We start from the raw sequence: 57,671 nt of genomic DNA, 5'->3' as shown, positions 1-57,671 counted from the left end.
ACCCGCCATCGGCACGATATGCCTCGTTCAGTCGGCGCTGGAACACATCGAGCGACCAGCCGTCGCAGGCGATGTGGTGGAAGGTCAGCTGCAACCAGTGCTCGTCCTCGGACAGCCGGTACAGCGACGCACGCAGCATCGGATCCCGGGCCAGGTCGAATGGCCTGCGGGCATCCGCCTCGACGGCCTCGCGAGCGCTGCGGACGCGGTCGGTGGGCGCGAGGCCGGTGAGGTCGACGAGCGGACAGTCCGTCTCACGGGTGTCCAGCAATCGCTGGCGCGGCTCCCCGTCCCCGTCCGCCTCGAAGACGGTGTACAGGGCGTCCTGACCGGCCGCGGCTGTAGTGACGGCGGCCGTCAGGCGGGCGGCGTCCAAGGGGCCGGTGAAGCGAAGAACGACCGGAATGTTGTAGACGGCGTTGTCCCCGAGCCAGCGGTCGAGGAACCAGAGCCGCTGCTGGCCGAAAGAGAGCGGACCGCGCTCATCCGGCCTGGCGCGGAGCCGGCCGGCCGAGGACGGTTTTGTTCCGCCTCCAGTACGCGCGTCGTCTCCCGCGTTCTCGTCGGTCGTGGGGATGCCGTCCATGATGACGCCCTTCTCACCGGTCCACTAAAGGTCCAATAAAAACGAAACGCGGCCGCGGTTTCTTGAAGAGCACACAGAGCAGTGCGTACGCGCATCGCCGAAGAGAACCTGTGAACGCTGCAAAGAACTGCGGAATTAATTGCATGGGACATGGAGGAGCGCTGTCACATTAGAGAGGCGCATCAGGGCCGGTCAACCCTCGTGATTAGCGCCTGACCTGTACCTTTTAGCGATCGGGAGGGTTTTGGATCACATCCTTAGCGTAAATTTAGGGAAGCAATAGAGCCGAATAAGCGCACGCTCGCCTTGTATATGAGCGAAAGATTGAATCGCTTCCGGGGCGCCTCGTCCCCCCCGGAGCCCGTCGAGGTTCACGGGAAGTTGTGCGGGATCGCCGGAGGGGTTGTCAGCAGGACAGCCGTGACGGGCTGCGCGCCGATATCGAGCCGGCGAAAGGGAACCGGTGCCTACGGCCGAACCGCCGTGCTGCCACCCGAGGAGGGATCACTTCCGGGCCAGTGCCGTCGAACTGCTTGCCAGGCGACAGGAAATGGTCCACAGGCCGATTTCGGCCGCCTGCCGGCCCGCCGCCTCCACCTGGGCGCGCTCCTGCTGGTACCAGGCGAACGGGTCCGCCAGCAGACGGTCGACCAGGCTCCGCGGCATCGCATGGCAGCGGATGGGCTCATCCGGTACGGGCGGGTCCTCGTACCCGCCGCGGCGCTGCGCTTCTCCGGTGAGATACGCCAAGGTGCCGAGAACACGCCGCAACGCCGCCCGCTGCTCCTCCGGCGACTCCTCCGCCGCCAGGCGCTCCAGGGCGAAGGCCCTCACGAAGGCGGGGAAACGGTACCGGACGGCTCTGGACGCCTGGTCCACCACCGCTTCGAGCAGATAGGACTCGGTGAGCTCGTCCAGCAGGTCCTGGGCGCGGTGCGGTTCACATTCGAGCAGAGGAGCGCCGATCCAGGGGGCGAAGTCGGGTATGTCCAACTGGGCGAGTTGGCGCAGGGCCCGCTGGGCCTCCGGACCGAGCGCCCCGTAAGCCAGGGTCATGCATGTGCGGACTGCCTGCTCCACGTGGCGCAGCTCGTCCGGGCGGCGGGCCACATCGGCGCACCGGTCCACCGCCTCGGCCTGGGCGACGGCGTCCGCCACGGTCCGGTGCGGGCGGGCGGCCAGACGTGCGGCGACCGCGCGCAGCGCGAGCGGCAGATCGTCGCAGGCACGGCAGAGCTCCTCGACGGCCAGCGGTTCGGCGGCGACCCGCCGCCGGCCGATGATCTTCATCAGCATTTCCACGGAGCTTTCCCGCCGGAACCGGGAGAGTTCGATGCGGGTGTCCGCGGGCAGCCCGGTGAAACGCCGCCACGAGGTGATCAGCACCCGCGATCCGGACGACCCTGGGAGCAGCGGGGCGACCTGGCACTCGGACGCCGCACCGTCCAGCACGACGAGGACTCGGCCCTCCGCCAGCAGGTCACGGTACATCTCGGCGCGTTCCTCGACGCTGCCAGGGACGGCTTCGTCGGTCACCCCGAGCGCGCGCAGGAAACGCCGGAGCACCTCGGCGGCGCTCGTCGGGTGGCCCGGGGCGCCGGACAGTTTCGCGAAGAGCTGCCCGTCGGGGTAGTCCGGAGCGAGCCGATGGGCGACATGTACGGCCAGGGTTGTCTTGCCGGAGCCACCCCGGCCGGTGATCACGGTGACGGGGACGACGGTTCGGGGGGCGTCGGAGCGGGTGGAGGCGGCCAGAATGCGCTGGATCGCTCGTGCGCGTCCGGTGAAGTCGGCGATATCGGCGGGCAGTAGCCGCGGAATCCTGTGCGCCGGATGTGCCGGAACCACCGGAACCACCGGAACTTCCGGGACCGCCGGGCCGCTGCCGGGCCCGTTCGCCTGGGCGGCGTCCGCCGTCACCATGATGAAGGGCTGGATCCGGGGTGGCGTGCCCCACTCCTCTTCCCCTGCCAGGATCATGCGGTGCAGTCGCTGCAGCTCCGCGCCGGGCTCGATGCCGAGCCTCTCGACGAGCGCCGCCCGCGCCTGGCGGTAGGCGTCCAGGGCCTCGGCCTGCCGTCCCGCGCGGTGCAGCGCGGTCATCAGGAGCACCCGCAGGCGTTCCCGGAGGGGGTGGGCGACGACCAGAGCGCCGAGTTCACTCACGGCGCGGTGGTGATTGCCGAGCCGTAGTTCGAGTTCAAGACATTGTTCCTGTACGGCGAGGCGGCGCTCGTCGAGTTGGACGGCCTTCGCCCGTATCGGCTTGCTGCTGATATCGGTCAGGGCGTGTCCCTGCCACAGCTGCAACGCGGCCCGTAACTCCTTTACCGCCTGCTGGGGTTGCTGGGCGGCAACGGCCCTTCCGCCTGCGGCGGCCCGCTCCTCGAAGGCATGGAGGTCGAGTTGCCCCTCGGTCATCCGTAAGAGATAGCCGGGCGAGCGGGTCACGATGGGGCCGGGGTGGGGCCCCGCGGGGAGCATGCGCCGCAGCGCGCAGATGCCGATCTGTACCTGGGTGCGACTCGTCGCCGGGGGCTTCCGCTCCCATATGGCCTCCACCAGACGTTCATTGGAGACGACACGTCCCGATTCGAGAAGCAGCATCGCCAGAACCGTGCGCTGACGCTGCCCGCTGACATCTATGCGCCTGCCGTCGTCCACGACTTCGAGCGGCCCCAGAATCCTGAACTGCATGGGCCCCCTTCGAGGTAGTGACGGCTCGTAGAGGGCGATGGCGCCCGGCCTGACGTACAGGCCCGCCGACCTCCACCGCGCCTGACGTGTTCGAATACTGGTGCAAGGTGTACGAAAAACGGATACGGGATGTGCATTCGAATGATTGCATGATCGAAAGGGGCCAGTCAACGACTCACTTCCCTGGCTGCGTCCGTCAACTTCTTTTCTGCGCGGACGCGTTATGGGGCGCCGCTATCTGCGAGTTCCGAAAAAGAAACGTCCGAAATTCCATGTTTGAAGTCCGGGCACCCAGGTTCTCTCCGGGCGCGATTCCCTCGGGATGCTCGTACCGCCGGCAGGCGACATGTCTGGTATGCCTGTCGAATTGTGACTCCGGGACGCCGTCCCCCGGTGTCGTTCGGAAACCTGCCTGGGCCCCTTGACACACGGCTGGTGGGTCGGCGGCGGTCGAGATGGCCGGGGCGTCCGTCGCGCGGGTACCGGCCCGCGAAGTCCTCGCCGCATCACAGCCCGTCCAGCCGGTCTCTCACCCGCATCGCCGTCGTACCGCCTGGGTTGCTCGCCCGCGCGATCTGCGCGGTCGGAGACGGGACTGGCTCACCGGAACGGGGACGGAGCGACAAGAAACTGCATCGGCCTTCGAAACGGTCCCGAGCAGGCCTGCTGATCACGTCGGCGCACCGGGAAACTCCCCGATCTCCGACAGAGTCGAGCCAGATCGTCACGGTGGTTGACGCCGGGTTGGTCGGCCACCGGCACCCGATGCTTCTGTGCGGTGGCCGAGAAGCCACAGAAGGACCTGCGCTGCCTCGACAGCGATCAGCGGTTCTCCACCGGCAGCAGCACGACCAACCGGGCGCCGGGCCGGTTGTCCTCGATGCGGGTGCTGCCGTGGTGGGCCCTGACGATGTCACGGACGATGGCGAGGCCGAGGCCGCTGCCGCCGGTGTCACGGGCGCGGGCGTCGTCCAGGCGGGTGAAGCGTCCGAAGACGCGCCCCCGGTCGGCCTCGGGGATACCAGGGCCATCGTCGGCGACGACCAGCTGTGCGGTGCCGTCGCGGCTACGGAGGCTGACGTCGACGCGTGTGGTGGCGTAGCACAGGGCGTTGTCCAGCAGGTTGCGTACGACACGGACGAGGGCGTCCTCATCGCCCGCCACGCGTGCCGCGCCGACGGCGCGCTGGTCGATGACGAGCGAGGTGCGGCGGCGAGCCTCGCGCACCTCGGTGAAGACGATGTCGTCCAGGTCGACGGGGCGCGCCGGCGGTTGGGGCCGGGCGTCCAGTCGGGCGAGCTGGAGCAGGTTGTCGACGAGCCGGGTGAGACGTTCGGTCTCGTGGAGCAGGCCGGGGGCGACGGTCCGCCAGTCGGCGGAACCGGGATGGCGGGCGGCGACTTCCAGACGGGTGTGCAGGGTACTGAGAGGGCTGCGAAGCTCGTGGGCGGCGTCCGCGATGAATCTTCGCTGCCGCTGGGTCGCAGTGTCCAGACGGGCCAGCAGGTCGTTGAAGGTCCTGGCCAGTCGCCCGAGCGCGTCGTCGGCAGGTGGTGCGCCGAGGCGGTGACTGAGGTCCGACGCGGTGATCTCAGCGGTCTGGGCGCGCATGGCGTCCACGGGGCGCAGCGCGCGCCCGGTGAGCTGCCACACGACTGCGGTGAGTAGGGCGATGACTGCCGGCCCGCCGGTGGCCAGACCGGTGGCGAGCTGGGCCAGACCGTGGTCCACGCTTTCGGTGGAGACGGCCACGTAGACGGTCAGGGGGTTGCGGGCCGTGCCGGCGGGGACACCGACGGCACGCCATGTCCCGCTGTACCCCACAGGAATGTCGTGGACGGTGTGGGCCCGTGGGTTGCCGGACTCGCTCGCCGGAAAGGCGAACGCCCGCGGCCGGTGGCGCAGATTGGCTGAGCTGGAGAGCACGCTTCCCTTGCTGCCGACGATCTGCACCGCGACTTCTCCGTGGCTCGTGACGGGTATTTCCACGGGGATCCGGTCGCTGTACGTGCTCGCTGCCACGACCTGGGCGCGCTGGAGGGCGGTCTGGTCGAGGCCGCTGATCAGGCTGGTGTGCAGCCAGACGGCGAGCAGCACGGCAGCCCCGGTCAGCGCGACGGCCATCACCAGGGCTGCGGCGGCGGTCAGTCGCAGCCGCAGTGACCGACGGGCCAACCAGGACCGAACGCCGGCGGCCATGCGTCACCTCGCCCCGCTGCGCAGTAGGTAGCCGGCACCGCGGACGGTCTCGATGGTGCAGCGGCCGAACGGGGCGTCGATCTTGCGCCGGAGGTAGCTGACGTACACCTCGACGATGTTGGTGTCGCCGTCAAAGTGCTCGTCCCACACGTGGGTGAGGATGTCCGTCTTGCTGATCACCTCGTCGGGGTGCCTGAGCAGATACTCCAGGAGTGTGAACTCCCGTGCCGTCAGATCGATGTCACGGTCCCCGCGGCGGCAGCGGCGGCGTGCGGGATCCACGGTGAGGTCGTCGGCGGCGAGCACTGCGGGCCGGGCGGGTGCCCCGCGCCGCAGCAGGGCCCTCAGGTGGGCGACGAGCACCACGTAGGAAAACGGCTTGCTCAGGTAGTCGTCGGCGCCGAGGTCGAGGGCATCCGCTTCGTCGTGCTCCCCGTCCTTTGCCGTGAGCGTCAGCACCGGCGTCCAGATCTTGGCGGCCCTCAGCCGTTTCAGGACCTCGTACCCGGACAGGACGGGCAGCATGATGTCCAGGACGATCACGTCGTAGGGCTCGTGGAGAGCACGCCACAGTCCGTCCGCCCCGTCGTGTGCGAGGTCGGCGACGAAGCCCTCTGCGGCAAGTCCGTCGGCGATGGCCTCGGCGAGTGCATGCTCGTCCTCGATGATCAGCATCCGCATGGCAGCCTCTCTCCATCCACCGTAGCTCCGCACCAGCGGCTGTTTGATGGAGAGGACCCTGAGGATCGGTTCGGCTCTCAGCTTCCTCTTAGCGGTCCTAACGGAAGTCACTGTTGATGTGACTGTCGGCTTGGATGCTCGTTGGGTTATTCGTGGGGAAGAGAGAGTCGCGTCCGTGGGTCGTCTCGGATGAACTGTGGTCGCTGGTCGAGCCGTTGTTGCCTGAGCCGGGGCCGAAACTGGTGGCTGGTCGGCCGAGGGTGCCGGATCGCCAGGCGCTGTGCGGGATCCTGTTTGTGCTGCATACCGGGATTCAGTGGGAGTACCTGCCGCAGGAGCTGGGCTTCGGTTCGGGCATGACGTGCTGGCGTCGGCTTGCGGCTTGGAACGAGGCCGGCGTCTGGGGCCGGCTCCACCTCGTGCTGTTGGCAAAGCTGCGAGCGGCGAAACAGCTCGACTGGTCGCGGGCGGTGATCGACTCCTCCCACGTGCGGGCCGCTCGGCGAGGCCCAAAAGCGGGCCCAGCCCGGTCGACCGCGCACGGCCGGGCAGCAAGCACCACATCCTCGTCGACGGGCAGGGCATCCCACTCGCAGTGTCTCTGACCGGCGGAAACCGCAACGACGTCACCCAGCTGATGCCCTCCTGGCGAAGATTCCCTCCGTCCCCGGACTTGTCGGCCGACCGCGCCGGCGGCCTGACCTCCTCCTCGGCGACCGCGGCTACGACCACGACAAGTACCGCCGCCTGGTCCGGGCGCAGGGCATCAAACCGGTCATCGCCCGCCGCGGAGTACCGCACGGCTCCGGCCTCGGTGTTCACCGCTGGGTTGTCGAGCGCACCATCGCCTGGTTCCACGGCTTCCGACGCCTCCGCGTCCGCTGGGAACGACGCGACGACATCCACGAAGCCTTCCTCGGCCTCGCCGCCTGTCTCATCACCCACCGACACGTCCAACGCCTTTGTTAGGACCTCTTAGCGCCGCGGTCACAGACTGGAATTGTCAAGCAGGCTCGGACAGGCATGGTGAGGAACGATGAAGAGCGTCCGAGACGAGCGCCGGGACCGGGATACCAGGGAGCGCATGCGGCGCGACGACGACCGCGACCGGCGGGTGACAACCGACGTCCGGCGAGTCGGCGGGCGGCCCGAGGGACGGCGGGAGACGGACCTCGGCGAGCGGGAGTACCTGGTGCGCACGTCGCGCGTCGCCGATCGGCCGTTCGGCTGACGGGGGTGGGAACAACTGGAGAATTGAGGGCTGTTTGACGGCGATCGTGGCCGGTTCGTGCCGCAGGGAGCACGGACCGGCCGCGTGTGCCGTCAACAGCGACGGACGGCGATCGCCGCGACACAGCCCGAGTCCGCGGCGACGTCCGCGATCGTCCAACCCTCAAGGCACTCGGTCGGCGCCATGCCCGTGCCTACGTAGTCGATGGACAACCCCCGGGCCAGGCCTGTGCCGAGGCCCTTGAGGTAAGCCTCCTTGCGCACCCAGGCCCTGGCGAAGGCCAGGGGCCGTTCGTCCTCGGGCAGGGCCGCGAGCTCGGTCCGCTCCACCGGGTGCAGGTCAGCGGCGAGTCCGCGCACGACGTCGGGCGGCGGGATTCGCTCCATGTCGACGCCGACGAGTGTGTCGGCGAGCGCGATCAGGCAGAGGCCGCCGCTGTAGGCCAGGGAGAAGTACGGTGTGCCTCCCACCACTGTCGGCCGGCCGTGCGGACCGCCGCACACCGGGCACGGCTCGCGAGTGAGCGCTACTTGCCGGGGCGGGACACCGAGCCGGGCGGCAAGCAGGCGGCGCAGTGCAGCGTGTCCGGCAATGTACCGGTCGCGGACCGCCTCCTGGGCGAAGGCGCGGGCCCGCCGCCGTTCCCCGGCGTCCAAAGTCGTCGGCGCGACCGGCGTGTCCGCGCGCACGAGCCACAGGGCGGGCGGTGGTGTCACTCCTGCATCACCGCTTCCACCAGATCCAGGACCAGGTCCAGGGTGCGCTGAACCGGCAGGCCGTGGTCGGTGTACCAGTCGTCCGTGGCCTCCGGGTGTGGTCCGGTGACCGCCACGGGACCGCTGCCGAACCGGGTCACGAGGGCGGCGGGGGTGCCGTTGTCGTAGGTGGCGAGGATCGTCGCGTCGGCGTTCTGTTCGAGGATGAAGAGGGGGCCGTCCTGGAAGAACACGGTGCGCGGGCGACCCCGCCACGTCACCTGGACCAGTGTGTTGCCCTCGTCGTGGACTGTGGCCCCCGGAGAGTGGATGTACTGGTCGGTGTCGCCCGGAAGGAGACCAAAACCCGGGGTGACGCCGGCGAGGTAGCCGCCGAGGCAGAAGCCCAGATAGCGCCCGCCGCCGTGGACGAAGTCCCGGATCGTTCGGCGTTGCCGACGCAGAGTCCGCCAGGCGGCGGCGAGTGTGCCCCCGCCGGGCTGGGCGTACAGCACGGCGCGGGACAAGGACTCAGCCGACAGCGGGCATGTCTCGTCCGGGCCGGTGAAGCGGACGTCCAGGCCCCACGGACCGGAGGCGAGGAGTCCGGCGACCGCCTCGGGACAGCCGGGCAGCGAAGCCGGCCCGCGATAGACGAGAGCGAGGCGACGGTGCCCGGCCGGGGGCTCGGTGGCTGCCATGGCAGCCTCACCGCACCTGCTTCGTCGGCCCGGCAGGCACAGGCCGCTCGGTGGGCGGTGCGCCGAGCCCTTCGGCGGGGAGCCCGTGCCAATTCGTTCCCGGCGTCAGCCGCTCGCCCTTCATGACCAGGGACAGTGCCCCAAGCTGGACACCGGCACCCACCACTGCGTCGTAGAGCACGATGGTCCGCGGGCCGATGCTTGTGCCGGGGCCGACGGTCACCGTCGACATCTTCATCACGCGGTCCTCGAACAGGTGGGTCTGCAGTGAGACGTGCAGGCCGATCGCGGCGTCGTCGCCGACCTCCACCAGGTCGAACTCGGTGAGGTACGTGGTGCCGATCCAGGTGCGCCGTCCGATGCGGGCGCCGAACCGGCGCAGCACCGGGGGCAGGAACGGCGTCCCCACCAGGGCACCCACACCTGCCGGGACCGCGGCCGCCTCGAACAGGCCGGTGACGAACTCCGTACGACGCACGAACAGGCTCCACAGGGGCTCGACGCGTGGCCGGTACCGTCCGGCGACCACCCACTTGGCCAGCGCGCAGTACCCGATGACGGCCAGCACCGCGCCCATGGCGAGGAGCGGCGACACGAGCAGCGGCACCAGGGGCCCCGTCCGCTCGGCGATGCCGGCCAGGACCAGGAGGTAGAGGCAGGCACTGGTGGCGAGCACAGAAGCGGGCACGGTGGCGCGGAAGAACTCGATGGCCAGGCGGCCGAGCGCCGCCCTGCGCGTGGGCTGGAAGGTCAGTTCCTCGGGGAAATTCCCACTCCTCTGGCGCACCGGCAGTTGCAGTGCGGGCGAGCCCAGCCAGGTGCTGTCGGCAGGCACATGGTCCAGGGACGGCACCGTTCCCACACCGATCAGACAGCCCGGGCCCAGCCGAGTTCCGGCGGGAACGAGCGCCGCGTTGCCCACGAATGCGCGCCGGCCGACTTCGGTGGGCACGAACGCCACGCGGTCGACCGCGAAGGTGGCGACGCCGATGCCGGCCATGTCGGCGACGAAGCTGCCGTCGCCGAGGTCGAGCAGGTCCGGGTCGATGTGTGCTGCGGTGGAGACCTCGGCGCTGCGGCCCACGCGGGCGCCGAGCAGCCGCAGCCACGGGGCCGTGTAGAGCGTGGCGTAGAGCGAATTGGTGAGGACGAGGCTGTGCTCGAGCAACTTGTCGGTGAACCACTTGCGCACGCCGAGTGCCGAGCGGGCCGGGTGGATCCCGGGGGGTGTCCTGCGCAGAACCGCCCGCTTCCCGAGGGCAACGATCAGGCACGCCGTGGTCACGAAGAGCGGGCCGGACAACGCGGTGGCGACCAGACCGGCGGCCGGTCCGCCGTACAGCCAGGCCCACCAGAACAGGGCGATGCCCGGCAGGGCCATGGCGACCACCGCTGCTTCGAGCATGGCCAGGCCGAGCACGACGGCGGTCAACTGCCGTGGGTGCCAGCGATCTGTCCTGGCCCCGGTGTTCAGCATCTTCTCGACAAGCGGGGAGAGTGCCTCCACCGGGCGTGCGGGCGATCCGGCGCGGCGCGCCCCGGCGGGGACCGCCTCGTCGGGGCCTGCCGCGGACTGCTCGCCGAGCCCGGACCGGGGGCCCAGGTACGCGCCGGGCTCGAGGACCGCGTTGGCGCCGACGTACGCCCGCTCTCCGACGGTGATCGGTGCGACCGTGACCCATCCGTCGGAGACCTGCCAGGGGCGCAGCGTGGCGCCGTAGCCGATCGCGGCGTCACGGTCGATGCGCAGCAGCGTGGGCAGGCCGACGAAGCTGGTGGCGATGGTGGCGCCAGGGCCGATGCGTGCGCCGAGAAGCCGCAGGTAGTGGCCCATTAGAGGGGACCCGCTCAGTACCCGCAAGGGGCCGATGCCGAGAAGCAGCACGTCCAGCGCCCACAGACGCAGATACGTCGCTCCCCACAGTGGGTACCGGCCGGGCCTGATGCCCGCCGCCAGCGGTCGTGCCAGGGCGAGGGGAACGAGCCAGCGAATGGTGGTGTAACCGGCCAGCACGGCGAGCGTCGACACGACGGCCCCCCAGCCCGATATCCGGCCGTGGTCCAGCGCGTAGGACATGGCCACCGGTCCCGTGAGCAGGAACAGCAGCCCGTAGTACGCCGCCGCCTGGGCCAGTCCGGCACGCGCGATCCGTGCCCAGCCGTGCCGGAGGGGCGCGTGCCGGGCCTGACCCATCGGGCGAGGCGTGTTCGCCGAGGAACGCAGGCGTGCCGCGAACGCCCGCACGGTCGGGTTCTCGTACAGGTCGCGCAGGGTCGGGCCGGTCCCGCCGTCCCGGCCCCGCAGTAGCGATACGGCGCGGGCAGCGAGCAGGGAGTGACCGCCGAGGTCGGTGAAGAAGTCGGCCTCTGCCGACAGCTCCTCTGGGGCGATGCCGAGCGTCTGCGCCCAGGCGTCGCGCACCATCGTCTCCGACTCGCCGCGGGCCGGCGTCACGCGGCCGGTGTCGACGAACGGGCGGCCGGTTGGCGCGGGCAGCCGCGTGCGGTCGGCCTTGCCGCTCGGCATGACCGGCAGCCGGTCGAGGAAGTCCAGTGTCGAGGGCACCATGTAGGCGGGCATCGAGCGGTGCAGGCGCTCGTGCAGCCGTCCGGAGAGGATCCCGTCAGGAATCGTGCCGTCCTCGGCGCGCACCACGTAGGCGGCCAGAGCGCGGTCACCGTCGTACCCGTTGTGCCGGGCCACGAGAGCGGTGGCCGCCTGGGCCACTCCGGGGTCCTCCAGCAGTACGTTGTCGATCTCGTCCAGCGACACACGGTAGCCGCGGATCTTCACCTCGGTGTCGGCCCGGCCGAGGTAGCCGATCTCCCCGTCGTCGGTCATCTTCCCGAGATCTCCGGTGCGGTACAGGCGGCCGTCGGGCGCCAGGTGGTGATCGACGAAGCGGTCGGCGGTCAGGTCCGGCCTGCCCACGTAGCCCCGGGCAAGGCCCGGACCGCCCAGGCAGATCTCACCGACGGCTCCGTGCGGCACAGGCCGGCGCCGCTCGTCGAGGAGAACGACCGAGTACGTCGGCAGCGGGCGACCGATGGTCACCGGGCGGCCCGGCCGGAGTTCCTGCCAGGTGGCCGTAACCGTGGCCTCGGTCGGCCCGTAGGTGTTGAGGATGCGCCGTCCTGGCCTGCTCCACCGTTCGACGAGCGAGGCAGGGCACGCCTCGCCGCCCACGACGACGCTGCGGATCCGCGGAAGGTCGTACGGGATCGTCGCCAGCAGCGTCGGCACGCAGTACAGGACAGTCACGTCCTGGTTCTGCAGGAAGTCGGCGAGTTCGGCGCCCAGCCGTCCTGAACCCTCCGGTCCGGCAACGAGCGTGGCACCGGCCGTCCAGGTCGGCCAGATCTCCTCGATGGAGAAGTCGAACGAGATGGTCATGCCCTGATACACCCGGTCCTGCGGCCGGACGCCGTAGATCGGGGACACGACGCGCAGGAAGTTGCAGATGCTCGACTGAGCGATCTCCACCCCCTTGGGTCTGCCACTCGATCCCGAGGTGTACATGATGTATGCAAGCGGATCGTCAGCGCCCTGGTCCTCGGCGGCCGGGCGCGAGGACGGCAGCGGGGCGAGGTCTCCGGCGCACGCATCGATCTCGATCACCGGGCACACCTGGCGCAGCCCCGCCCAGGCGGCGCCGGCAGCGAGAGCGGACGTGGTCAGCACTGCGGTGACGCCCGCGTCACTCAGGATGAAGGCGACCCGGTCGGGCGGCGCAGCGGGGTCGATGGGAACGAACGCCGCGCCCGTCTTGCAGACGCCCAGCAGGCACACGTACATGTCCACGGACCGGGGCAGCAGCAGGGCCGCGCGTCTGCCCGGGCCGATGCCGATACGGCGCAAGTGGTGGGCGACTCGATCGGCTCGGGCGTCGAGGTCTGCGTAGGTCAGACGGCGCGGGCCGCATTCGAGGGCGACGGCCGACGGCGTACGGTCGCAGGCATCCTCGAAGAAACGGTTCAGGCTGCCGACTGTGCCCGCCGTCCCCGAGGTGGTGCGGTCTCCCGTAGGAACGACGGGCGGGGCGGCGGTGTGGGAGGCCATGGGTTCCCCCTTTTCGGTGCGAAAGGGTGCGCGGTCATTCCCGGTGCCCCTTCCAGCCTGGGCGACGCCCGCTGAGAGGACGCTGAGAAGCGGATCCGCGCGTGACGGCACAGCATTCGCGGACACCCGCGAACAGAGAGAGCCGCGGCGGTCTGCAGCAGTCAGGCGTCACCCACGACTGCCGCCCAGCAACTCTCCGTGATGGTGATCCCGGATCGGGAGCGGGCCTGTGGAGGATCACGGCGACAGAGGCGTCGTCACCGAGACGTCCGCTGACGTGAGCGAGGACGTTGCACCGCAGGTGGTGCAGCCGCCGACTGCTCCCGCCCGCCGAAGCTCCCAGCGTCCAGATCACCGACCGAGCTCGGTGCGCACCAGCGCACTCAGCAGACCCGGGGACGCCTCTTTGAGGCTCCCGAGGACCGTGCGCCGGGCCGTCGGCTCGATCGGTGCGACGGACGGGACCGCGAGGACGTGGCAGCCCGCCGCCTCCGCCGAAGCGACGCCCGTGGGAGTGTCCTCCACGGCTACACAGGCGGCCGGGGCCACACCCAGGGCTTGGCAGGCAGCGAGGTACGGCTCGGGGTCGGGTTTCGTGCGGAGCGTGTCGTCGGCGGTGACCGTGGTGGTGAACGGGCCTGCGCCCAGCGACTCCAGGGCCTTCACGACAGTGTCGGCGACGTGCCGCGGCGAGGCCGTGACAAGGGCGGTGGGAACGCCCTCGCCGCGCAGTGCCACGAGCAGTTCGACTGCGCCGGGGCGCGGCACGACGTCGGCACGCACCCGGGCCGCGAACTTCCGGTGGAGCTCAGCGGCGACCGCACCGACCGGCGCACCGGCGGCCCGGCCCAGCACCATCGCTGTGTGCTCCACGGGGCGGCCCAGCACATCCGGCTGGTCGACTGCCGTGAGCGCGTACCCCAGCCCGGCGGCCACCTCGTCGACGGCCCCCCACCACAGCTGCTCGGTGTCCACGAGGGTGCCGTCCATGTCGAAGAGCACGGCCCCCAGCGCGGGTGACTGGGCGGGGGTGGTGCGGGAGTGCTTCACGGAGGTCTCTTTCAGAGGTTCGGCGTAGTGTGGGGCGCTGGCGTATGGCAGGGCAGAACGCCCGTAGCCGTCCGGCGGGCATTCCGGATGCGGCGGGCGCCGGGTCTCAGCCGCGCCGCGCCGCGACCAGCACCGGCCGGTCCGGGAGGGCCACGGTCACGGCGGCGCCCGGGGCGAGTGCCGCTGCCCTGTGCGTCTGCAGGTCGGCCTTGATCTCGGTGCCGTCGGCGAGGCGGACGGTGACGCGAGTGACGGCGCCGAGGAAGGCGGTGGCGACGACCTGGGCATTGCCGGTGTCGTCTGCGGTGAGCTGGACGGCCTCGGGTCGTACGAGAACGTCCACGTCGGTGCTCCCGCCCGGCTCGCCGTCCACGGGCAACCGTCGTCCCAGGACCGACACCGTCGTGCGTTCGGCGTCGAGGACGCCTGAGATCCGGCTCATGGTACCGACGAACTCAGCGACGAAGGCAGTGGCGGGCCGCGCGTACAGTTCGGCGGGAGCCGCGCACTGCTCGAGCCGCCCCGCGCGCATCACGGCGACCTGGTCGGCCATCGACAGTGCCTCTTCCTGATCATGCGTCACAAAGAGTGTGGTGATGGCGAGTTCCTGCTGAAGGCGGCGGATCTCCTCGCGGAGTGTCAGCCGGACCTTGGCGTCGAGCGCGGACAGCGGTTCGTCGAGCAGCAGGACTCGCGGGCGCAGCGCGAGCGCGCGGGCGAGCGCGACGCGCTGCTGCTGCCCGCCGGAGAGCTGGTGCGGGAAGCGTTCGCCCATGTCCCCGAGGCCGACCAGCTCCAGCAGCTCGGTGGCACGAGCGCGCCGCTCGACTCTTCGAACCTTGCGCATGCGCATCCCGAACGCGACGTTGTCGAGCGCGCTGAGGTGCGGGAAGAGGCTGTACGACTGGAAGACCATCCCGGCATCGCGACGGTGGGTCGGCACCCGGGTCACGTCCTCGCCGTCGACGAGGACCTCGCCGGAGTCCGCGTGTTCGAACCCGGCGAGCAGGCGCAGTGCGGTGGTCTTGCCGCAGCCGGACGGGCCGAGCAGGGCGAGGAGTTCACCGGGCCGCGCGGTCAGGTCGAGGCCGTCGAGGGCGACGGTTGAGCCGAACCTCCGGCGCATACTGCGGAATTCGACGGTTGCGGCGCCGGTCGTGGCAGCCTTCTCCAGCGTGGTGATCGTCATGGTGGGGGTCATCCCTGGGAGGCGGTACGGGTGGGGGTGCGGCGGCCGCCGAGGGTGGCGACGGCCAGGAGGAGTGCCCAGGTCATGAACAGGCTGAGCACGGACACGGCGACGGACATCTGGGCCTGCGAGCCGCCGATGCTGTAGATCCAGACGGCGAATGGCTGGAAGCCGAGGAGTTGGGCGACCGTGAACTCGCCCAGCACGAGCGCCAGCGTGAGGAACGCGGCGTTCAGCAGCGCGCCGCGGAGATTCGGCAGCACCGCGCGGACAAGGGCCTGCGGCCAGCCCGCGCCGCAGCTGCGGGCGGCCTCGACGAGCGTGCGCACGTCGACCGCGCGCAGCCCCGCGTCAAGGGCACGGTGGACGAACGGCAGAGCCATCACGACGTAGGCGAGGACGAGTACGACCGGGAAGTCCGGATTCTGGAGGGTGACGAACGTCTGGAAGAGCGGCGTCGCCGAGAGGTACTCGGGACCCCACTTGAGGACCGTTCCGATCCCGGCGACGAACGCGATCGGCGGGACGATCAGCGGCAGCAAGCAGACGACCTCGACGACGGGCCGCAGCCGGGGCGCGCCGAGCCGCAGCGCGACCATGGCGGGCACCATCAGCAGCAGAACGGCCGCGATCGTGGCGGCGGCCAGTTCGAGGGAGAGCACCAGGCTGGGCAGGAAGCCGTCGGTGCCGAGGATCCGCGCATACGCATCGACGTTCAGCCCCTGACCCGGCACGTCGACCGTGAAGATGACGGACGCTGCCAGCGGCACCAGGAAGTACAGCGCGGCGACGGCGAGGACCGCGACCCGCCAGGGGCGCCGGGTGGTGTTCAGGCGAGCCATCGTGCGCTCCGTCGTTGCAGGGGCAGGTACACGGCCATCACCAGGCCCGCGACGAGGACCATGTCGAGGCTGAGTGCCAGTGCCACGTTCTCCTGGCCTACCAGGACGTTGCCGGAGATGGCGTCGGCGATCTGCAGCGTGACCAGCGGGACCGAGCTGCCGACCATCGCAGCGGCGGTGGCGTAGGCGGCGAACGCGCTGCCGAACAGCAGCACCAGGCCGCCGAGCAGCGACGGCGCGAGCACCGGCAGGGCGACGTGCCGCCAGTACTGGGCAGGCGTGGCGCCGTTGTTCTGCGCGGCTTCGCGCCACTGGGAGCGCAGCCCGTCGAGGGCGGGCGTGATGGTGAGGACCATCAGCGGGATCAGGAAATAGAGGTACGTGAGGGTCAGACCCCAGAAGCTGTACAGGGTCCAACCCGTGTCGGCGAGGCCCAGGTGGCTCGTCAGGACGCCGGAGTTGCCGAGCGTCGCGACGAAGGCGAAGGCGAGCGGGACGCCGCCGAAGTTCGCGAGCACCCCGGAGGCGGTGAGTACGGCTTCGCGCAGTGCGCGGAAGCGGGAGACCACCACGGCCTGGGCGAGCAGCAGCCCGAGGAGCATACCGATGGCCGCCGAGACGGCGGACAGCTTGACGCTGCCCAGGAGCGCCGTCAGATAGGCACCGTGCAGCGACCCGGTCATATTGACGGTGGTGTAGGACGTGACGCCGGTGGCCGGGTCCTTGACGGTGAAGGCGCCGTTCAGCATGGCCAGGGCCGGGATCCCGAAGGCGATCGCCACGAAGACGAGCAACGGAACGACGGCGAGCCATCCGGCGCGCCGCCGCCGCCGACCGGAGGGTGCGGCGGGCGCGGCGTCGACGCAGGCAGACACAGAAGTGACAGTCATGCCGGAGGTCATCCCGAGACGGCCTTGCCCCAGCCCTGGGCGATGATGCCCTTGGCCTTGTTCTGCTGGGCCTCGTTCGGGAACGCGACCGAGCCGGAGACCTCGGGCAGCTTGGCGGCGGCGGCCTTGTCGAGCGTCCCGGCCTTCTCCATCGCGGGCATCAGCGCCGGGCGGGCGTAGCCCTTGAGCCAGAGGTTCTGCCCCTCGGCGCTGTACAGGTACTCCTGCCAGAGGCGGGCGGCGGCGGGGTGCGGCGCGTCCTTGGTAATGGCCTGCGAGTAGTACTGCGCGTACCGGCCGTCGGACGGGACGGCGACCTTCCAGTCGACCCCCTTGCCCTTGAACTCGTCCGCGTAGCCGGCGTTGAGGTAGTCCCAGTCGATGCTGATGGGCGTCTCGCCCTTCTCGACGGTTGCCGGGGTCGACTCGACCGGCGTGTAGTTGCCGTTCTTCTTCAGCTCGGCGAAGAAGTCCAATCCCGGCTGGATTTCGTCGAAGGAACCGCCGTTCGCCAGGGCCGCCGCGTAGACGCCGCCGAACGCGGAGCCGGACTTGGTCGGGTTGCCGTTGAGCGCGACCTGGCCCTTGTACTCGGGCCCCAGGAGGTCCTTGAAGGTGGTGGGGCAGTGCTTGACGCGCTTGGCGTCGCAGCCGATGGAGACGTAGCCGCCGTAGTCGTTGTACCAGCGCGCCTGCGGGTCCTTCTGCGAGGCCGGGATGTCGTCGTACGAGACGACCTTGTACGAGGCGAACAGTCCCTGCTGGGCTCCGCTCAGCGCGAACGAGCTGCCCAGGTCCAGCACGTCGGGGGCACGGTCCTGGCCCTTGCGCGAGGTGACCGCGTTGATCTCGTCCTGGCTGCTGCCATCGGGGTTCTCGACCTCGATCCTGATGCCGTACTTCTTGGTGAAGCCGTCGATCAGCGCGCCATAGTTGGCCCAGTCACGGGGCAGGGCCATGGCGTGCAGCGTGCCCTCCTTCTTCGCCGCGGCGACGAGGTTGTCCATGCCACCGAAGTCCGTCGCGGAGGTTGCGGTGGCGGCCGTCTTGCCGTCGGGGGTGGCAGCGGACTGGCTGGTGGCTGCGCCACAGGCGCTGAGGCCGAGTGCGGCGACGGCGAGGCCGCCGGTGAGGACGGCGATCCTGGGCAGGGACACGGTCACGATCTCTCCTGGGGTGGCGCCCCGGACGGCGGTTCCCGCGGGGCTCGACAGAGAACTTGTTTGAACAAGTTGACCTCAGTAGGCACGCCCTCCATGTCGCCCCGGTGAACAGGGAGGCAACTCCGACCCCAATTCTTCTGGACACTCGCCAGAGGCCTGCCGGGGGAGCGGTCCCCTTCCCGTCTCATCTAGGCTGGTTCATCTGCACACTGCGCACAGCACGAGAGGGGATCATGGCAGCCCGATACGAGGAGATCGCCGAGGAGTTGCGCCGGGCGATCGATCGCGAGGAGTACGCGGTGGGCAGCCGGCTGCTCCCGGAGACGGAACTCGCCGCCCGCTACGGCGTCTCGCGCGGCACCGTCCGCCAAGCCATCGCCGCCCTGGCGTCGGAGGGGCTGATCGGGTCCCGGCAGGGCGCGCGACGCGTGGTGCTCGCCAGCCGCCGCAATCAGAGCTTCGCCGAGCTGCGCAGCTTCGCCCAATGGGCACGCGCGATGGGCCGTACGGCAACGGGCCGGGTGGTGTCCTCGGAGTACCGCCCCGCAACCGCCCAGGACTCGGCACGCCTCCAGGCGCCGACCGGCGTGCCGGTGCTCCACGTCCTGCGGCTGCGCGGCCTGGACGGGGAACCGGTGCTGCTGGAACGGACGGTGTATGCGGACTGGATCGCCCCGGCTGTCGAGCGCATCGAGGCGGACTGCCCGTCGGTGACACAACGGCTGTTCGCGGACACGGGGCTGATCTTCGCGTACGGCGAGCATCTGATCGACGCGGTCGCAGCGGGCGCGCGGGACGCCGAACTGCTGGGTGTGCGCCGCACGAGTCCGCTGCTGCGGGTGCGCCGGGTCACAACCACCCGCGAGGGCCGCCCGGTCGAGTGGTCCGACGACCGGTACCGCTCCGACGCGGTGAGCTTCAGCGTCCACAACTCGATAGGCAACAACCCGCTGGCCCGTCAGACGGGCCCGGGCGCGACGTGAGTCCGACGAAGGCGGACGGTGGCGTTCAGGCCCGCGCCCCGTGTCGGCTTGGCTTCGAGGCCCGGCCCGGTGTCCGAGCCTCTCAGGCTGATCCAGCCCAGCATGCCCGGGAGGAAGTTGGCCCGGTAGCAGGCGTTGTTGACGAAGACCTGGTTCATGCTGGTCACGCCCACTTCGCCCCAACTCGACCTGGTGAGCGCGTCCCAGGTGTTGGAGGTCATCCGGCTGGTCTCAGTGATGAAGCCGTCCTTCGCCTCGGTTTTCTCGTAGGTGTCGTTCACCAGCTTGGCCGTACCGTACGCGCCCCATCGCGCGCCGGCCGAGCGCGATGTCCCGGCTGACCTTCGGCGTGATGTAGAGGTCGTTCACGTCGATGAAGTCCGAGATGATGGGCACTCCGAGCCGGACGCCGTTGGCCCGCGACACCGAACCCCATGGCGTCCGGCCCGCGGCGCTCCACGAATTCCCACTGCATCGCCGTATGCGCGAGTGTCCATCGAGCTGCTCAGTTCGTGGATCGGCCGGGCTGAAGGCAGTGGTGGAGCTGTCCGAGCCATGCGGCCCATTGCTGCAAGGAGTGGAGAGGCGGGGCCTGTTCGGCAGGTTGGTCCAGCTGCTGCCGGCGGTGGCGACGGCGTTCGCGCCCGCGTGTGTGGAGCGACCCGGCTTGGCACGATGCGCGCCGCTGTTCTGTCCCGTCTCTGCGCAGTATCGCGTGTCCTCCAAGGTCTTCCGCAGCGGAGCAGAGACGCCGCCATGGGAGACCTCACGCGCCCTCGCATGAATTCCGTCGGACCGTTCGATGAAGACTATCGCGTTCAAGACCGGAAAGTTGTCCAGTCAAGCTAGCTTCCTTGCCTATGAGATTCCTTCGCAGAGCAGCAGGTCTAGGCCTCACGCTGCTCCTCTTCATCCTGGGCTTCTGTGCACAGCCCGCTGCGGCACATGTGTCACCGGAGCACGCCGAACTCGTCATTACGACCAAGGACGACGTCACCAGTGGGCGGCTGATCGTCCACCATGACGTGGTGTCACCGCAGAAAGCAGGTGCCTGGGCGTCGCACCTGCTGAGCGCGAGCTGCCCTGCCACCGGCTCCGGCGTCGCAGGGGACGGCGGCGGCGTCCCCGGCGGTGTGGTGGTCGAGCTCGCGTGGAGCTGCCACGTCGACAAGCTCGACCTGAGCGCAATGCTGCAGCAGGGCGAACTGACCCAGGTCGTCACCGAGTTCGACGGCACCACGGTCAATGCCAACGCCCAGGTCCCCGTTGTCGACGCATCGGGTGCCCACGCGCTTCCCGCCTTCCCGTGGGCAGCGGTGGCGCTCGGCATCGCGGCGGCCGCTGCGCTGCTGCTCGTGGTGTGGCGGATCCGCACCGGGCGCCTCCAGGTCGCTCGGCTGCTCGCCAGGGTGCGCGGCGGCCGTAAGCGGATCAAGCTGGCCGCCGTCGGCGCCGTGACGCTGTCCTGCCTGGCTCCCCAGGTGGCCTCGGCGGCGCCGCTCGCCGAGGGGGCAGCGGCGACCGCGAACACGATTACTGCCACGGGCACGGTCTTCGAGGACGCCAACGGCAACGGAAAGCGCGACGCGGGCGAGGCTGCGATGCCCGGGGTCGATGTCACGGACGGCGCCGTCTGGACGACGACCGGCCCCGACGGCTCTTACACCCTGCAGATGGACCCGACCCGCAGGGAGACCGACCTCGTCAGCATCGTCTCCCCGAACGGCTACACTCCGGCCCTGCGCGACGACTACGTCCCGGAGTACTTCCACAAGGTGCCCGAGGGCGGTCCGAGCACCGGCATCGACTTCGCCCTGGTGCCGGACAAGAACGCCGCCAACCCCACAGAGAAGTGGCTGATGGACTCCGACGGCGAGGTGTCCAACACCTCGGACGGAGCCGCGCGCAGCACGCTGCCGGAGTGGACCGGCCAGGTCGAGGCGATGTCCCAGCTCGACGGCGCGTCGATGGTGATCGCGACCGGCGACCTGACGGTCACCGACTACGCCTCGGAGCCCCGCCGGCAGGTTGGCTACGACCTCCTGCACAAGGGCCTGGTCGACGGCAAGCTCCGCATGCCCTTCTACCCCGTGGTCGGCAACCACGACATCGGCGGCACCGCCACCTCGCAGGGCTATGCGGGCAGCCTGGAGTATTACCGCCGCAACATGGGCCCGGAGTGGTACAGCTTCGACCGCAACGGCCGGCACATCGTCGTCCTTGAGGACAACTACGACTCCAGCGGCCTGAAGCCGCAACTGGAGTGGCTGCGTGAGGACCTCACGCGCCACGCGGTCGGCAAGCAGGTGCTGGTCTTCGCACACCGGTCGCTGTTCACCCAGTGGGGCCCGGGGGCCGGCATGCAGCCGACCATCGACGAGCTGTCGAAGTACGACGTACGGATGTTCGCTGCGGGCCACAACCAGCAGGCCGAGTATCGGCGTGGTGCCTTCGACCGCTCGGTCGAGATCAACAACCAGGGCAAGTACGGCATCGACGGTTCCCACCCGGACTACAAGATCCTCGACTTCAAGGGCATCTACGATGACCCGGGCACAAAGCGCAACGAGGACACCGGCTACGTCATGGGCACCCACCGCCAGTTCGACGTCCGCAACGCCGTCGCGCTGGTCAGTCCCGCCCAGGGCAGTGTGCACGGCAACAGCGCCGGGATACCGATCCAGCTGTACGCCGAGGACGCCGTGCGCACCCCGGCCACGGCCTCGCTGACCCTTCGCGATTCGCGCGGCCACATCGCCTGGCACGAGGAACGTATGAAGTTCGGCAGCGGAGTCCGCAAGACCGGCATCGAGAACTGCTACACGCCCCCGGGCGGCACCCCCGAGCCCTGCCCGGAGACCCGGACCTCCTGGACCCGGGTCAGCGACCACCTCCCTGGCCTCCGACCGGACACCTACACGGCCGAGATGACCGCGGTCGACACCCGCGGCAAGACGTGGCCCACCATCAGCAACACCTTCACCGTGGTGCCCGAGGGCAAGCTGGCCACCCCGAAGACCGGCCAGGACTGGCTGCGTCAGGGCGGCGACGAAGCGGGTCGCTCCGCCAGCGGCGACAACCCGGGCACCGCGCTCGACCTGCAGTGGGCGGCCAACACCGGCGAGCAGTTCAACCTCAACGGGTCGGTCGTGGCGGACGGCAAGGTGATCGTCTCCTCCAGGGCGTTCGACTCGCCGAACCACATGATGCTGGCCTACGACATCAAGTCCGGCCGCGAGATCTGGCGTACCTATCTGGACGGTGACGCCGAGTCGGCACCGACCTACCACGACGACAAGGTCTACATAACCACCGCCGTCGGCCGGATCTACGCGCTGGACGCCGAGGACGGCCACGTCGTCTGGCAGGCGGTGGAGAAGGAGGAGCAGCACGGCAACACCGTCCGCCGCTATGGGCGCGCCGGTGGTCCGGTCACCGTCTTCGACTTGAAGGACGCGCAGCGCACGGTCGCCGTCTACCAGGACTGGAACAAGATCCAGTGCCGTGACGCCAAGACCGGTGACCTGCTCGGCGGCTTCAACGGCGCGACGAACTGGGGGCAGTTCCACAGCACAGCTGTCCGCCGGCCCGGCTCCGACATCGCCTACCTGCACACCGACTCCAGCAGCACCGTGGTCGCCATGGACCTCGTCGGCTGCCGCCAGCTGTGGGCGAAGGGCACGGACGGCGGCATCGACAGCCACTCCTCCCCGACCCTCACCGATCCGGCCGAGGGGGACCCGCAGTTGGTGACGGTGACGACGAGCGGTGCCCGCGGGCACGACCTCAAGACCGGCAATGTCCTGTGGCAGTCCGCGGCGAACGACCCGTGGACCTGCGAGCCCGGCAAGGCTCCGTTGACGAGCCCCGCCATCTGGGGCGACATCGTCTACATAGCGGGCCGCGACGGGGTCATCCGCGCCTACGACACCAGCGCGGCCGACGCGTCCGAGCCGCTCTGGGAGACCAAGGTCGGCTACCTGCCCGGCAGGAGCCCGATGGACGACAAGTGGCGGGTCGCCCAGGGGTGCGACGAGGGTCCTGGTTCGCCCGCGATGCACGCCCTGGTCACCAAGGACCTGGTGTATGCGGGCACCCGGGACGGCCGCCTGGTCGTCCTGGACCGCGTCACCGGCAAGCGGCTGACCGAGTACAACCTCGGCGCCAGCGTGACCTCGGCGCTCTCCGTCAGCGGTGACTGGGTGATCGCCCTCACCGACGACGGCACGCTCCATGCACTGGCCGCCCGCCACTCGCGCGGCAACGACAGCTGATCAATCGTCCGCGAGTTGCCTCCCCTGCCAGGGGAGGCAACTCGCGGCGCTCCACTCCCGACGGGACCACCACTGTGCACACCCTCCGGACCACCCGCACCCACGCCGCCCGTCTCGTGCTCATCGGCCTGGCAGCCGTATTGGCGGTGCTCGGCGCCGCAGGCACGGCCGAGGCGCACCCCTTCGGCACACCGCCGGTCGCCCAGATCAGGGCCGAAGGACGCACCGTTGAGGTCACCTGGTCGGCCCAGCGCAACGACCTGGACGTCATGCACCAGGCTGCCAGGGGGGACGAGGCGGCCTACCTCGGCTCGCACATATCCGTGCGCCAGGACGGGCGCGCATGCCGGCTCGGGGCGGTGGACACTGCGCGGCTCGCGAACAAGGGCGCCGTGATCCACTACACCTGCCCCGAACCCGTGGACACGGTCGCCTTGACCATCACCGCGCTGATCGACGTCAACCCGGCCTATCGCACGATCTCCGTGACGAAGAAGGGTGGCGGCGGCCTGCACACGGCGAGCGAGCCCACCCTTGCTCTCGCCCTCGGCGGAGCCGGCGGCTCCGCCGCCACTGCATCCACGGGGCCGACGACCGTGTGGACCACAGACCTTGCGGCACTGCTGGACCATGGTGTCGTACTGCCCCTGGCCCTTCTCGTCTCGGCAGCCGTGGGCGCCTTCCACGCCTGCGCCCCCGGTCACGGGAAGTCGCTCGCCGCCGGGTACCTCGTGGGCGGCCGGGGCAGGGCGCGGGACGCGGTGTGGCTCGGCGCCATCGTGGCCGTCATGCACACCGCATCGGTCGCCGTACTCGCCGTGGGCTGGTGGCTCGCCGCCCAGCACGCACCGGACGTCGCAGCGGTGACGAACTGGCTGCAGCTGATCGCAGCCCTGGTCGTGGTCGCCGTGGGCGTCGGCCTGCTCCGGCGCCACCTGATCAACCGGAAGCACGGTCACAGCCATGGTTACCACCATGGCCACGATCACGGGCATGACCACGATCATCACCACGGCCACAACCACCACGTCCCGACGTCCAAGTCCCTGCTCACCTGGCGCGGCATCCTGCTGCTCGGCACATCCGGCGGCCTGCTCCCCTCCCCGTCGGCGTTCCTCGTCCTCCTCACCGGGCTGCTGACCGGCCGGGTCGGCGCGGCGATCGCATTGGTGGCGGCGTTCGGTGTCGGCATGGCGCTGACCTTGATCGGCGTCGGCCTTGCGGTACTGCGCGGTCGCGACGCGTTCCTCGCCCGAGCTTCGACCTCGCCTGCGCTGCGCACCTGGAGTACCCGCGTCCCGATCGTCGCGGCCTGGGCCGTCGTCACCGGCGGCACCGTGGCATCAGCCATCGCCGCCGGCCGCGTCCTGGCATCGTGATGCTCGGTGCGCAGCGCGGCGACCTCGGAATCGAGCCGGACATCGGCGCCCGATGCGGCGTCGAGCTCGGCAATAATGCTCGACGGCTTCCACCTCGTCGACGAGCACTTCCGTCCCACCCCGGCCGAGGAGAACGCCCCACTGCTGCTCAGCCTCCTCGGCGTCTGGTACGGCGTCTTCTTCGACGCCCAGTCGCACGCCGTGCTGCCGTACTCCCACTACCTGCCGAAGTTCACCGTGTACATTCAGCAGCCCCGACCCGGGCGCCGGCCTTCGGCAAGACGCCAGCGGAGGTGCGCGCCGAGGACGTGGCCGAGGAGCTCGTCCCGCACAAGGCATTCAGCGGAGTCCGCCGTGGGCCGGCAGGTGGCGTTGTTTCCTGGACGCGGTCAGGCGGCGGCCTTGCCGGGCTGATCGTGGGTGGAGCAGTGGATTCCGCCGCCGCCGGAGGCAATGGTGTCGATCCGCAGTTGGACGATGTCCCGCTTGGGGAAGTGTTCCTGGAGGATGGCCTTCGCCGTGGCGTCCGCCTTGCGGTCCCCGAACTTGGGCAGGAAGACTGCGTCGTTGGCGATGTAGAAGTTGGCGTAGGTGGAAACGAAGTCATTACCCTCGCCTGTTATCTTGTCGAGGTCCGGCTGAGGCAGGTCGATGATTTCGAAGTGCCGTCCCCGCGCGTCGGTGGCCTTACTGAGCACCGAGCGGGCCTGGTCGGCCGAGCGGGACCATGAGTCCGGGGGAGTACCGGGGAATGCCTGGTCGAGGAGGACCACGCCCGGTGCGGTGAACCGTGCGAGGCTGTCCACGTGTGCGTCGGTGATGTCCTTGCCGCGGATGCCCGCCAGCCAGACCACCTTTTCCACGCCGAGCGTCTCGATGAGTTCGTCCTCGATCTGGTCCCGGCTCTTACCGCCGTTGCGGTTGTCGTTGACGATCGAGCTCTCGGTGATGAGAAGCGTGCCCTCGCCGTCGGTCTCGAAGGAGCCGCCCTCCGCCACGAGCGGCGCCTGTTCGCGGGGGATGCCGTATGTGCCGAGCAGCTTGCGGCCCACCTGGGCGTCGGCTGTGTGTTCTTGTTTGTTGCCCCAGCCGTTGAAGTTGAAGTCGACGCCGACGACCTCGCCGTCCTCCTCGACGAAGACGGGGACGGTGTCGCGGGCCCACAGATCGTCGACGGCGAGTGGGATGACCTCGACCTGCGAACCGGAGGCCCGCTGGGCCGACGCCTGCTGGTCCGGGCGGGCCGTCATCACGACCGCCTCATACTCCCCGACGGCCCGGGCGATACGGGCGATGTCCTCCCGCACGTAGGGCAGGTCGTCCTCCCAGACGGAGGCGAGGGCAGGCCACGACATGAAGGTGCGCGTGTGACTCTCCCACTCGGCACCGAAGCGGCGCTCGGCGCCTGAGGCCGGGGTGCGGACGGGAGGGGTGGCCGTTCCGCCACTCACGGACTCCCCGGGACCGCAGGCCGTGGCGCCGAGTGCGAGGGCGCCGCCGATTCCGGCGAAGGCGCGCAATGCGGTCCGGCGGGAGGGGGGAGGTGGGACACGGTGTGCTCCGATCGTGGCGAGACTGTCCGGCGGCGACGGGCGGATCGCGGCGACGCAAGCGGTGGGAATCGCTGGCCTTGGCTTCATGTGCGTGGCGGCCGTGTGGTCGGCTGAGGCGAGGCATGAGTAGGGTGCCGTGAACGCCACTGTGACACTGACTGAATTTTCAGTCAAATTGCTACTACGTGGTGGACCTCGTCGCCCTCGTTCAGCCGACCAGGCACACGGTGTACGGCTCCAGCAGTCGCAGCCCTCGACCTCGGCCGTGATCGCGCCCCGCATCAGCTCGCAGGCGTGGTCAGCCGGCAGTGCTCCGATGAGCCACCGGGTGCTCAGGCCCTCCAGGAGGACGATGAACCGGTTACGAGCCTGCCGTTCGACGAGCTCGCCGACGAGCGGCCGTTCTGTGCGCGCAGTGCCGACGGCGAGCGACTCGTCGTGGCGCGGCTGGTCGAGGTCGCTCCGGGCGGCGGTTCCCTCATGGTCTTGTCGAGTCAGTAGCGGACGAGGGGCTGAGCCGAGGGGGAACCGGGTGGCCGTCCCGCCGGGCAGCGGTGGCGATCACGCGGCGCGGCGGTCCGGATAGGGTTCATGGCATGGCGTCTCGCAGTACTCAGATCCTGGAAGCGGCCGCCCGGGTGATCGCCCGGCGCGGGGTTCGCGGGCTCCGCGTGGAGGAACTGGCCAAGGAGGCCGAGGTATCCACCGGCCTGATCTACTACCACTTCAAGGACCGCACCGGAATCCTGCGCCACACACTGGAGTTCATCAACGACCGCGCCGAGCGGTACACCATGGCGCAGGACCCCGACGCGGAACCGTTGAGCCCGCGCGAGGAGGTCGATCAGGTCCTGCTCCTGGAGCTCCAGGACACCCCGGAGGTGCGCGAGAACAGCACGGCCTGGGGCGAGCTGCGGGCGAGTGCCGTCTTCGACCCCGTCCTGCGTGAGGACCTTGCACGGGCGACCCTGGTGTGGGTGCAGGAGGTGGCCGCGCTTCTGGGTCAGGTCCATCCCATGGCGCCGGCGGCCAGGCTCGCCTCGGCCGCCGAACGGCTCACCGCTCTGCTCGAGGGCCTGAGCATGCGCTGGCTGAGCGGTGGACTCGGGATCGACCACGCACGCTCCCTCATGTCCGAGGCCATCGAGGTGGAGCTGGCCCGGTTGCGGCAGCGGTAGCGCCTGGCCGTCCGCCGTCGTGCGGTCGTGCGCACCACGCGTGGAGGCAGGGGCAGGGTGCCTCTGCAGGCGGAGGCATGGCCCAAGCGTGTCCGGTCTATTGACTGAAAATTCAGTCAGTGCCACAGTGAGGTCATCGCCGGGCTTCGTCGGCCCGCTCGCGCTTCGATGCCGACTCGAGCCGAGCCACGAAAAGCCCCGAATCCCTCGCCTCTCCCCGCCTTCTTCGCAGGGGAGGAAGGAAGTGCCCATGTACGTCACGTACGCGAGGTCGACATGCCGCTGACTCCCACCGAGCGGGACCGCCTGCTGCTGTTCACCACCGCCGAACTCGCCCGGGCCCGCCGCGCGCGCGGCCTGCGGCTCAATGTGCCCGAGGCCACCGCGCTGATCGCGGACACCGTCTGTGAGGCCGCCCGGGACGGCCTGTGCCTGACGGAAGCGATCGAGCGGGGCCGTACCGTGCTCCGGCCCGACGACGTGCTGCCCGGCGTCGTCGATGTGGTCACCGAGATTCAGGTCGAGGCCGTCTTCGACGACGGCACACGCCTCGCCGCCATCGCAGATCCCTTCGGAGCCCGAGACCGGAACGACGGCGCGCCCGGTGCCGTGCTGCCCGGCCCGGACAACCTCGCCGTGCCCGAGCCGGTGCTCACGCTCACGGTGCGCAACACGGCCGCGGTACCGGTCAGCGTGACCTCCCACATCCACTTCTTCGAGGCCAACCCGCGTCTCGACTTCGACCGCGCCGCCGCCTACGGGATGAGGCTGGCGGCCCCCGCCGGGTCGTCGACCAGGTTCGACTCGGGTCAGGCCGTCGACGTGGGTCTGACCCCGATCGGCGGCTCGCGCGTCGCCATCGGCTTCGCGGGCTTGGTCGACGGACCTCTCGATGCCCCCGGCGTCAAGGAGCGGGCCCTGATGCGGGCCGCCGCCTGCGGCTATCTCGGCGCGAGGCCGCTCCAGGACGCCACGGAAGGAGTGCGGGCATGAGCCGGCCCACCGGGCACAGCGACCACTGTGCTCCCGGGCGCAGCCGCCACATCGACCCGCATGAGTACGCCTCCGCGCACGGACCGAGGGCCGGTGACCGGGTCAGGCTCGGCGACTCCGGGCTTGTCGTCCGGGTGGAATCCGACTCCCAGAAGCCCGGCGACGAGTTCCTCGCCGGCTTCGGCAAGACGGCGCGGGACGGGATGCACCTGAAGGCCGCCGCGGTCCGTGAGACCTGCGACGTGGTCATCACCAATGTTCTGGTGATCGACGCTGTCCAGGGGATCCGGAAGGTGTCGATCGGCATTCGCGAGGGCCGCGTCCACGCGATCGGGCGGGCCGGCAACCCCGACACCCTCGACAGGGTCGACGTCGTCGTCGGCACGGGGACGACGATGATCCCGGGGGAGGGGCTGATCGCCACCGCCGGGGCCATCGACACCCACGTCCATCTGCTGTCACCCCGGATCATGGAGGCATCGCTCGCCAGTGGCGTCACCACGATCATCGGCCAGGAGGCAGGACCGAGTTGGGGTGTGGGTGTGAACTCGCCCTGGGTGCTGAAGCACGCCTTCAACGCCTTCGACGCCTGGCCGGTCAACATCGGCTTGCTCGCCCGGGGTTCGTCCTCGCACCCGGCCCCCTTGGTGGAGGCCCTCGCCGAGGGCGGCGCGTCCGGTTTCAAGGTCCACGAGGACATGGGCGCGCACACGCGGGCGTTGGACACGGCGCTGAGGGTGGCCGAGGAGCACGAGTGCAGGTCGCCCTGCACAGCGACGGGCTGAACGAGTGTCTGTCGGTCGAGGACACCCTGCGTGTCCTGGACGGCCGGACGATCCACGCCTTCCACATCGAGGGCTGCGGCGGCGGACACGTACCGAACGTGCTGAAGATGGCGGGCGTGCCGAACGTCATCGGCTCCTCCACCAACCCGACCCTGCCGTTCGGACGGGACGCGGTCGCCGAGCACTACGGGATGATCGTCTCCGTCCATGCGCTCAAGACCGACCTGCCGGGCGACGCCGCCATGGCACGTGATCGGATCAGGGCCGGGACGATGGGTGCGGAGGACGTCCTGCACGGCCTCGGTGCAATCGGCATCACCTCTTCCGACGCGCAAGGCATGGGACGTGCGGGGGAGACTGTCCGGCGTACGTTCGCCATGGCTGGGAAGATGAAGGCCGAGCTGGGCCCGATGGAGGGCGATGGTCCGGGCGACGACAACGCCCGGGTGCTGCGCTACATGGCGAAGCTGACGATCAACCCGGCGATCGCCCACGGCCTCGCGCACGAGATCGGCTCGATCGAGGTCGAGAAGATGGCCGACATCGTTCTGTGGCGCCCGCAGTTCTTCGGCGCCAAGCCGCAGATGGTCATCAAGAGCGGCTTCCTCGCCTATGGAGTGACGGGTGATCCCAACGCGGCCACCGACACCTGTGAACCCCTTGTCCTCGGCCCCCTGTTCGGCGCCCACGGCACCACCCCGGCGGACCTCTCCGTGGCCTTCGTCAGTCGCGCCGCTGCCGAGTCCGGTTCCTTCGGTCGCCCGTACGACACGCTGGCCACCCGCCGTCGCCGGGTCGCCGTGCGCGGCACCCGCGGCATCGGTCCGGCCGACCTGTTGCTCAACTCCCGCACCGGAGATGTCCAGGTCGACGGCCGCACCGGCCTCGTGACGCTCGACGGGTCGCCTCTGCGTTCCGAGCCGGCGCAGGAAGTCTCCCTGAGCCGCCTCTACTTTCTCTGATCTCACCGGACTTTCTCTTGCCCAAGATCCTGACTGAGAAATCAGTCAGGGTCATGATTCCTTCCCATCGACCGAAAAGAGACCCCGATGACCGCATGTCGTATGCCCGCCGAGTGGTCCGAGCACGACGGCTGCCTGATGGCCTGGCCGACCCGAGTGGATCTGTGGGACGGCGTCCTCGACGCCGTGAAGCGGGAGTACGCCTACGTCGCCGGTACTATCGCCCGCTTCGAGCCCGTCACCATGGTCGCCCCGCCCGGCTTCGGCGACGACGCCCGCGCGCACTGCGGCGATGACGTCACCGTCGTGGAGCTCCCCCTCGACGACTCCTGGTTCCGCGACTCCGCGCCGTTGTTCGTCCTCGACGGCGAAGGGCGCCGGGCCGGCGTCGACTTCCGCTTCAACGCCTGGGGCCGCAAGCACCACCCGTACGACTCCGACGACCGCATCAGCGCCCTGCTCCTGGAGCACCTCGGCGTCGACCGCATCGCCTCCGACATGATCCTGGAGGGCGGGGCCATCACCGTCGACGGCGCGGGCACCCTCATCACCACCGAGCAGTGCCTCCTCCACCCGAACCGCAACCCGGACATGACCCGGGACCAGATCGAGGCCGAGCTGAAGGCGCGGCTCGGAGTCGAGAAGGTGATCTGGCTCCCGTACGGCGGACTGCTCGACACAGAGACCGACGGCCACGTCGACGGCGTATGCACCTTCGCCGCCCCTGGCAAGGTCGTCGTCTCGCTGCCCGAGGACCCGGAGCACCCCGACTACGCGCGGATGCGCGCCAACCGCGCCGTGCTGGAGGTCTCGACCGACGCGCGGGGGCGTGCCCTGGAGATCGTCGACGTCCCGCAGACCGCCTTCATCGAGGTCGCAGGCAACCGCGTCGAGGTCTCGTACCTGAACTACTACGTCGCCAACGGCGGCGTGGTCGTCCCGGTCGCCGAAGCCTCCCAGGACCTGGCCGCCCTCGCGGTGATCGCGGCCGCGTACCCCGATCGCAAGGTCGTCGGCGTGCCGGCTCCGGTGATCGCGTACGGCGGCGGCGGTGTTCACTGCATCACCCAGCAGATCCCGGTGGCCCGCCCCGGCGCGTAATCCCGCAGGAAAACCGTCAGCCACCCGTCCCCCTGCCGTACCGAAAGAGAGCGCGACGATGAGCACCGCACCACCCCCGCCCCGCGTCCCGAGACGCCGCCCCGTGAGGACCGCCCTCGCGGCCCTCACCTCGGTAGCCGTCCTCACCGCACTCGCCGCTTGCTCCGGCCCGCCCCGTGGCGGAGCCGGTACCTCGTTCGCGCTCTCGGCCGGTACCCCCAAGCCCAAGGGGGACATCGACTCCGTCACCTGGGCCGTCTACGCGGAACCGCCCACGCTCGACTACACGATGACGTTCGACTACTCGCAGAACACCATCCTCTCCAACATCTGCGAGAGCCTGATGCGCTGGACACCAGGACTCACGCTCGAACCCGGTCTCGCGGAGAAGGCGACCAACCCCGACCCGACCACCTGGGTGTACGGCCTGCGGCACGGAGTGCGGTTCCACGACGGACGGACCATGACCGCGGATGACGTGGTCTTCAGCCTCCGTCGACAGACGGACCCGAAGAACGCCGCCGCCTGGGCGCAGAACTTCCAGAACGTCGCTTCCATTCGGAAGACCGGCCCCCTCCAGGTCACCGTCAAGCTGAAGAAGCCCGACTCGCAGTTCCCCCAGTACATGGCGACCGCCGCCGGTGTCGTCGCCTCCAAGGCCGGGGTCACCGCGGCGGGCGCCGACTACGGCACCTCAGGCGGCCTCGCCTGCACCGGCCCGTTCACCCTCGGCGCCTGGCAGAAGGGGCAGTCACTCGAACTGAGGCGCTTCGACGGCTACTGGGGCCCTCCGGCCAAGGCCGAAAAGTTCGTCTTCCGCTTCCTCACCGACCCCGCGGCCCGCACCAACGCCCTGCTCAGCGGAGAAGCCGACGGTGGCTACCTCATACCCACCGAGAGCTACGGGCGCCTCAAGGGCAGCGGGACGGGCACCCTCTACTTCGGCGAGGGCCTCAGCACCGTCAACCTCGATATCACGAACATGAAGGGCCCGCTCGGCGACATGCGCGTACGCCAGGCGCTCTCCCTCGCCCTGGATCGCTCCGGATTCGTGAAGGCCGGCCTCGGCGGCGCGGGGACCGCCACCAGCTCCCTCACCACCCGCGCCGCATGGGCGGGCGCGTCATCCGAGGTCCGCAAGGCGGCGCTCGACGGACTGCCGCCCAGGACCCGGGACGTCGAGCGGGCGAGAGCGCTCGTCAAGGAGGCCGGCGCCACCGGTAAGACCCTGACCGTCGCCACCAGCTCCATCGGCCAGGACGTCTCCCTCCTCGCCACCGCCGTCCAGGCCGCCGGCAGCGAGATCGGGCTGAGGATCACCCTCAAGTCCGTTGCCCCCGATGCCTTCACGGCGCTCTTCACCGACCCCGAGGCGCGCGAGGGCATCGACATGTTCCCGCTCACCTACTACGACTCGATCACCGACCCGCTCGACTTCCTGACGAACTTCAGGACCGGCGCGTACCTCAACTTCGCCGGCTACAGCGACCAGCGTTACGACGCGCTGGTCGAGCAGGCCACCGCCACGTACGACAAGGACCGCCGCCTGCGCATCGAGAGCGAACTCCAGCGGCAGGCTGCCGAACGGCTGCCCTGGATCCCGGTCGCGGAGTGGCCGACCGCCCTCTTCCTCAACAAGAGGATCACCGGCGCGCCCACCACCATCGCGTACCTGTACTACCCGTGGGCAGCCGACGTCGGCGCCGCGGACGCGGGGGCCACGCCGTGAACACCGTCGACTTCCTGAGATTCGCCGTACGCCTGCGGGCTTCTCGCCCGGGTCGTCACGCCGTGGGGAAGGGGACGGGGCGGACATCGATCTCGTGCATGCGCTTGGTGTAGTCCCGGTAGCGGCGGCGGGCTTCGCCGTGCCGGCCCGCCGCGGAGAGCGCGGCGATCAGCCCGAGGTGGGCCGACTCGTCGTAGCCGTCCTCGCCGATCAGGCGCAGGTACCAGCCAGCTGCCGCGTCGCAGCGGTCCAGCCGCAGGCATCGCCGGGCGAGGGTACGGACGACGTCGCGGTGCAGCTCGGCGAAGGCCGCGCGCGGGCGTTCGCTCCATTCCCCGGTGAGCTCGCCGTCGTCGCCGAAGTCGCCGGTGTACATGCCGACGACCAGTTCCAGGCGCGCCACCATTTCGAGGCCGGCCGTCGTGTCCCGGCTGCCCTCGACCGCGGCGTTCGCCGCGATGGCCGCACGGGCCGCGTCGTGGAACCGGACCGTGTCGAGGACGACGTGCTCCGTGTTGAGCCGCACGCTGGAGGGATCGGTGACCAGAAAGCGGTTGGCCGGATGCCGCCGCGCCGGGTCGAGGACCGCGCGCACCGTCGAAATCAGCACCGACAGGCGGCGGTTGGCCACCTCTGAAGGTGTCTGCGGCCACAACAGGGCGGCGAGCGCGGTGCGGGTGACCGGTCTTCCCAGCCGACCCGCCAGCACCTTGACGAGCTCACGGGCCTTCCGCGACTGCCATCCGGCCGGGGGAACGGGCGTTCCGGAGAGCAGTACCGCCAAGTGGCCCAGGGTCTGCACGGCAACCTCGGGGACCGGCGGCGGACCGATCGCCGCCAGCGGCCCGGCGATGTGCCAGACGTCGTCGCATACCCCCAGCCGGTGCAGCCGCTGCCAGGCGACGTCCTCGGACAGCCGGTCGCCCGCGTGGCGCGCCCGCAGCAGTGCGTTGGTGGCCAGTGCCACCTCGTTGCCCGTGTCGGCCCAGATCGCGGCCGCCTCCACCAGCCCGGCGGTACGACGTGCGGTTGGATGCCCCGGCATCGCGGCCGAATCACCCCGGTATGCGGCGAGCGCGGCGAGTTCCATCGCCTCGGCCAGCCCGGCCGGGTCGCGGCGGCGGCCGGCCTCCGAGCGGACATCTGCGGCGTACCGGGCGGCCGAGGCGGTGTCTCCGCTGCACAGTGCGACCCAGCCTGCGGCCAACTCGCCGGTGACCGGCCCGGCGGCGCTCGGAAGCGTGAGGGACAACTCCGCGTACCGCGCCGCCTCGCCCGGATCGTCGGCGTAGCAGGTGCGCGCCAGCCCCGCCCATGCCTGCGCCACGACCTGGGCGTTGCCGTCCGGCTCGGCCATCGCCACGGCCTCGCGGTAGGTCGCCGTCGCCTGCCAGGCGGAGCCCCGGCTCAGGTGCACCCGGGCGATCATCACCAGTCCGAACGCGGCCAGCGGTGAGCCCTCCCGCTGCCACAGGGCGAGCGCGCGATCGGCGTCGGCGCGGGCGGCGTTGAAATCGCTGAGCCCCAGCCAGGCCTCGGCACGGTTGTGCAGGGCCAGTGCGAGCAGCGTCTGCTGGGGGGCGCCCTCACCGATGCGGATCGCCTCGGTGAGGGCGTCGACCGCCTCGCGCAGACGCCCCTCCTCGACCAGGCGGGAGCCGACGTTGGAGCGGATCCGCAGCTGCAGGCCTATGTCCCCGGCCCGTTCGGCCGCCGCGAAGGCCCTGGCGTAGGCGTGTTCGTTGGCGGCGCGATCGCCCTCACTGAAGGCGGCCAGCGCCTGGGCGAGGTAGGCCGCTGCCAGCGCAGCGTCGTCGCGGCTCTGCTCGGCAGCCCGTACCGCCTCGTCGGCGAGGCTCCGCGCCCGCGTCCGGTCACCACGGGCCCAGCGTGCTGCCGACCGGCCGGCCAGCAACTGGGCCTGGTCCGCGTCGGCGTCCCCGGCGGCCGCGCGTTCGTACAGCGACTCGGCGCCCTTGAACTCGCCCCGCTGATGGAGTACGCGGCCGAGCCTCCAGGCCAGTTCGGCAGGCAGTAGCGCGTCCGCCGGGAGTGTCGCGACATGCCGCAGCGCCTCGTTGTACTGCCCCTGTCGCAGGGCCGACTCCGCCAGTCGCGCGACAGTATCGGGGTCGCGCACCCGGTCAGCGCCCGCAGCCCCTCCCGCGCCGGTGGTCACCGCGTCAGAATACTCTGACGAAGACGGACGAGCCGGGTGGTTTCGGGAAGTCCGGGACTCACTCCCGGCAGCGTTTCTGGCGTGGGTTCCGGCGGGGCTCGGAGAGCCGGACCTCGCCGAGGTTCTCCGGAGCGTCGATCCGGTACTCGCCGGTGTCGTCGTAGCGTCCCTCCCGATGCCGGTGATCTCGCGTTCGCGCGCTCAGAACAGCCGTTTGGAACAGCGCACAGAGACCGCGTGACGCATGCTGCCGTAGTCGGGCCAGGCGCGCCTGTGGTCGGCGGCGCCGCCGACCGGGAGGGCCACCGCGCGTGGGGCGAGGCCGAGCGCCGCCGCGCAAGCCGATGCCGGCCCAACAGGGTGACCCAGACGGCGGACTGCCGGCCGAACAGCCCACTCGCGGCGAGGTGTTCAGGCACACCCGGCCGGCGGCCCGCGGCCTCGGCGCCCCGCCGGGTGCCGCGCTCGCCGTTCAGTCCGCCCGTCAGCATCAGGAGCAGCGCCCAGGAGACGATGCCCGCGCCGGGCCGGCGTTGTGCTTCCCGTCCGCCGTCGCACACGTGCCGCGAAGCCGGTCAGGCCCGCTATGACGTTGGCCGGGACCGTCTGGATCGCGTTGGAAGACCGCGTCGTCGTGCTACTGCCGGGAGTAGGCGATGCGGTTCTCGGTGACCGACAGCTCTTCCTGTGTCTGCCGTTCGTGTGCGGCCTACCCGCGTCGGGTCCCACGCGGTTGGGGGACCAGATCGTGGCGTCGCCTGAGCTGTACCTCGATCTGAGGCCCAGGCGTTGTCCACCGCACCGCGCCTGCGGGCGAGACCGTTGTAGGGCACGACGAAGGCGAGGATGAACAGCAGCACGACGAGAACGACAGCGACGGGTAGGAACGCGGGACGCGGGGGCTCCTGCGGATGGGACGGGTGCGCACGGGGGACGCGGGTCAGATCCGGGTGGCCACCTCTCGGGCCAGCTCTTCCAGTGGTGTGCGGTTCTCCGCTGGGTCGTTGAGCCGCACCAGACGGATCGACACCCACCGGTCGGACCTGCGGAGGAAGACCGCCTCGTCCTCGGCGTACGCCTCGTCGCCGATACCGGTCAGCCGCCTGAGCGTGTGTCCGAGGTCGCGTTCGATGTCGAGGTACTTCTTCGCACCGTCCCCGACGAAGATCTCCACCTGGGCCGTCGGCCCGGTGACGGGACCCGTGTAGGTGCAGGTCTCCCGTACCGGTGTCGCGGGGTCGAGCGCTGTTCCGGCCAGCTTTTCGGCCTGCTGCCTGGCCACAAGGGCGCAGGGGTCGACGGCTGCCCCATTCGGCGACGGCGCCTCGGTGCTCTCCTCCGGAGTCCGGGTTGCCGTGGCCGGCTCGGCCGGCGAGGGGCCAGCTGCCGAGGGCTGCCCGTGGCCGCCGCACCCGGACAGCGCGAGCAAGGCGAGCACAGCCAGGGGCACCAGTGGCAACGGCGGGCGGCTGCGGTTGCGCTTCATCGGGATCCTCATTGTCTGCCTTCGTGTCGGTGTCAGGACTTGCACAGCGGTACGTCCGGCAGCGTCTGCTGTCTGTGGACGAAAGGTGTCAGGCTCTCCTGCACCAGCTGGAACTTCATCGTGGGCAGGAGCTTCTTGAGGGCGGCCATGGCCACGGCGGTGACGGAGACCCCCACGCCCCCGCCGACCTTGCCGTCCAGCGTCGCTCCGACACAGCGGGTCAGCGGGGCGCCGAGGGCCGAGCCGTTGGTCACCCCGAAGTCCATGACGAGCTTGGTGTAAGGACCGGCGAAGGCGGCGGGCACACCGACTCCGACCTGGACCTTGAACTCGACGGCGGTGGCGATGCCGCTGACTCCGACGGAGATTCCGGTGACCGAGTCCATGATGCTGGACCTTTCCGAGCCGAACGTCCTGGACACCGCGGGCCTTTCCGTCGATGGTCCAGGTCAGACCGTCACCGGATGCCGACCGGATCGCTCGCGGCCCGCCCTCGACGATCACGACGTCGGGCTGGTAGGTGATCGATGGATCACGGACCGGCCGGGTCCCGTAGGTGAGCGCGGCCTCGGACATGTCGGCCGGACCGGAGCCCTCGTGCTCACGCCCGGATGCGCCAGCGCATGCCGCCGTGGTGGTCAGGAGGAACGCAATCGCGAGCGGCGCGGCCCGCCTCCCCGGGCGGAGGGCCGCACCCCCCCGTGACACAGCCGACAGCAGCCGAATACCTTTCATGCCGTGATCCGTTCGCCATGGCCGACGCGCGCGGCGCCGTACCCCCGTGGATTATCATCAACTGGCGTGTTCGCGCCCTGTTCAGGAATCCTTCGGGCCACCGGTCGCTGCGTCGCCTCCCGCCGACCGCGTGCCGTGTTCGTGGGGTGCGGCCCGGCGCGGGCCCGGCTGCCGGTGTCAGATGCGCGCGGCCACTGTCCGGGCGAGTTCGTTCAGCCGCCCGGCGTTGTCCGCCCTGTCCGCCGCCACGGTCATCGCCACCCAGGTGCCCGACTTCCGGAAGAGCACGGCGAAGGTCCCGTGATCGGAGGCGTCGTAGGAGTAGGCCTCCTCGCCCACGCCGGAGAGCGGCTTCTTGCGGGCTCCCGCGAGCATGTCGTCGGCGAAGGCCTTGGCTTCGTCACCCTGTAGGGTCGAGGAGATCAGCACCCCTTCGTGCGAGTACTCGCAGCCTGTGGTGTTGAACTCGCTCGTCTTCGCCGTGACGGACACGCCTCCCAACTGCTGGACCTCCTGGACGGAGATGAGCCCGCAGGGGTCCGCCGACGGCCTTTTCTTCGGGGCTCCGCCGCTGTCGCCTGTGCTGTCCGTGGCGTTCGACTGCGGCCGTTCGGCAACCGAGGGAGCCCCATCGCCGGAGCCGCCGCACCCGACCGCGGTGAGCGTCACGAGCAGCGTCACGGTCAGCACCGGAGCATGCAGCAACCGTCTTCGGGACATCATCAGCCAGACCTCCTTGTCACCTCCGCCGACCCTGCGCCGTGCGAGGGCGGCAGCTCCGGCCCCGTACTGTCCGGGCCGGTCCACCGCCCTGATCAGCATGGACGCATGTGTTCGTGCCCGGTTAGGGAATTCTTCAGGTGAACGCAGGCGCCGCTCGCCGCCGACTCGGCCGGCGCAGCCCGCGCACGCGCGGGAAACTGGTGACGGGCGCACTGGAATCGGTCGGGCCGGCCGACGCGGCCGGAGCGTATCGGTGGCAGCTCTCGGGCGGGATACATCAGCGGTCGGCGTCGCCCGCACGCTCGCGTCGAGCCCTGTGCTGCTGATGGACGGGCCGTTCGCGGCTGTCGACGCGCAGACGCGCGCCGATCCGGAGGCCCTCGTAAGAGGCTGCGGCGGGAGCGGGGCACCACGATCCTGTTTGTGACGCTCGACATCGACGAGGCCGCGTACGCGGGCGGCCCTTGGCGAGATTGGGGTGGCCCGGCTGCAGCCAGGCCGCGCAGTCCGACCAGGCACTGTTCCGACTGGAGTTGCCATCGGCGTCGGCAAGGTTGTGGGTGCCCGAGCCGGACGGTCAGGGCCAGTTGTAGATGTCCGACCGAGCCGACCCCGGTGACCTGGATGTTGCTGAGCCTCGCCAAGCCCTGTACGGCTGTTGGTGATCGTGGGCTCGGAGTGCGGGAACTCGACTCCGGAGAGGCACTGTTGGGACGGGTCCGCCGACCCGGCGGTGGTCGCGAACGCGTCGTCGACCTGGACCCTGCCCTACGAGCTGCGCTGCTCGCCCTGGTCGAGCCGGACGTTCGCGAGGACCCCATGTCGCCGCTGCGCTGGACCACCAGATCCACTCGCAAGCTCGCCGAGGAGCTGACCGGCCAGGGCCACAGAATCTCCGCGGATACGGTGGGCGACCTCCTGCGCAAGGAGGGCTTCAGCCTGCAGAGCAACGCCAAGATCCTTGAGGGCAAGCAGCACCCCGACCGGGACGCACAGTTTCACTACCTCAACGAACGAGCTCGGGACCACCAGAACGGCGGGGCTCCGGTGATCAGTGTGGACACGAAGAAGAAGGAACTGGTCGGCCCTTTCAAGAGCAACTGCCGCGAGTGGGTGCGGGCGTCTTGCCGGGATGGGCCGGGGCCCGCCCGGACGACTCGGTCAGTCAGCCCGTCCTGCGCCGGTCGACCGGCGACGGACTGTTGGTGCCTCCATGCGCTCGGCGGGCCGCTGGCCGCGATGGCCGGCGCGCATGCCAGTGCGGCCGGCTGCGGCCTGGTATCGGAGGTTCAGGCGTCCTGGCCGATCCAGACGGTCTTGGCGTTCAGCGGTGGGAGACCCCGACGGGTGACGAGGAGGACGACTGGGCGGGACCTTGGCCCGGAGATGCCCCGGAACTGCTGGTCAGAGCTGGGATACCAGTGGGGAATATCGGGCGAAGGGTGCATCTCGGCATACTGCTCAGCCTTGCGTCACGAAGGAGGCCTGACAGGCATCTTGCCTGGTCAGGCGCCCTTTTTCTGCGTCTAGAAGAAGCCCCACTCGTCGTCCGGGTAGCGGGCCAGATGCGGGTCGAGCGTGCCAGTGATCACCGGGTGAGTCGGCCGAGGATGAGGCGGAACTGCTTCTTCTCGTATGCGATCCGGTCCGCCGGGTCGTCGGAGAACATGTAGCCGCCCCGCGGGCGCCAGATGATGGGGGTCGCGTGTTCGGCAGCCCCGCCGTCCTGCAGGTGCCGGATTCCTCGTTCGACCTGGGATGTCGTCAGGCGGGCGGCGGTGATGAGCTGTCTTGTCCGAAGGCCGGCGGGGCGGGCCTCCATCAGGGCGAAGCGGACCAGGTCGCCGTAGTGCTCCGCAAGAGGCCGGGCCTCCGGGTGCTGCGGTATGGCCTACTCGCCCTTGAGAAGCTTGGTCAGCTGCTCGTCCAGGGTGAACTCGCCGTTGTCGGTCGCCGCTTCGAGCCAGTCGGCCGCCCGCACCTTGGAGATCCCGCGGCGGACGGTCTCGCGCTCGTCGTCGGTGAACTCCTGGCCCCGCATACGTGGCACCAGCCGGCCCAGGGTGGCCGCGAACTGGTGGCTGGAGCCGACCAGGTCGAGGTACTCGACGGTGTGCTCGATCTTGCGGACGGCCGGGGTACGTTCGCGGATCGTGCCGCGGGCCTGGGCGGAGTTGTTGAACTGGGCCCGGCTGACCAGGAAACGGGCGGTGTCGTCCCGCATCGTCTCCCGCGCGACCGTCGGCCGGTGCGGCAGGTCGGTGGTGACCTGTTTGGCGACCTCGTCGTCCCGGGTGAGCTCGTGGCGCCTTTGTGTGCCCATGACCAAGGAGCACAGTCCCGGTGCGGTGGCCGTCAAGGGAGCGAAAAGAGCCAGGAAGGAGTTGCTGGGTAGCGGAGAACTTGGCTGTACGCCGACAATGCGGTCACCCTTCACCGTCCGGGGGCCACCGGGCTCCCAGATCGAACAGAGAGGACCGACCATCATCATGCGCAAGCCTCTCCTCGCCACCCTCACCGCCGTTGCCCTCGGTGTCGCCGCCTTGACAGGCGCAACGGGCACCGCAGCCGCAGCACCCAACCGCGTGAGCGGGGCGACCCCCACTGCTGCGACAGCCGCCGTGCACCCTGACAGTACGCCCGCCCCGGTGACGGCCTCCTCCTTCGCCGGCACCGTGGCGCTCAGCAACTGCTCAGGCTCCCTGATTCGCATGCCGAACTCGCAGGCGACGGACCCAGGACTGGTCATGACGAACGGCCATTGTCTCGAAACCGGCTTCCCGAGCGCAGGTCAGGTCATCACCAACCAGTCCTCCACCCGCAGCTTCACGCTGCTCAACGCCTCGGCCGGCACCGCAGGAACGCTCAAGGCGAACAAAGTCGTCTACGCGACGATGACCGACACGGACGTCACGCTGTACCAACTGACCAAGACCTACGCCCAGATACAGCAGTCCACGGGAATCGCGCCGCTGACGCTGTCCGGGACCCACCCGGTGCAAGGGCACCCGATCGACGTGGTCTCCGGCTACTGGAAGCGGGTCTACTCCTGCTCCGTCGACGGATTCGCGTACCGGCTGAAGGAGGGCCAGTGGACGTGGAAGGACGCCGTCCGCTACACCCCGGAATGCCAGGTCATCGGGGGCACCTCGGGTTCCCCGGTCATCGACACCAGGACCGGGCAGGTAACGGCGATCAACAACACCACCAACGAGAGCGGGGAAAGCTGCACCCTTGACAATCCCTGCGAGGTAGATGAGCAGGGAGCCGTCACCATCCGCCAGGGAACCGGATACGCCCAGGAGACCTACGGCATCCCCGCCTGCTTCACGACGGGCAACAAGCTCAACCTGTCGGCCACAGGCTGCACGCTCGCGAAGCCGATAGCGGCAGCGGCACGCTGAGTTGACACCTGAGGGTTCAAGCAGCGCTCGTCCACGGCCAGTCGGGTCACCGCGTCGTGTGCAGCCGGCACACCGCCGGACGGCGGCTGTTCCGGCTCAGTAGTGTCCCGCCAGATCCTGCAGTGGACGTGACCCATGCTGCAGCCTCTGGTACCTCGGATCTCTGCCGATTTCTCCTTCCGAACACAACGTGGGGCTGGTGGGGCACAGCGAGGACTCGGTGGTGTGCCCCACCAGCGTCAGTAGCCTGTCACGGCTTGGGAGCTGTGCAGTCCACGGTTGCCTTGGACGCATCGGAGTGCGTGAACCGGGGGAGTCCGCCCAGTACTGGTCCTTGTCCGGCGTCCGGTACTCGGTCGAGAAGCTCGAGCTGAACGCTCCACCCATCGAGGTCTACGAGGATGCCGCCTGCGGGAGCGCAGACGTCGAAGACCTGATCGCCGCCATGCTGGACGACCGGACAAGCGCCCGGACCGCTTCTGCGTCGCCGACACCACGCACCGCCTCCAGCCGTCGGGCGCGACGACTACCGTCCCTGGCAGCACGAAGATCCCTGCCAGGCCGTCACGAGGGCACCGCGGACCGACCTGCGTTGTCAGTGGCCCTCATTAGTCTCCCTTCGTATCGCAGTTCAGGGGCATTGTGGCCCTTGGTTCGGGCTGCGCTGAGATCTGATGGACAGGCGGAGGGGCACGGCTGATGGCGTGGCTGACAGCGGGTGAGGGGTACGAGATCACCCTCGAGGACGGGCGTGTGGTCGCACGGCGCGCCGGGGGGCGGCAGTTGAAGGCGCTGCCGAAAATGGTGCGCGACAGCCCCGAGGTCGACCGGCTGAGGCAGCTGGCCGAGTGGCTGGACCGGCACGCGGCTTCGTGCGTGGCTCAGGTGGATGCCTGGATGGTGTCGTCGCTTCCGGTTCCGACCGAGCTGATCGCGCGGGTGTGGCCGGACGAGGCGTGGCAGGCGGCGCTGCGTGATATGGCCGTCGTGGGTGACGATCCGGACGAGGTCGGCTTCCTGCGGGACGTCTCCGGCGACGGGGAGCTCAAGGTGGTCGACCTCGACGGTGAGACCGTGCGGCTGTCGCCGCGCATGGTGACGCTTCCCCACCCCGTGCTCCTGCCGGACCTGGACGACGTACGGGACTTCGCGGCCGACCTCGGCATCACCCAGAAGGTGGAGCAGATCCACCGGGCGACCTGGGCCAGGCCGGACAGGTCGGATGCCGGGCGTCCGGAGACGGCGACGGAGATACGGGACTACGCGGGCGGGAAGTTCGCATCGCGGTTCGGTCTCGCGGCGCGCGCCACGGGCCTCGGCTACCGGGTGTCCGGTGGCTACGCCACGTGCAAGGTGCGTGATGGGGGCCGCAGCACGGAGGCGTCGGTGTGGATCGGCGAGCCGTACTGGGACGGGGAGTCGGAGACCGGCGGGCTGAGCTGGCACGACGAGGACGGCCGCGCGGTGCGGCTGACCGAGGTCGGGCCGGTGGCCTGGTCCGAGGGGATGCGCATGGCCGCTGCGCTGTACGCCGGCCGCACGATCGAAGAGGGCGGGAACGCGTGACCAGGACGGTTGGGAACGACAACAAGGAGCTGCTCGCGGCAGGCGCGGTCCTCCCGGCCGACGCACGGGGGGCGGGCCCTTCAGCGATCGAGCTGACCGCGCGGGCCTATCGCCACGCGGTGCTCGGCGAGGATCGGGTCGTCGTGCGGCTGGCTGCGGCCGAACTGGGCCCCGCCGAGGACCTCGCGGCCGGCTTCCTCGGCCTCGAGCCGCAGGGCGAGCCGGCCGTGGTGGGTCTCGGTCGGCGCCAGGCACTCGGCTTTCCCGAGTGGGTGCTGGTGCACCACCCCCAGGACGGGCACCACGCCCTGGCGGTCGTGCCGGAGCTGGACCGGCTGGCCCGGCAGGCCAGGACCAAGCCCAAGGCCGCCCTGGACGCTTGCCACGAGCTGGCCGGGCGGCTCGCCTCCGCCGTCCCGCACTTCCTGCCCGTCTTCTACGAGCAGGCCGCGCGGGTCTTCCTCGGCGTCGAGAACAGCACGTACGCCGGTCAGCTGTTCGGCCGCGCCCGTACGAGCGAGGCGCAACACGGGCTGACGGTCGACGAGGACCGGCTCGACGCCGTGTTCCTGGAGTTCGCCCTGGCCGGCGCGCTGCCGGTGAAGGTCCTGACCGGTTACGGCAAGGACCTGTCGGCCCGGCTCGCGCCCGCCGAGGCGTACGAGCGGTTCCGGCGGCTGTGTGTGCGCCGGACCGCCGGCGGCCTCGCGCCGTCCGCCCAGGCCGCGGTGGAGCTGAGGCGGCTCGCCCGCGCTGCGGCCATGTCCGGCAACGAGGCGGAGCAGGACTACCTCGCCGAGCTCCTTCCGCTGCCGGCCACCTTGCGAGCCGCCGCTGGTTGGTGGAAGTCGCACCGCGGCGCGCTGGTTGCGCTGGCCCGGCGCGTTCCGTCCGTGCGGGGCACGCTGCTGTCGATGACCCCGCCCGGGGACAGCGGGGAGATGACCGAGCTGTGGCTGGGAATCCTGGCGGAGTCGGGGGCCGACGCCGGTCTCGCGGACGCCGACCTGCCACAGGAGGAGCAGTGCTCCGACGGCGCGGCGGGCTGGCTGGAGCGTTTCCAGAGTGCCCGGCATCGCGGTTGGGGGCCGCGCCCGACGCCGCCCGCCCTGCTGGAGCTGGTCGAGCGGGGGGCCGGCCGGCTGCGTGCCGATCTGGCGGCGCGGCCCGAGGGCGAGCGGTTGCTGAGGATCGGTGTCGAGGACGTGAACCTGCTGGACCTCCTGCTCTCGCTGGAGATCGCGGTCGCCGACCCCGAGGAGAAGTCCGCCAACCACCAGCGTGGCAACGCCCTGAACCTGTCGGACTGGGCGCGCGGCGAGGAGCCGCGGGACCTGGTCGGACTGGCAGCCGACCCGCGCTTCCGGCCCGCCTTCGGGCGCGGGGCGAACAGCTACAACAGCGCGTCCTCCGGTGCGGACGTGATGCGGCGGCTGGCCGCCTCGCCCGGCGGCCGCCCGATGCTCACCGAGTGGATGCGCGAGGTGGCCGCCTCGTCGGTGGCGGCCGGGCTGCCCGGACTGCCGAAGGCGATCGAGCGGCTTTCGTGGCTGCCCTCCGAGGCTCTCGTGCTCGCGCCGCAGGAGGTCGCGGCCGCGGCCGGTGCCGATCTCGGCGAGGCCGTGGCGCGCACGCTTCGGGGCGGTCTGTGGGAGGAACTGCGCTGGCCGGCATGGGAGGAGGCGCTGACGGAGCTGGCGCCGGGGCGCCACACCATCGAGGGTCTGACGGTCGTCGAGGCCTGGCCGTATCTGATCGTGGCCAACGCGACGCAGGTGCGCGTCATCGACGCCGACTCCACCGTTCTCGTGCACGATCTGCGGGTGCCCACCACCTCCGTGTGGCGGACGGGCTTCCACTACGTGGACGGTGCGCTGCTGGTGTTCTGGAGCACGTACGGTCGCGGCGAGCCGCAGGGCTACTGGCACACCACGCCCGACACGGTGTTCGCTCTCGCCGGCGCCGATTCCTGGGCCATGCGTTCGGACCACCTCAGCCTGCAGCTGCCCGGCGGCGGCCGCACCACCGGCGGCGGGGTCCTCCACAGCGGCGACACGAAGCTGCCCGCAGAGCGCGCGCTGCTGTCCGACGGCACGTCGTACTGGGTGTGGCAGGACAGGGACGGGAAGGACAAGGGCGGCTGGCTCGAGTACGACCCCGTGGGCGGCGCGTACGGCCGGCGCTCGCAGCCCGGTTTCCTCGCCGACGCGCTGCTGCGGCACGCTCCCGGGGCCGAGTTGGCGGCCGGCTCGTGCTGGCTGAGGCCCGCCCCGGCGGTGGCGGGTTCGGCCCAGGGGACGTCCGCGGACGGGCTCCTCGGCTGGCGTGTCGTGCGGCTGCCCGACGGCGGCCACCTCGGCGAGGACACCACCGGACGGGTCGTCACCCTTCCGAAGGGCGCCGACAGGCCGGTCGCCGCGCTGACGTTTCCCGGCGACGACCGGCCGCGGGCACTGACCCAGCAGTGGCGCGAGCTGTCGCTCAGCGACCCGGAGGGCATGGTCACGACGTCGGCCCAGTGCGACCACCGCAACGAGCTGTACGGGACCGCGGCTCAGGCCCTGCCGCCGCTGCCGTACCTGTACATGCTGCGCGCGCGTGATCCGCAGGGGTCGGCGGCGCTGCGGGGCGCCGACTCGGAGTCGGCCGGCGTCCTGCTGAAGGCGGCCTTGCTCGCGGAGCGGGTGGCGGACCTGCCCGAGCTGGTGAGCGCCGCGCTGCCACAGGTCTCGGCACCCGAGCTGATCGCCGGCGTGGTGAAGGTGCTGCGCTTCGCGGTGCGGCAGCAGAAGGCGCTGGACGCCGTGGCCGCACGGCTCGACCCCGCCGCCGAGCCCACGGAGGTCCGGGGCCAGGGACCGAGCGACCACGTGCTTGCCAAGGCGCTGCACGGCATCGTCGATACCGACTACTACCGCTACGGCGCGGACACCGACGTGACCCACCGTTACCTGGAGTCTCTGGCCTCCGAGCGCGCGGACACCGCCGCCACCGCGCTGCCGGGCCGGCTGCACTTCGATCTGCCGTCACTGCCCTACTCGGGACTGCCGTTCGTCTCGCTCCTGGACGAGCCGGCCGCGATCGCCTACCGCGCCGTCGCGCCCGGCAGCGACCCGGCACACCGGGCAGCCCTGCTCGAAGTCCTCGGCCGGGTGGACGCGCTGGGGCTGGCCTCGACGGCGGCCTCGGCCGGTCACTGGCGCCGGGTCCTGGTCCGCCTGGCGACGCCCCACCTGGACACGCCGGACGGCCAGCGGCGCAACGTCGCGCACCGCAGCGTGCTGCCCCTGGGCGGCGGTACTGTGCTCGGCATCACCGAGCACAACTCCGGCGTCGACGACGGGTGGGAGTTCGGCGCGCTGCTCCACGACCCGAGCGGCCGTTTCGAGGTGCCCGGCCCCTACACCGTGAGCGGTGAAGCGCCGGTGGGCGACCGGGTGCGTGGCGCCGACTGGCTGATCGGCTTCCTCGGGGAGGCGCGGTCCCATGAGGCGGTGCCCTTCTTGCCGGAGGCCGCCGACGAGTTCAGCCGCCTCACCGGTGTGTCCCGGGCGCTGGCGCGGATCGTTCTCGCGGGCATGCCCGACGTGGACAGCTGGGAGAACAACTTCCTGCCGGCCGAGCTGCGCAAGGCGCTCGGTCTGAAGGTGGCCGAGGCGGGACACGCCCGCGACGAACTGCGCGCGCTCCCGGTCGAGGTACGCCGGGCGCTGCTCGCGGCGCTCCTGCCCGACGACCCGGCACGGCTGTGGAGCGAGGGCCCGGACGTGGCGTCGGCAGCCGCTGTGTGGAACGAAAAGGTGGGACGGCGCCGGCAGGTGCCCGACTGGCTGGCGGTGGAGGCCGCGCGCGCCGTGAGCAGCGGCTGGCCCGTGCACCGGGCGCTCCCGGCGCTGCTGGAACCGGCGTCGTCGCCGGAGCTCGGCGTCGACGTGCCATGGCGCATCGAGGGCGACCACCCGGCGACGGCGTCCCCCGCCGATGAGCCGTTCACCTCGGCGGTGCTGGCCGGCTCGATGAGCCTGACGGCCTGGCTGGCCCACCGGCTGCCCGCCGGCGATCCGGTACGGGCGGCGCTGCCGAGTGCGCTGACCGCCGTGAGGCAGCGGCTTGCGGCACCCGAACTGCTGCTCTCCGCCGGGCACTACACAAGCCTCGCGGACTTCCGGAAGGTGGCCGGCGCCCCGACGGAGACGGCACCGGACCACGAGCGGTACGGCGCGGTGCTCATGGCCACGCAGGACGGCCAGCCCCAGCCGGCCGTACGGCCCGCCCTGCTGGACTCCACCGGCTCCGACCCGTACCTGGCGGCACTGCGCGGCGCCGATCAGCAGCCGACCGGGGTCGAGATGGCCCTGCGGTGGGCACACGACCCGGCGTTCGCACGGCTGCTGGCTGACCCGGGCGTGCCCGCGGCCGGCGCGGCGGACGACGAGGGCCTGTGGTGGCCGCAGGATCCGTCCCGTTCGGTGCCCGAGCGGGTGGCCGAGGTCGTCGAGGCACGCGGTCTGACCGCCGACGCGGCGACGCTGTACCTGATGCTGCTGGCCATGCCCGACCCGACGGACCGCAACACCGCGCGATGGACGGGATGGAAGCCGGCCCGTCTCAAGGCGGCGCGGGCCGAACTGGCCGAGACCGACCTGGTGGTGTCGGCCGTACGGACCCGGGCGGGACGCTCGCTGTTCTTGCCGGGCGCCTGGGCGGAGCAGTCGGCGCCCGTCCTGCCCGTCGAGCAGTGGAAGCTGCCGATGTACGGGGTGGCCACGGGCGGCCGACCGGTGCTGGGTGCCCTGGTGCCGACCGAACCGGCCGCGGAGCTGTTCGCCCGGGCCTGGCAGCGGATCCTCGACGGCGACCTCCCGCGCTTCGAGGAGCTGAAGGTGCGGCGTACGAGGCGTCGCCACTGAGGCACCGTCACTGTGACGCCGCCGAACGGCACCTGAGCCGCCGCTGACCGGCCCCCCCGACCCGTACGCACACCTGTCGAACCATGACGAAGGAAACCCGCATGACCGTCACCGAACAGACCGCACCCGTCCGGCAGGGCCAGCCGGCCGAGGAGCGCCACGCCGCCGAACTCGCCTTCCTCGCCGCCCAGGACCCCGGCCCACGGCCGCCCGGCTGGGCGCTCACCCCTCGTGCGGTGGTCACGTTCGTCTGCGGCAGCGACGGCGTGGAGCTGGCCCTGCCCCGGCGTGGCGCCGGTCTGCCGTCGAAGCTGGTGATCGCCCCGAAGTTCGTCGGCGAGCGCGCGCTGGTCGAACGCTGTGTGGTCACCCTCGCCGGAGAGCGTGGGCTGCTGCTCACCGGTGAGCCCGGTACGGCCAAGTCGATGCTGTCGGAGCTGCTCGCGGCCGCTGTCAGCGGGACCAGCGCCCTGACGGTGCAGGGCACGGCGGGCACCACCGAGGACGCGTTCCGCTACGGCTGGAACTACGCCCTGCTGCTCGCCCAGGGCCCGACCCCGCAGGCCCTGGTGGACTCCCCGGTCCTCGCCGCCATGCGGGCCGGACGGGTGGTGCGGGTCGAGGAGATCACCCGCTGTCTGCCTGAGGTTCAGGACGCCCTCGTCTCCATCCTGTCGGACCGGCGGATCAGCGTACCCGAGCTGACCGCCACCGAGGACGCGGTCGTCCGCGCCGCCCCCGGCTTCACCGTCATGGCCACCGCCAACCTGCGTGACCGGGGCGTCTCCGAGATGTCGGCCGCGCTGAAGCGCCGTTTCAACTTCGAGACCGTCGACCCGATCGCCGACGCCGACGCCGAGGCGGTCCTGATACGCAGCCAGGCTGTCGCCGCCGTGCAGCGGGCGGGTGCGGCCTTCGCCGTCGATGACGCCGTCCTCGACGCCCTCGTCACCGTCTTCCGCGATCTGCGCTCCGGCCGTTCCACCGAGGGCTGGGACGTGGAGCGGCCGGGCACGGTCATGTCCACCGCCGAGGCCGTCCAGGTGGCGGCGTCACTGGGGCTCGCGGCCGCCTATCTGCCTGGCGGGGACGTGCTCGACCTGCTGCCGGGACATCTGCTCGGCGTGGTCCGCAAGGACGACCCCGCCGACCACGCACGGCTGCTGGGCTACTGGGACGGTCCGGTGCGCCGCCGCGCCGAGAACGGCTCGGCGATGTGGCGCCGGCTCTGGGACCTGCGCGGGAGCCTGCGTTGACGACTGTCGATCCACGAACGGCCGTGGACGCACTGGCCGCATCGCGTGCGCCGTACCTGCTGGGAGTGCGCCACCACAGTCCGGCGCTGGCCGCGGTGGTACCCGCCCTGCTGGAAGAGGCGCGGGCCGAGGTGGTCTGCGTCGAGCTGCCGACCGACTTCCAGCCCTGGCTGGAACATCTGGCGGACCCCGAAACCGTCGCCCCGGTCGCGCTGGCCGGGGCGGGCGAGGGGGGACGGCTCTCGTTCTACCCGTTCGCGGACTTCTCACCGGAGCTCGCCGCGGTCCGCTGGGCCAGAAGCCGCGGGGCGGAGGTCGTGTGCTGCGACCTTCCCCTCGGCGACCCGCGCTGGTCGGCGGGGGCGCTCGGGCCGGTGCGCGAGCCGGACGGGAGCGAGGCCGTACGTCCGGAGGCCGATGCGCCCTTGGGTGCCGCGAGTGCGCTCGATGCCGGTCCCGACGCCGGTCCTGACCCTGCTCCCGGCGGCGGGACGGCGCGGGTGCGGCGCTCGTACACCGAGGCGCTCGCCGCCGCCGGGACCGGCCGGGACGGCGACGACCTGTGGGACCGCGCGGTGGAGGTGCTGGCTCCGGGGTGCGCCCCGGACGCGGTGCGCCGAGCTGCACTGGGCGTGGGCTGGGCCCTGCGCGCCGACGCCGTCGTACCCGCCGCCGACCTGGCGCGGGAGGAACGGATGCGGCGGGTGATTGCCTCTGCCTCGGCGGACGGGCGCCGGGTGGCAGCCGTGATCGGCGCCTTCCACGCACCCGCGCTTCTCACGTCCACGGAGGCGGATGCCGGAGCGGAGGCCGGGGTCGGGACGACGGGCGTCTCCGGTGCCACGGGGCGGGCGGTCGTCCCGGCCGAGGCCGGGCCGCGCGGCGCGGGGCCCCGCACGTGGGGGTCCGGTACGGAAGCGGCAGGGGGTTGGGCGCCCGGCGGGGCTGGGGAAGACGGCGCCGCGGCGACCGAGGGTTCGGCGGTGACCTCCCTCGTGTCGTACTCGTTCGACCTGCTCGACTCCCGGTCCGGCTACCCGGCCGGAATCCGCGACCCGTTGTGGCAGCAGGCGGTGCTCACCGCGGCCGGCGATCCGGAACGGATCCGGGAGGCGGCTGCCGACGCGGTGACCGGCGTGTGTCGCGAGATGCGCCGCGGCGGTCACACCGCGGGGACTGGCGAGGCCGCCGAGACGCTGCGCCTGGCCTGCGACCTGGCCGCCCTGCGCGGACTGCCCGCGCCCGGGCGCGGCGAACTCCTGGAGGCCGTCACCACTGTCCTCGGTCAGGGCGAACCCCTCGGCCGGGGCCGGGCCCTGGCCCGCGCGCTGGAGGCCGTGTTCGTCGGCACCGCACGCGGCCGGATCAGCCCGCACGCGCCACGGTCCGGTCTCGGCCCCTCGGTCGAGGCCGAGCTCGCGGAACTGCGGCTGCCCCGACCGGACGACCCCGACCGCCGCGACCTGCGCCTCGACCCGCTCCGTTCGCCACTGGACGGCCGCCGCGAGGTGCTGCTCCAGCGGCTGTTGGTGATCGGCGCCTCGTACGGCGAACCCGTGGACGTGGCGAGCATGCGCGACGGCACCGCGCTCGGCACCAGGTGGCGTATGACGTGGACGCCGTCCGTGCCCGCGCGCCTCGACCTCGCGGGCGTGCGCGGGGTGACCGCGGCCCAGGCCGCCGCCGGCACGCTCGCCGCGACCGCGCGCCATGAGGCCGCCGAGGGCGGCCCCACCCCGGCCCAGATCCTCACCGGGCTGACCGCCGCCGCGCGCTGCTGCCTGCCCGAATTGGTCGACGCGCGCCTGTGCGAGGCCTCCGCCGTGCTGCCCGACAGCGCCGACCTGCCCGAGCTCCTCCAGGCCCTGGACCTGTTGGAGGGGTTGCGGCGTGGCCACTACCCCGGCACGATGCAGGACGCCCGAACGACGGCCGGCGCGCTCACGGAGAAACTCCTCGAGGCCGCGGTCCGGTCCCTGCCCGGCCTCGCCGGGAGCGACAGCGGCGCCGACGCCGGAGCGCTGGTGGCGCTGGCGGACCGGACGGCCGCCCGCCATCTGGGTCTGCGACTGGACCGGGCGCTCGCCGAGCTGGTTGCCGAGGGCTCCCCGCTCATCCAAGGCGCGGCCCTGGCCGTACGCGTGCTGCTCGACCTGGACGACGCGGCCGGGCTGGGCGAGCGTACGGCCGGCTGGATCGACGGGGCCACGGCTCCGGACACGCGCCGGGCGCTGGCGAAGCGTCTTGCCGGGCTGCTCACGGCCGCCGGGCCCCTGCTCCAAGCGTCGCCGGACGCGCTTGCCGCGCTCATGGACCGGATTGACGCGCTGGCCGACCAGGACTTCCTCGACCGGCTCCCGGCCCTGCGCGGCGGCTTCGACACGCTGGCCCCGGCCGCGCGCGACGGGCTACTCACCACCGTGACGGAGCGGCTCGGCGACCGGCTCGACCTGTCACTCGACGCCCCGCCCGAGCTGCTCGCCCTGTGGGCGGCCGCCGACGCGGCCGGATCGGCAGCGCTGAAGGCCATGGGGCTGCCGGGCACAGACGCCGACGCGGGAACCGACCCGGGCCCGGACCCGGCCGACAAACCCCACCCCGCACCCCCACCCGTAGCGAACAGGGCCGCCACGGACGACGCGGACCGACGGCTCGGCCGTGCCGACCGCTGGCGGCTGCTGCTCGGTCGCCACAAGGAACGGCTCACCGGCGACGCGCGCCGCTACGCCCACGCCCTGGACGAGCTCTACGGCCGCGGGCGCGGCGAAGGCGCCCAGGATCTGGACGGCGGCGCACCAGGTCAAGGCGGCGGTCAGGCCCCGTCCTTCCCCACCGCGCGGGAGTGGGCACAGGAGCTGGAGGCCCTCTTCGGCACCGACGTACGCGAGGAGGTCCTCGCGGAGGCCGCCGACGCGGGTCGCACCGATGTGCTCGCGCAGCTCGATCCGGCGTCGGTACGCCCGTCCGTGGAGCTGCTCGGTTCGGTGCTGTCCCTGGCCGGAGGCATGCCCGAGGCTCAACTCGCCCGACTGCGTCCGCTGGTGAAGCGGCTCGTCGACGAGCTGTCCCGGGAGCTGGCCACCCGCCTGCGCCCGGCGCTCACCGGTTTGGCCACCCCGCGCCCGACCCGACGGCCCGGCGGGCGCCTCGACCTCGCTCGTACCCTGCGGGCCAATCTCGCCCACACCCGGCGGACGGAGGACGGCCGGCTCGTCGTCGTACCGGAGCGCCCGCTGTTCAGTACGCGGGCGAGCAAGGAGGCGGACTGGCGCCTGGTCCTCGTCGTCGATGTCTCCGGCTCGATGGAGGCGTCGGTGATCTGGTCGGCGCTGACGGCCGCGGTCCTCGGCGGGGTTCCGACCCTGTCCACGTACTTTCTGGCCTTCTCCACGCAGGTGATCGACCTGACCGACCGGGTCGAGGATCCGCTGTCACTGCTGCTGGAGGTCCGAGTCGGCGGCGGTACACACATAGCGGCCGGTCTCGCGCACGCGCGTTCGCTGATCACCGTGCCGAGCCGCACGCTCGTCGTCGTGGTCAGCGACTTCGAGGAGGGCGCACCGCTCGGCGGGCTGCTGGGTGAGGTGCGTGCCCTGGCGTCCTCCGGTGCCCACCTGTTGGGCTGCGCGGCGCTCGACGACACCGGCACGCCGCGCTACTCGGTGGCCGTGGCGCGCCAACTCGTCGCGGCCGGTATGCCGGTGGCCGCCCTCAGCCCGCTCGAACTCGCCCGCTGGGTGGGCGACCGCCTCCGTGGAGAACACCGTTGAGCACCGCACTCCTGCCTCCCGTCGCCCCTGACGTCCTCGCCGACGCCGTCGAGCAGCTCAGCGCACGGCTGCGCAAGAAACTCGACGCGGCGATCTCGGGCTGCGCCGACCAGGCCTCCGCCACGGCCGACGGGGCGGTTGAGGTCCACTTCGGCGAGGACACCACGGTCATGCTGCGCCCGGGCCCGTCCGGCACGGTCACGAACGCGGAACAGGCCGTGTGCACCTGCCTGTTGGCCCCGCGCTGCCTGCACCGGGCCGCGGTCCTGGGCGCGGCACCCGTCGCCGATGGGGAGGGCGACGCGGGCGGGGGTCACGACTCGGGTACGGGTAAGGCCGCAGGCTCGGGCACAGCCTTCGACACGGGCGCGGGGCCCGAGGAGGCCGCACCCACCGCCTCCGCCGCCGACGTTGCGGCCACGGCGGTCGTGCCGGCCGCCCTCACCGCGGCGCAGGTCCTTGCCGCCACGGCGCTGTGGGAAGCCGCCGCCGAGGCCCTGTCCGCCGGCGTCACGGCGGGTGGCGCCGTGGTGCAGGCCGAGCTGCTCAGAGCCGCCCACACTGCGCGGCTGGCCGGGCTGCCGCGGGCCGAGGCGGCCGCGCTGCGAGTCGTACGGAGCCTGAGGGCCGCGCGGGAGCGGAGCGAGGGACAATGCCTCGCCGACCTCACCGGAGCCTTCCGTGAGCTGCTGGCCGGTACCGCCCTGCTCGCCTCCGGGTCGGCCGACACGGAGGTGGCGGGTTCCGCGCGCCGGCTCTACGAACAGGGCGGCAGCCTGCGGGTGTACGGCCTGTGCCGGGAACCGGTGCTGTCCGCGACGGGGTACGGCGGAGTGACCACGCACCTGGTCGGTTCGGACGGCGCCGGTTACACCGTGTCCGACGTGCGCCCCGGTGGCCTCGCCCGCGTGAAGGGCGCGGGGTCCGCGTCCGTGGCGCTCGGCGGTGCCGTCCTCGACCACGCCGGGCTGGCGCGCGGGGGGCTGCGGATCGTCGGCGCCACCGTCTCCGCGGACGGGCGGCTCGGGGCAGGGCGGGGGGTCAGCGCTACGCCACTGCGCGGGGTGGACTGGTCCGAGGAACCCGCCGCCGCCCTCTTCACTCGAACGGTGCAGGAGGCGATGGCCGCCGTGCTCGCCGACGGCGCGCCCGAGCCGGGCGGGCCCGGCAGTAGGGCGCCGGGTCTGCTGGGCTGCGACGTCGAGGTGATCGGTGCGGCCGGCGACTCTGTCGTCGTCCGCGTCGCCGGTGAGGGACGGCTGCTGCGGCTCCGTCCGGCACACCCCCACCCGGAGTTGCCGCACGCCGCCAACCTGCGCCGGATCGCCGAACACCCGGGGCTCGCCCTGCGTGTGCTCGGCCGTCCCGACCTGGACCGGGCGGCGACGCTCCGGTCGCTGGCGGTCGGGCCGGTTCCGGGAGCGTCCGCCACGCTGCGGCTGCCGGACGCGTGGAAGGGCCGTGCCGACCTGGGCTACGACCGGCTCCAGGGCGAGCACTTCCCCCGCGAGGCGGCGGGCCCCGCGGCCTGCGGACCGGTCGCCGCGGGCCCCGACCCGCTGGCGGAGGCACCGCTGTGGCGTGTCCGGCGCCTGCTGGAGACGGGCGTCGCGGGCGGTCGCCGTGCCGTGGCTGAGGCCGGCCGCGGGACGGACGCGGCCTCGCTCTTCGCCCGCCTGACCCGGGCGGAACTCGGCAAAGCGGCCCACCTCGCACAGGCCTTGACCACGGAGGCGGGCCGCCGCCCCCGCGACGCCTTCGGCCGCCTGACCGACCCCTCGGCCGATGCCTACGCGAGGGCCTGGCTCGCCTCGGCCGTGCACCTGGCGGCCGCGGAACGCTCGCTGGTGGCCGCGTCCTGGTTGTGACCTACGGCTGAGTCCACCGGGCCGACCGGGCCGGCCGGGTGGGCTCAGGCAGTCCCGGGCGACGCGGGAGGAATCATCAAGGAAACCGAGTTCGACCCGATCTGCCGACAATTTGGCCGTATCGCCAAGGACGCCGGCCTGTCCCAGCAACACCTCCAAGCCGCTCCGGACGATCTGGACACCGCCGAAGCCCGCACGGTGACGGCCTGGTCCATGTCGGACCGGGACGTCACCGTGCGACCCACGGGCTACGGCAACCTCACTGAGCGATCAGGGCCCCTTGGACCAGCCGAAGATCCCGAGGGCCATGTCGGGCCGGCAGTGGGCGCACGGTGGTACCGACTGGCAGCGAGAGAGCCGGCGCGAGGCCCGCCATGTACGCCACGGAATAGTGGTTCAGGACTGGCCACCCCGGACGGGCGACCTTTCCATGCCGGTTCCCAGTCGCCAGGTCGACCGGCCGTGACGGACGGGACGGTCAGGGGGCGGCGTCTCAACGAGGCGGTGCGGCACGTCGGCGGGCCCGTGCTGCCGTGAGGCTCCGCTGTACGACATTGGCTTGTAGTGATCAAGATGTCCCTGCATGGCGGAGCCCGGCGCCGGCGGGTACCGGGTTTCTCGGGGTGCGGCCGGGCGGTCCGGCAGGAGCAGCCCGTCGACGATCAGGTTCGCGAGGGCCTCGGCCATCCGGTTCCCGTCCTCGACGGTGCCGGGGACGGCCGGTCCGAGGCGGTTGTGCATGTGCTTATGGGTGAGGGCCAGGGCGGGGCCGTTGATGGCGACGAAGACCAGATTTCCATCGTGGGGAACGTGCTCGCGTTGCCGCGTCGGGACATGCGGGGCCGGCCATATACGGAGCGGCGTGCGGCCATGCTTGACGTTCTCGCCGGACTGGGTGGCCGCCCGGCGCCATGCAACGGTCGGAGTATGAGCTGTTTGTTGCCGCGGCGTGAACCGTGCTCGCCGCGGATGGACGAGCCCGAACTCCTGGTCACCGGTGCCAAGCCGGCGTAGGCGGCGAGGTGTCTGGCCGTGGGAAAGCTGCTGCCGTCACCGACGTCGATGAGGATGCGGGCTCCGGTCCTGACCCCTATGCCCGGCATGGAAGTCAGGACCCGGGAAAGAGGGTGAGCCTCCAGCAGTTCTTCAATTTTGGTGGCGAGGACTCTGCGCTGGTCCAGAACGGCGCAGCAGCGAGCCGGCGAGGCTCGGGACTATCAGAGCGGCGGCGTCGGTACCGGGCACGACGACGGTCTGCTCGTCGAGAGCGGCGAAGACGTCATCGACGAGGCGCTCGGTCGCACGGGGCGCCTTGGGCCGAATGAGGGCAACCAGACGCCGCCCGATGATACAGCAGGGGACCACTGCCCGTCAGCCCCTACGACATCACGCTTTCAAACTCCTTACGTTGTTGGTGGGTTGATTCCGGTCACTCGTAGGATCGGGAGACCCAGGGGTACCGGGTGTGGCTGTCAAGCTCATGCCGCAGGAGTGGCTTCTACTGATTGGCCGCCCAGTGCCCCGCGACGACTCGGCCACTGATTGGGATGCGCGCGGCAAGATCGCTTGGTAAAGACACGCTGGCGAGGTCGTCTGCTGGGGTTCGCACTGGAACGACTTCGGAGGCCGTGCCCGAACTGTGGGCCGGAACGGACGCGGGCAAGGCCGAGCACCATTGCACGGTGATCGACGCCGACGGCCAGCGGAGGCTGTCGCTGCGGGTGGCCAACGACGAGACCGCATTGCTCAAACTGATCACCGATGTCCTCGCGCTGAGCGAGGGCGAGCCGGTGATCTGGGCGATCGACCTCAACGCCGGCGGGGCAGCCCTGATGATCGCGCTGCTGACCGACAACGGCCAACAGGTTCTCTACATCCCTGGCCGCACCGTTCATCACGCCTCCGGTTCCTACCGGGGCGACGGGAAGACCGACGCGAAGGACGCCTTCGTCATCGCGGACCAGGCCCCCATGCGTCGCGACCTCCAGGTGATGCACCGCGGCGACGACATCGCCGTGGACCTGCGGATCCTCACCTCGCGCCGGCTCGATCTGGCGGCCGACCGCACGAGGGCGATCAACTGGATGCGGGCCCAGATGCTGGAGTACTTCCCAGCCCTGGAACGCGCCTTTGACTACAGCACCTCGAAGCCGTCCCTGGTGCTGCTGACCGGCTACCGGACCCCGGCTGCCCTGCGCAGGATCGGTAGGAACCGCCTCACGGTCTGGCTGAAGAACCGTAAGAAGCTGTTGTCGTACCGAGGGGTTCGGTTGTGGGTCGAACTTGGGTTCCCGGTTGGGTGATCGGCTTGTGGCCGGGGAATGAAAGCAGGGCCTCCCGCACAGCTCATGGGTGTTGAAGTCCATTCGGGCGTCGGGAGGCCCTGTGCCTCAGTTTTCCGTGCCGGTGTCTGTGGAGTCCAGCCCGGATAACCCGTCGTGTGACTGTCGCGCCCATGTGTACGGGAACGCGGCTGACCATGGTGAGCGGGCGCGTCACTACCCCTCGGACATGACGGACCAGGAGTGGGCCGAGGTCCGTGCCGCGATGCCGGTGCCCGGCTGGCTGGAGGGCCGCGGCGGGCAGCCGGAAAGCTACTGCCACCGGCAGATGGTCGACGTGGTCCGGTTCCTCGTCGACAACGGAATCAAGTGGCGGGGTGCGACACGAGGTCGCACTGATCAAGTGGCATACAAGAGAGAGGAGTTGATGAAGCCCAGGCCAGTGTCCATGGCCTGTCCCCTGCGTCCACATGCGCCGCCGGTAACGGCGGGGTGTGAAGCTGGACGATCACGCTCAAGAGCGTCCCGGCCATCGGGAGGCAACAAGCAAAGGGGAAGACTGGACGGGTGA

36 protein-coding genes and 8 pseudogenes (1 of these 44 running past the window's edge) are annotated in these 57,671 nt (G+C 71.0%); 22 read left to right on the top strand and 22 right to left on the bottom strand.

Annotation, left to right across the window (positions count from 1 at the left end; genetic code table 11):
- The 4 genes from ACZ68L_RS16750 to ACZ68L_RS16735 all read right to left on the bottom strand — a co-directional run.
- Window positions 1-586, bottom strand: partial view of a non-ribosomal peptide synthetase gene (locus tag ACZ68L_RS16750; protein ID WP_469577559.1) — the 5' end (the start) only. 16,616 nt of this gene lie to the left of the window's left edge; the window shows 586 of its 17,202 coding nt (coding positions 1-586); the start codon lies at window positions 584-586; its stop codon lies off the left edge, out of view.
- A 504-nt stretch (window positions 587-1,090) separates the two neighbouring features.
- Entirely contained in the window at window positions 1,091-3,283 is a 2,193-nt protein-coding gene (locus ACZ68L_RS16745) for an AfsR/SARP family transcriptional regulator (RefSeq protein ID WP_469577558.1), read from the bottom strand.
- A gap of 822 nt (window positions 3,284-4,105) precedes the next feature.
- Entirely contained in the window at window positions 4,106-5,482 is a 1,377-nt protein-coding gene (locus tag ACZ68L_RS16740) for a HAMP domain-containing sensor histidine kinase (protein ID WP_469577556.1), read from the bottom strand.
- 3 nt (window positions 5,483-5,485) lie between these two features.
- The gene (locus ACZ68L_RS16735; RefSeq protein WP_361458729.1) at window positions 5,486-6,163 is read right to left on the bottom strand and encodes a response regulator transcription factor; all 678 of its coding nucleotides are present in this window, start codon (window positions 6,161-6,163) and stop codon (window positions 5,486-5,488) included.
- 134 nt (window positions 6,164-6,297) lie between these two features.
- On the opposite strand from ACZ68L_RS16735, the pseudogene ACZ68L_RS16730 reads away from it, so the two are divergent.
- A pseudogene (locus tag ACZ68L_RS16730) lies at window positions 6,298-7,132 on the top strand (IS5 family transposase).
- 67 nt (window positions 7,133-7,199) lie between these two features.
- Window positions 7,200-7,394 carry a hypothetical protein gene (locus ACZ68L_RS16725; RefSeq protein ID WP_469577554.1) on the top strand — a complete coding sequence of 65 codons (195 nt, stop codon included), beginning with the start codon at window positions 7,200-7,202 and terminating at the stop codon, window positions 7,392-7,394.
- Between the two features lie 92 nt (window positions 7,395-7,486).
- Here the strand turns inward: ACZ68L_RS16725 and ACZ68L_RS16720 are convergent, their stop codons facing one another.
- The 8 genes and pseudogenes from ACZ68L_RS16720 to ACZ68L_RS16685 all read right to left on the bottom strand — a co-directional run bounded on the left by ACZ68L_RS16720 (window position 7,487) and on the right by ACZ68L_RS16685 (window position 17,984).
- Window positions 7,487-8,110, bottom strand: coding sequence for a 4'-phosphopantetheinyl transferase family protein (locus ACZ68L_RS16720; RefSeq protein WP_469577553.1), 624 nt, complete (start codon window positions 8,108-8,110; stop codon window positions 7,487-7,489).
- Entirely contained in the window at window positions 8,107-8,790 is a 684-nt protein-coding gene (locus tag ACZ68L_RS16715) for a BPL-N domain-containing protein (protein ID WP_469577551.1), read from the bottom strand. Before ACZ68L_RS16715 ends, ACZ68L_RS16720 begins: the two co-directional genes overlap by 4 nt.
- 7 nt (window positions 8,791-8,797) lie before the next feature.
- Window positions 8,798-12,850 (bottom strand): Pls/PosA family non-ribosomal peptide synthetase, encoded by a 4,053-nt coding sequence (locus tag ACZ68L_RS16710; RefSeq protein ID WP_469577550.1) that lies wholly within the window; start codon window positions 12,848-12,850, stop codon window positions 8,798-8,800.
- Window positions 12,851-13,213: 363 nt separating this feature from the next.
- Window positions 13,214-13,840, bottom strand: a pseudogene (locus ACZ68L_RS16705) (HAD family hydrolase); the annotation flags it as partial.
- Window positions 13,841-14,006: 166 nt separating this feature from the next.
- The gene (locus tag ACZ68L_RS16700) at window positions 14,007-15,089 is read right to left on the bottom strand and encodes an ABC transporter ATP-binding protein (protein WP_469577549.1); all 1,083 of its coding nucleotides are present in this window, start codon (window positions 15,087-15,089) and stop codon (window positions 14,007-14,009) included.
- 8 nt (window positions 15,090-15,097) lie between these two features.
- A complete protein-coding gene (locus ACZ68L_RS16695) occupies window positions 15,098-15,931 on the bottom strand; it encodes an ABC transporter permease (protein ID WP_469577548.1) in 834 nt (277 codons plus the stop codon).
- Entirely contained in the window at window positions 15,919-16,821 is a 903-nt protein-coding gene (locus tag ACZ68L_RS16690) for an ABC transporter permease (protein ID WP_469577547.1), read from the bottom strand. Before ACZ68L_RS16690 ends, ACZ68L_RS16695 begins: the two co-directional genes overlap by 13 nt.
- An 8-nt stretch (window positions 16,822-16,829) precedes the next feature.
- On the bottom strand, window positions 16,830-17,984 hold the full coding sequence (locus ACZ68L_RS16685) for an ABC transporter substrate-binding protein (RefSeq protein ID WP_469577546.1): 1,155 nt from the start codon (window positions 17,982-17,984) through the stop codon (window positions 16,830-16,832).
- Window positions 17,985-18,217: 233 nt separating this feature from the next.
- On the opposite strand from ACZ68L_RS16685, the gene ACZ68L_RS16680 reads away from it, so the two are divergent.
- Window positions 18,218-18,967, top strand: coding sequence for a GntR family transcriptional regulator (locus tag ACZ68L_RS16680; RefSeq protein ID WP_469577544.1), 750 nt, complete (start codon window positions 18,218-18,220; stop codon window positions 18,965-18,967).
- Here the strand turns inward: ACZ68L_RS16680 and ACZ68L_RS16675 are convergent.
- The gene (locus tag ACZ68L_RS16675) at window positions 18,943-19,248 is read right to left on the bottom strand and encodes a hypothetical protein (RefSeq protein WP_469577543.1); all 306 of its coding nucleotides are present in this window, start codon (window positions 19,246-19,248) and stop codon (window positions 18,943-18,945) included. The two genes, ACZ68L_RS16680 and ACZ68L_RS16675, sit on opposite strands and share 25 nt — an antisense overlap.
- A gap of 579 nt (window positions 19,249-19,827) precedes the next feature.
- On the opposite strand from ACZ68L_RS16675, the gene ACZ68L_RS16670 reads away from it, so the two are divergent.
- The 3 genes and pseudogenes from ACZ68L_RS16670 to ACZ68L_RS16660 all read left to right on the top strand — a co-directional run.
- Window positions 19,828-23,241: an outer membrane protein assembly factor BamB family protein gene (locus ACZ68L_RS16670; RefSeq protein WP_469577542.1), complete on the top strand. Its 3,414-nt coding sequence runs from the start codon at window positions 19,828-19,830 to the stop codon at window positions 23,239-23,241.
- Between the two features lie 74 nt (window positions 23,242-23,315).
- Window positions 23,316-24,620 (top strand): hypothetical protein, encoded by a 1,305-nt coding sequence (locus ACZ68L_RS16665; RefSeq protein WP_469577541.1) that lies wholly within the window; start codon window positions 23,316-23,318, stop codon window positions 24,618-24,620.
- A 75-nt stretch (window positions 24,621-24,695) separates the two neighbouring features.
- A pseudogene (locus ACZ68L_RS16660) lies at window positions 24,696-24,872 on the top strand (glucose-6-phosphate isomerase); the annotation flags it as partial.
- A 137-nt stretch (window positions 24,873-25,009) separates the two neighbouring features.
- Here ACZ68L_RS16660 and ACZ68L_RS16655 read toward each other — a convergent pair.
- Entirely contained in the window at window positions 25,010-26,071 is a 1,062-nt protein-coding gene (locus ACZ68L_RS16655) for an agmatine deiminase family protein (protein WP_469577540.1), read from the bottom strand.
- Window positions 26,072-26,467: 396 nt separating this feature from the next.
- On the opposite strand from ACZ68L_RS16655, the gene ACZ68L_RS16650 reads away from it, so the two are divergent.
- From ACZ68L_RS16650 to ACZ68L_RS16625, 6 genes and pseudogenes are all read left to right on the top strand, one after another.
- Window positions 26,468-26,674 (top strand): hypothetical protein, encoded by a 207-nt coding sequence (locus ACZ68L_RS16650; protein ID WP_469577539.1) that lies wholly within the window; start codon window positions 26,468-26,470, stop codon window positions 26,672-26,674.
- Window positions 26,675-26,769: 95 nt separating this feature from the next.
- The gene (locus tag ACZ68L_RS16645; protein WP_469577538.1) at window positions 26,770-27,351 is read left to right on the top strand and encodes a TetR/AcrR family transcriptional regulator; all 582 of its coding nucleotides are present in this window, start codon (window positions 26,770-26,772) and stop codon (window positions 27,349-27,351) included.
- Window positions 27,352-27,627: 276 nt separating this feature from the next.
- A complete protein-coding gene (gene ureA / locus ACZ68L_RS16640; protein ID WP_469577537.1) occupies window positions 27,628-28,344 on the top strand; it encodes an urease subunit gamma in 717 nt (238 codons plus the stop codon).
- A pseudogene (locus ACZ68L_RS16635) lies at window positions 28,341-30,091 on the top strand (urease subunit alpha). The gene ureA and the pseudogene ACZ68L_RS16635 overlap by 4 nt, the downstream one beginning before the upstream one ends.
- 87 nt (window positions 30,092-30,178) lie before the next feature.
- Window positions 30,179-31,192, top strand: coding sequence for an agmatine deiminase family protein (locus tag ACZ68L_RS16630; protein WP_469577536.1), 1,014 nt, complete (start codon window positions 30,179-30,181; stop codon window positions 31,190-31,192).
- 58 nt (window positions 31,193-31,250) lie between these two features.
- Complete coding sequence (locus ACZ68L_RS16625; RefSeq protein ID WP_469577535.1) at window positions 31,251-32,921, top strand: ABC transporter substrate-binding protein; 1,671 nt, start codon at window positions 31,251-31,253, stop codon at window positions 32,919-32,921.
- 55 nt (window positions 32,922-32,976) lie between these two features.
- Here the strand turns inward: ACZ68L_RS16625 and ACZ68L_RS16620 are convergent, their stop codons facing one another.
- The 4 genes from ACZ68L_RS16620 to ACZ68L_RS16605 form a co-directional block, all read right to left on the bottom strand.
- Entirely contained in the window at window positions 32,977-35,100 is a 2,124-nt protein-coding gene (locus tag ACZ68L_RS16620; RefSeq protein ID WP_469577534.1) for a BTAD domain-containing putative transcriptional regulator, read from the bottom strand.
- Between the two features lie 940 nt (window positions 35,101-36,040).
- Window positions 36,041-36,586 carry a DUF3558 family protein gene (locus tag ACZ68L_RS16615; protein WP_469577533.1) on the bottom strand — a complete coding sequence of 182 codons (546 nt, stop codon included), beginning with the start codon at window positions 36,584-36,586 and terminating at the stop codon, window positions 36,041-36,043.
- A gap of 32 nt (window positions 36,587-36,618) precedes the next feature.
- Entirely contained in the window at window positions 36,619-36,972 is a 354-nt protein-coding gene (locus ACZ68L_RS16610; protein WP_469577532.1) for a hypothetical protein, read from the bottom strand.
- 526 nt (window positions 36,973-37,498) lie between these two features.
- A complete protein-coding gene (locus ACZ68L_RS16605) occupies window positions 37,499-38,143 on the bottom strand; it encodes a DUF3558 family protein (protein ID WP_469577531.1) in 645 nt (214 codons plus the stop codon).
- A gap of 89 nt (window positions 38,144-38,232) precedes the next feature.
- Here ACZ68L_RS16605 and ACZ68L_RS16600 point away from each other — a divergent pair.
- Both ACZ68L_RS16600 and ACZ68L_RS16595 read left to right on the top strand, forming a co-directional pair.
- A pseudogene (locus ACZ68L_RS16600) lies at window positions 38,233-38,503 on the top strand (ABC transporter ATP-binding protein); the annotation flags it as partial.
- 216 nt (window positions 38,504-38,719) lie between these two features.
- Window positions 38,720-39,157, top strand: a pseudogene (locus ACZ68L_RS16595) (ISAzo13-like element transposase-related protein); the annotation flags it as partial.
- Window positions 39,158-39,632: 475 nt separating this feature from the next.
- On the opposite strand, the gene ACZ68L_RS16590 reads toward ACZ68L_RS16595, so the two are convergent.
- Window positions 39,633-39,866: a hypothetical protein gene (locus ACZ68L_RS16590; RefSeq protein WP_469577530.1), complete on the bottom strand. Its 234-nt coding sequence runs from the start codon at window positions 39,864-39,866 to the stop codon at window positions 39,633-39,635.
- A 69-nt stretch (window positions 39,867-39,935) separates the two neighbouring features.
- On the bottom strand, window positions 39,936-40,367 hold the full coding sequence (locus ACZ68L_RS16585) for a DUF6192 family protein (protein ID WP_469577529.1): 432 nt from the start codon (window positions 40,365-40,367) through the stop codon (window positions 39,936-39,938).
- 166 nt (window positions 40,368-40,533) lie between these two features.
- Here ACZ68L_RS16585 and ACZ68L_RS16580 point away from each other — a divergent pair, with 166 nt between their 5' ends.
- The 6 genes from ACZ68L_RS16580 (at window position 40,534) to ACZ68L_RS16555 (ending at window position 54,818) form a co-directional block, all read left to right on the top strand.
- Window positions 40,534-41,448, top strand: a complete 915-nt coding sequence (locus ACZ68L_RS16580; RefSeq protein ID WP_469577528.1) for a S1 family peptidase — start codon at window positions 40,534-40,536, stop codon at window positions 41,446-41,448.
- Window positions 41,449-42,147: 699 nt separating this feature from the next.
- Complete coding sequence (locus tag ACZ68L_RS16575; protein WP_469577527.1) at window positions 42,148-43,014, top strand: DUF4132 domain-containing protein; 867 nt, start codon at window positions 42,148-42,150, stop codon at window positions 43,012-43,014.
- Window positions 43,011-47,924: a DNA-binding protein gene (locus ACZ68L_RS16570; RefSeq protein ID WP_469577526.1), complete on the top strand. Its 4,914-nt coding sequence runs from the start codon at window positions 43,011-43,013 to the stop codon at window positions 47,922-47,924. Before ACZ68L_RS16575 ends, ACZ68L_RS16570 begins: the two co-directional genes overlap by 4 nt.
- Before the next feature lie 101 nt (window positions 47,925-48,025).
- Window positions 48,026-49,180, top strand: coding sequence for an ATP-binding protein (locus tag ACZ68L_RS16565; RefSeq protein ID WP_469577524.1), 1,155 nt, complete (start codon window positions 48,026-48,028; stop codon window positions 49,178-49,180).
- Window positions 49,177-52,950, top strand: a complete 3,774-nt coding sequence (locus ACZ68L_RS16560; RefSeq protein ID WP_469577523.1) for a vWA domain-containing protein — start codon at window positions 49,177-49,179, stop codon at window positions 52,948-52,950. The genes ACZ68L_RS16565 and ACZ68L_RS16560 overlap by 4 nt, the downstream gene beginning before the upstream one ends.
- Window positions 52,947-54,818 carry a hypothetical protein gene (locus ACZ68L_RS16555; RefSeq protein WP_469577522.1) on the top strand — a complete coding sequence of 624 codons (1,872 nt, stop codon included), beginning with the start codon at window positions 52,947-52,949 and terminating at the stop codon, window positions 54,816-54,818. Before ACZ68L_RS16560 ends, ACZ68L_RS16555 begins: the two co-directional genes overlap by 4 nt.
- Before the next feature lie 396 nt (window positions 54,819-55,214).
- Here ACZ68L_RS16555 and ACZ68L_RS16550 read toward each other — a convergent pair whose 3' ends face one another.
- Both ACZ68L_RS16550 and ACZ68L_RS16545 read right to left on the bottom strand, forming a co-directional pair.
- Complete coding sequence (locus ACZ68L_RS16550) at window positions 55,215-55,559, bottom strand: hypothetical protein (protein ID WP_469577727.1); 345 nt, start codon at window positions 55,557-55,559, stop codon at window positions 55,215-55,217.
- Between the two features lie 188 nt (window positions 55,560-55,747).
- Window positions 55,748-56,159, bottom strand: a pseudogene (locus ACZ68L_RS16545) (transposase); the annotation flags it as partial.
- Window positions 56,160-56,446: 287 nt separating this feature from the next.
- On the opposite strand from ACZ68L_RS16545, the pseudogene ACZ68L_RS16540 reads away from it, so the two are divergent.
- Together ACZ68L_RS16540 and ACZ68L_RS16535 are read left to right on the top strand one after the other, a co-directional pair.
- Window positions 56,447-57,061, top strand: a pseudogene (locus ACZ68L_RS16540) (IS110 family transposase); the annotation flags it as partial.
- 268 nt (window positions 57,062-57,329) lie between these two features.
- Window positions 57,330-57,671: a transposase gene (locus ACZ68L_RS16535; RefSeq protein ID WP_469577521.1), complete on the top strand. Its 342-nt coding sequence runs from the start codon at window positions 57,330-57,332 to the stop codon at window positions 57,669-57,671.

The organism is Streptomyces sp. NPDC104309 (genome assembly GCF_055584025.1).
This window is presented reverse-complemented; position numbering and strand designations above follow the sequence as displayed.

Excerpts from the sequence above, each read along its gene's own strand:
- ACZ68L_RS16745 (WP_469577558.1), bottom strand. The coding sequence starts at position 3,283 with ATGCAGTTCAGGATTCTGGGGCCGCTCGAAGTCGTGGACGACGGCAGG.
- ACZ68L_RS16740 (WP_469577556.1), bottom strand. The coding sequence starts at position 5,482 with ATGGCCGCCGGCGTTCGGTCCTGGTTGGCCCGTCGGTCACTGCGGCTG.
- ACZ68L_RS16735 (WP_361458729.1), bottom strand. The coding sequence starts at position 6,163 with ATGCGGATGCTGATCATCGAGGACGAGCATGCACTCGCCGAGGCCATC.
- ACZ68L_RS16725 (WP_469577554.1), top strand. The coding sequence starts at position 7,200 with ATGAAGAGCGTCCGAGACGAGCGCCGGGACCGGGATACCAGGGAGCGC.
- ACZ68L_RS16715 (WP_469577551.1), bottom strand. The coding sequence starts at position 8,790 with ATGGCAGCCACCGAGCCCCCGGCCGGGCACCGTCGCCTCGCTCTCGTC.
- ACZ68L_RS16710 (WP_469577550.1), bottom strand. The coding sequence starts at position 12,850 with ATGGCCTCCCACACCGCCGCCCCGCCCGTCGTTCCTACGGGAGACCGC.
- ACZ68L_RS16700 (WP_469577549.1), bottom strand. The coding sequence starts at position 15,089 with ATGACGATCACCACGCTGGAGAAGGCTGCCACGACCGGCGCCGCAACC.
- ACZ68L_RS16695 (WP_469577548.1), bottom strand. The coding sequence starts at position 15,931 with ATGGCTCGCCTGAACACCACCCGGCGCCCCTGGCGGGTCGCGGTCCTC.
- ACZ68L_RS16690 (WP_469577547.1), bottom strand. The coding sequence starts at position 16,821 with ATGACTGTCACTTCTGTGTCTGCCTGCGTCGACGCCGCGCCCGCCGCA.
- ACZ68L_RS16680 (WP_469577544.1), top strand. The coding sequence starts at position 18,218 with ATGGCAGCCCGATACGAGGAGATCGCCGAGGAGTTGCGCCGGGCGATC.
- ACZ68L_RS16670 (WP_469577542.1), top strand. The coding sequence starts at position 19,828 with ATGAGATTCCTTCGCAGAGCAGCAGGTCTAGGCCTCACGCTGCTCCTC.
- ACZ68L_RS16645 (WP_469577538.1), top strand. The coding sequence starts at position 26,770 with ATGGCGTCTCGCAGTACTCAGATCCTGGAAGCGGCCGCCCGGGTGATC.
- ureA (WP_469577537.1), top strand. The coding sequence starts at position 27,628 with ATGCCGCTGACTCCCACCGAGCGGGACCGCCTGCTGCTGTTCACCACC.
- ACZ68L_RS16630 (WP_469577536.1), top strand. The coding sequence starts at position 30,179 with ATGACCGCATGTCGTATGCCCGCCGAGTGGTCCGAGCACGACGGCTGC.
- ACZ68L_RS16625 (WP_469577535.1), top strand. The coding sequence starts at position 31,251 with ATGAGCACCGCACCACCCCCGCCCCGCGTCCCGAGACGCCGCCCCGTG.
- ACZ68L_RS16615 (WP_469577533.1), bottom strand. The coding sequence starts at position 36,586 with ATGAAGCGCAACCGCAGCCGCCCGCCGTTGCCACTGGTGCCCCTGGCT.
- ACZ68L_RS16610 (WP_469577532.1), bottom strand. The coding sequence starts at position 36,972 with ATGGACTCGGTCACCGGAATCTCCGTCGGAGTCAGCGGCATCGCCACC.
- ACZ68L_RS16605 (WP_469577531.1), bottom strand. The coding sequence starts at position 38,143 with ATGCTGATCAGGGCGGTGGACCGGCCCGGACAGTACGGGGCCGGAGCT.
- ACZ68L_RS16590 (WP_469577530.1), bottom strand. The coding sequence starts at position 39,866 with ATGGAGGCCCGCCCCGCCGGCCTTCGGACAAGACAGCTCATCACCGCC.
- ACZ68L_RS16585 (WP_469577529.1), bottom strand. The coding sequence starts at position 40,367 with ATGGGCACACAAAGGCGCCACGAGCTCACCCGGGACGACGAGGTCGCC.
- ACZ68L_RS16580 (WP_469577528.1), top strand. The coding sequence starts at position 40,534 with ATGCGCAAGCCTCTCCTCGCCACCCTCACCGCCGTTGCCCTCGGTGTC.
- ACZ68L_RS16575 (WP_469577527.1), top strand. The coding sequence starts at position 42,148 with ATGGCGTGGCTGACAGCGGGTGAGGGGTACGAGATCACCCTCGAGGAC.
- ACZ68L_RS16565 (WP_469577524.1), top strand. The coding sequence starts at position 48,026 with ATGACCGTCACCGAACAGACCGCACCCGTCCGGCAGGGCCAGCCGGCC.
- ACZ68L_RS16550 (WP_469577727.1), bottom strand. The coding sequence starts at position 55,559 with ATGCACAACCGCCTCGGACCGGCCGTCCCCGGCACCGTCGAGGACGGG.
- ACZ68L_RS16535 (WP_469577521.1), top strand. The coding sequence starts at position 57,330 with ATGACGGACCAGGAGTGGGCCGAGGTCCGTGCCGCGATGCCGGTGCCC.